We start from the raw sequence: 57,671 nt of genomic DNA on the forward strand, positions 1-57,671 counted from the left end.
TTCGTACCTTTGTTCCGAGGTTAAGTGTTTCATTTTAGCAATACAAAATTACTTAATCTTAAGGAGACTTCGGTCTCCTTTTTTGTATTGCTGTTTTACTCGTTGATGAATCTCTTGAAACGGATCGTTCTTGGGGGCGGACTCGGCCGCCCCCGCCACTCCGGGCATCCCCTGCCGAGGAGAGAGGGAGGCTTTGGTTATGTGGATTGAAAGCTAATACTGTGCGTTTCTATTTGGATTCTTCAGAGTCAGTGACATTAAATTCTTCATGTTCAGACTGGCCACATTATACTCTTGACATCTTACCACCCACCGGGAAAATCCGCTGACCCGAGATACTCAACTTCTTTGACAACCGCTCAACAAACGCATCTGCCGAAGCGATCAACTCAAAAATCAAGGCATTCAGAGCCAAACTACACGGCGTAAACGATACTAAATTTTTCATCTTCCGACTTTGCAAAATATACGCTTAAACACAGGTTTTTTACCATGCGCCCAAATTAGTCCATCCGCTGCCCGGTTTACCATACGCCGTACGGGAGTAAAGAAAAAGGTCTGTGTCGGATGACACAGACCTTTTTCTGAGGGGTGAGGTGTGGGGGTCGAACCCACGACCTTCGGAACCACAATCCGACGCTCTAACCAACTGAGCTAATCTCACCATTTCGATGGTGCAAAGGTACAACTATTTTTGTAACCCACCAAATGTTTTGAGAAAAAATCTATCAATAGGCGACATTTTTTTATCAGGGAACGATGTCGTGTCACGCAAGACATCGACATTATGATGAATAAAGATATTCTCGGCAGAAGCCTCAAAAGCCTTACACTGTGACTTCCATGTCGCATCATAGTACTTTTCAACAGGCACCAATCTGAAATTACCACCATCGGATGGTGGAACAGTAAACACCAGACGATAATCGGCCTTATCGACAACAGCACGTCCATCGGCATCGCGCTTCAGCGACACTTTAACCATGGCACCACCACGAGTATCACGTGTTTTCATATTGGAAATGAAATTTCCAAGCGAATATACCAACAACACTTTGCGGCCCTGCGCATTATAGCGCATCTCCATAGGCTGTATTACATGAGGATGAGAACCGATTATAATATCAACACCTTCATCAATAAGAAAATCGGCAAGAGCACGCTGCGAAGATGCAGGTAATAACTCATACTCGTTGCCCCAATGTATGCATACCGCAATAAGTTCAGCTCCGGCCGACCGTGCGGCTGAAATATCGCCTCTCATCAAAGTGCGGTCAATATAATCTACCTTTGCCGGTGTAGTAAGTTTTATGCCGTTTGTGCCGTAAGTATAATTAAGGAAAGCCACTCTAAAACCGTTAATCACCTTCACAAATGGCACAACCGAATCACGCTCCTGTTGATTGCGGTATGTACCGATATGATCCACTCTCCTGTCGTCAAGACAATCTATGGTGCGCAACAGTCCCTTGTCGCGCTTGTCAAGGGTGTGGTTATTGGCCGTAAGCATCATATCGAAACCGGCATCGACAAGAGCATCGAGGTAACTGTCGGGCGCACTGAAACATGGATAGCCGGTATAAGGTTTTCCGGCAATCGTAGTCTCAAGATTAACTACAGCATAATCGGCGGCATCTATGTATGCCTCGACTGCGGAGAAGCACTGCGAGTAGTCATGCATACCGTCATCTCTACGAGCGGCATCAATCTGCGCCTGATGTTGCATGGCATCGCCGGCAAATACGATATCAGCCCCGGGCCCGTCAGCAAATAACGAGCCCAAGGTGAACAATATGATATTAAAAAAAGGAGAGAGCATATTATTGTATTGTTATTTTCCGTATATGGCACCTTGTCCGGCAAGAAGCGTATTCTTCATAAGCGAACATATGGTCATAGGACCTACTCCACCGGGAACAGGGGTAATATAAGAACACAACGGAGCCACATTGTCAAAATCGACATCGCCCCGCAGACGGAATCCGCTTTTACGAGTAGCATCGGGCACACGGGTAGTACCGACATCAATTATAACCGCACCCGTCTTCACCATATCGGAAGTAACAAAACCGGGACGTCCCAAAGCCGCGATTATAATGTCGGCTTCACGGCAGATATCCTTAATATTTTCAGTGGCACTATGGCATACGGTTACAGTAGCGTCGCCCGGATTGTGCTTCTGCATCATCAGTGAAGCCACCGGCTTGCCCACGATATTGCTGCGTCCGAGCACCACACACCGCTTGCCTTTGGTGTCAATGTCGTAACGTGCGAGCAGCTCCATTATGCCGGCAGGTGTAGCCGACAGATAACAAGGTAGTCCTATAGACATACGGCCTACGTTTATCGGATGAAATCCGTCGACATCTTTACGATAGTCTATGGCTTCGATTATTTTCTGCTCCGAAATATGAGAAGGCAGAGGAAGCTGCACTATGAAGCCGTCGACATCATTGTCGCGGTTAAGTACATCAATGGCTTCAAGAAGACGCTCCTCAGTGACATCAGACTCAAACCGTATAAGCGTGGACTTGAACCCACACTGCTCGCAGGCGCGTACCTTATGAGCCACATAGGTCTCGCTACCCCCGTCGTGGCCAACCAATATGGCCGCCAAGTGAGGGCGTTTCTTACCCTCGGCAAGCATTTTTTCGACTGTCGCCGCTATCTCTTCTTTTATGGTATCGGCTACTTTTTTACCGTCAATAAGTGTCATTACAACTAATGATTTTTAAGTTTTCCTAAATATAAAAACAGCGCACCGGCAACTGCATACCGATGCGCTTTATGAGTTAACGTTCTACGCGTGTATTACTTGCGAGCGATAGTATCACTTACAGTAAGATGAGCACGACCCTTAGCGCGACGGCGAGCAAGTACCTTGCGGCCATCGGGGGTAGACATGCGTTCACGGAATCCATGCTTGTTCACTCTTTTTCTGTTAGAGGGCTGAAACGTTCTTTTCATCGTTTTATAATGTTATTGTTTTTATAATCAAGACGCATAAAGCGAGTGCAAAATTACATAAAACATTTTATTAATGCAACACTATTAGTATCTTTTTTCAGCGTTGCAATACAATAAGCCGCGGCACATCGCCGGCATTTACAAAAAGTGACCGTCCTTTCATATAACGCATGGCCCGCAATATGGCAGTTTCGACAAGCGGCGCGGTCTTGACTATGCGGTCGAGCTGACCGATATTTACATTTGTCACACGGTTATCGGCAACCACGGCTACAAGCCCCGAGACGAATACGGTAGAGTGCTCCTCCCTATCAAAACGGCTCACTTCGACTTTGCCATCGACAATCGCCACAAGTGACTGCCGGTAAACCTGTCCGGCATGCAGCACGGCATGACTAAGATACCTCATGACTGCACCACCCTATTCTTTCTTGCCGTTAAGATAGCGCTTCACTCCGGAGCGGTCGTACCTATCAGGGTTGAACCGTGTACGTATCAGCGATATGCTGTCGATATAAGTCACCTCGCCTTTCTCGGGCGACACACCGAGCATGCCATAGACATAGCGCAGGTGCTTGGCTGTGTCGACAGGGAATGTTATGGTATTCCATCCGTCCTGCCCTATCTGGTGTGCAATGTAGTCGGTGGTGCCGTCGTTGTATTCCCCCGCAATAGTCCAGCGTATAGGCGACCGGCGATTGCGCACATACACACTCCATGTGTATACGTCGCCGTCCTCCCAGTTGTCATCACGCTTAAGGCCGAACTTCATGTTGTCGGACGGCATGCCATAGGCAAAACGGCGGTATTTGGCGTCACTCCAAGCATCGACAGAGTCACCGACAACCGCAAGTTGCACCCTCTCGCCGCTATTTGACACATCGGCATCTTTAAGATCGGCCTCAAGACGCTCTATGACCATGTCATACACCTCAATGTACTTCTCCACGTTATGCCCGTACCACACAAGCGAAGTATCGACCTGCTCGGCGGTGACTCCATGCTTCATGTATACCGACTGCTTAAGCACCTTGCGCAATGAGTCGTTGCGATAAGAAGCGCTGTTAAGGTCTATGACACCTTCGCCTTTATGTATGTCGACCAACAGGTCAGCCATGTCATCGGGCTTTATCACATAATCGGGCGTCCGGTCGCATGCGGCCGAACCGAGCGCTATGACGCCACATATCAAATATTGCCGGAATTTATTCATTTTTCCTTTTCAACACTCTTTTCCGCAATAGGAGCGGAAAGGTATTTGGAATAAAACAATATCAATATAAATATGCCTACCGTAATAGCGGAGTCAGCGATATTAAATATAGGCTGGAAGAACAGGAAATACTCGCCGCCGACAAAAGGCACCCATGAAGGCCAATAAAAACTGAACAGCGGAAAATAAAGCATGTCCACGACCTTGCCGTGAAACAACGGCGCATAACCGCCATCCGGCGGGAACATGACAGCCACTTCCGGCGGATATGGATTATTGAATATCATGCCGTAAAACACGGAGTCAACGATATTGCCAGCCGCGCCCGCAGTAATCAACGCGCAACAGGCTATATATCCGGCCTTGATATCAGGACGTTTTCTCATATGACATATATACCATATGCCAAATCCCACAGCCACGATACGAAACAACGTCAGAAACAACTTGCTTCCGAGTTCCATACCGAAAGCCATGCCGTTATTCTCGATAAAATATATTCTAAACCAGTCGGTTATTACAAACTCCTGTCCGATATACATATGGGTTTTCACCCATATTTTCACCAATTGATCGACCAGAAGCACTCCGGCTATGATTATAACGGCAAGCCAGCCTTTAGACAGCTTCATCTATATAATTATCTTATAGGGTGTTTCTTTCCGCTTTCTTTGGCCTCGACGCTCAATGTGGCATGAGGCACGGCAAGAAGACGTTCCTTAGGTATAAGCTTGCCTGTCTGACGACATATACCGTAAGTTTTATTTTCTATTCTCACGAGAGCGGCCTGCAGATGCTGAATAAACTTCATCTGACGCTGAGCCAACTGACCGGCCTCCTCCTTACCGAGAGTGCTGGCACCCTCTTCAAGCACTTTAAATGTAGGCGACGTGTCGGCCGTGTCATTTCCGTCACTGTTCATGACATTGGCTTTCAACAGGTCATAATCGCGCTGTGCCTTTTCAAGTTTTTTCAGGATAAGTTCTTTGAACTCCTGCAACTCCTCATCTGTATAACGTGTTTTTTCACTCATAATAAAAATGTATAATTTAGGTTAGGATATCAAATTAATAACTGCGTTAAGCTCTATGCCGTCAAGGTCGAGAGTCTCAACCTTGTCATCAGCAGCTATCGGAGCCACAGACACCGATGAAGCAAGCACCTGCTTCGCTATATAGTCGCCATAGGCCTCAATAGCCGCATCGGTATTTTCATTAGGAGCGAAAACGACGACAATCTTGTCCACTATGTCGTAATTACGTCCTTTACGTATGTTCTGAATACGATTAACAATATCGCGGGCAATACCTTCACGACGCAGGGCGTCAGTAACCGTCACGTCAAGGGCCACCGTAAGATTGCCCTCATTGGCCACCTGCCATCCGGGGATATCCTCCGATATTATCTCCACATCAGCCAGCTCGACGTCAGCAACCGCACCGTCAATGTCAAAAGTAAATCGTCCGTCACGCTCAAGAGCGAGTATATCGGCCTGTGACATAGACGATACTTTTGCGGCAAGCGCTTTCATAATCTTGCCATATTTCGGGCCGAGTTTTTTGAAGTCGGGTTTTACGCGCTTAACGAGCACACCCTCATCGTTTCCTACAAATTTTATCGACTTGACATTTACTTCACTCAATATCAGATCGGACATAGTCGCTATCATGTCTTTCTGACGATTGTCAAGTACGGGTATCATAAGAGTCGACAGCGGCTGACGTACTTTTATGTTTACCTTACGACGCAGGGCGAGCACCATCGAAGTCACATCCTGCGCGAGCTTCATACGCTCTTCAAGATCGGAATCGCTCTCGCCCGCAACAGGGAACAAGGCAAGATGTACCGACGAAACACTATCCTTAGTCACTGAAGTAAGGTCAGTATACAAGCGGTCGGCGAAGAACGGAGACACAGGCGCAATAAGCAACGCCACAGTCTCAAGACAGGTGTATAGAGTCTGATAAGCGGCAAGTTTATCCTTGTCCATCTCTCCTCCCCAGAAACGTTTGCGATTAAGACGCACATACCAGTTGCTGAGGTTGTCATTGACAAATTCATTTATGGCACGCGCAGCCTTGGTGGGTTCATAGTCATCCAATGCCGACTCAACCTCACGTACAAGCGTGTTCAGCAGCGAAAGTATCCATCGGTCTATTTCAGGTCTTTCAGCGACCGGCACCTGCGGCTGTGAATTGTCAAAGCCGTCAACATTGGCATATAGAGCGAAGAAAGAGTAAGTATTGTAAAGTGTAGCAAATAACTTGCGGGCCGTCTCCTTCACACCTTCGGGATCATATTTAAGATTATCCCATGGTGAAGAATTTGCAATCATGTACCATCGCAACGGATCGGAACCGAACTCGTTTATAGCCTCAAACGGATTCACGGCATTGCCGAGACGCTTCGACATCTTGTTTCCGAAACGGTCAAGCACAAGCCCGTTGGAAATTACAGCCTTATAGGCCACCGAGTCAAAGACCATACCTGCAATGGCATGAAGAGTAAAGAACCATCCGCGCGTCTGATCGACACCCTCTGCTATAAAATCGGCCGGATAAAGGTCACCGGAGTCAAGGCCCTCTTTGTTCTCAAACGGATAATGTATCTGCGCATAAGGCATAGCGCCTGAGTCAAACCACACATCGATCAGGTCAAGCTCACGATGCATAGGCTTGCCGGTTGATGACACAAGCACTATGTCATCGACATAAGGTCGGTGAAGGTCAATCTTCTCATAATTTGCCTTGGAATAGTCACCGGGCACAAAACCCTTATCCTTATAGGGGTTTGCTTCCATCACTCCGGCCTTGACCGATTTTTCGATCTCATCATACAACGTCTGCACGCTGTCGATACATATCTCCTCAACACCGTCGTCAGTACGCCATATCGGAAGCGGCGTACCCCAATAGCGGCTACGCGACAGGTTCCAGTCCTGAAGGTTCTCCAACCATTTGCCAAAACGGCCCGAACCGGTGGACTGGGGTTTCCATTTTATAGTCTCATTATTGGCCATGAGCTTTTCGCGGGCGGCTGTAGTGCGTATAAACCAGCTGTCGAGCGGATAATAAAGCACGGGCTTGTCGGTACGCCAACAATGAGGATAGTTGTGCACATGCTTCTCTATCCTGAACGCTTCACCGGCCTGCTTCATCTCTATGGCTATGACCACATTAAGATCCTCGGACTTCTCGGCGGCCTTGTCATCATACTTGCCGTCGACGTTAAAACGCGGGTCGTAAGCATTTTTGACATAATCGCCTTCATGACGCCCGTACAGCTCCACATTGACGCAGTGCTCAACAAACGGCTTGGCGCAGTCATCGAGGAGATAATACTTTCCGGTAAGATCCACCATAGGACGGGTCTCTCCCTTCGCATTGATCATAAATAACGAAGGTATGCCGGCGGCTTTAGCCACACGTGCGTCATCGGCGCCGAAAGTAGGCGCGATGTGTACTATGCCGGTACCGTCTTCCGTAGTAACATAATCGCCGGGGATCACACGGAACGCCTCGGAAGAAAGTTCGACAAAATCATCCTTGCCGACAGCGAAAACCTTTTCAGGGCATCGGGCGGCATATTCTTTTACAAATTCGGGCGAATTGTCATTAAGCTTTTCGGTGGGCTTCACCCAAGGCATCAACTGGTCATACTTCATGCCTATAAGGTCGGAGGCCTCATACTCGGCCACAATACGGTAAGGTACCGTCTTATCACCGGGCTTATAGGTATCCATCGGCAGTTCGGCGCCTTCGGGTTTGAAATAAGCGTTCACCCGTGCCTTTGCCAAGACAACGCTTATCTTATCTCCGTTATAAGGATTATATGTATTGACAAGCACATACTCGATTTTCGGCCCCACACAGAGAGCGGTATTGGATGGCAGAGTCCAAGGAGTGGTAGTCCATGCGAGAATACAGGGAGTACCCCACCCGAGCATTTCGGGTTTAGGCTCCGAAATACGGAACATGGCCGTCACCGTGGTATCCTTGACATCGCGATAGCATCCGGGCTGGTTAAGCTCGTGTGTGCTCAATCCGGTTCCTGCTGCGGGTGAATAAGGCTGAATGGTATAGCCTTTATATAGATAGCCGTTCTTATACAGCCGGCTCAACAACCACCATACAGTCTCGATATACCGGTTGTCATATGTTATATACGGGTCATTCATGTCGACCCAATATCCCATCGAGTTGGTAAGATTTTCCCACTCTTTGGTATATTTCATCACTTCGCGGCGACAGGCGGCATTATAGTCGTCAACCGAGATTTTTTTACCGATATCCTCCTTGGTTATACCGAGAGACTTCTCGACTCCAAGTTCTACCGGAAGTCCATGAGTATCCCATCCGGCCTTACGCTTCACATGGAAGCCTTTCATAGTCTTGTAACGGCAAAATATATCCTTTATGGTACGAGCCATCACGTGATGAATACCCGGCATACCGTTGGCCGACGGAGGTCCTTCGTAAAACACAAACGACGGCGCACCCTCACGCACTTTCATGCTCTGCTCAAAGAGGTTCTCTGAATTCCAGCGTTCAAGGACGCTTCGATTTATCTCGGAAAGATTGAAATTGTTATATTCGTTAAATTTCTTTTTCATCTCAGTGACTAATTTGCCTAATGTAAATTTTTTGCAAATTTACAACAAATCAGCCAAATTAAAAACTTTTATACGTTCTTACTTATAAAAGACCGGGATGATTAATGTATGTCACGAAGAAGGCTAAAAAATTCAGCTCTCATCTCTGGAGTTGAAAAAAGCCCGTTGTATTCAATTGTGGTCGTGCTTGAATCCTGCTTCTCCACACCACGCATCTTCATGCACAGATGCTGGGCATTGCAAGCGACAATAACCCCTTTGGTATGCAACGAGCGCGAAATACTGGCGCATATTTCGGCCGTAAGACGCTCCTGAACCTGAAGGCGGCGGGCATATACGTTTACCGCACGGGCGAGTTTTGAAAGGCCTATCATCTCTCCGTCGGGAATATAACCGACCGATACACGTCCGAAAAACGGCAGGATATGATGCTCGCAGAACGAGTAGAACTCTATATCCTTTACTATGACCATCTGAGAGCCGGCATACTCAAATATCGCCGATTTCATTATATCATCGGCATTTTCGCGGTAACCCTGAGTTGCATAATACAAAGCCTTGGCCGCCCTCACAGGCGTCTTTTCAAGGCCATGTCGCGACGGGTCGTCGCCGAGAAGCCTTATTATGCCTTCATAATGCTCCGCTATCCGCGCTATTACCTGATCCTTATCCATCACTTGAAAAAAATCAGTCGTCCGCCACTATTATACGATCGCGCACGACCCTTATCTCTCTGCTATAACGGGGAAAAGCCTCCTTAAGCTCATGAGCGGCAGCATTTGCGTCGTCCTGAGTACGGAAATTTCCCACACGCAGTCTCCAATATGGAGAACTATACACTACGTAAGTCGGATATTGAGGAAACCGTGCGGCCACATTGCGTGCCCGGGTACGGGCTTCAGCCTTTGCAGTACGGGCATTGTTGTCGGAAAACACCTGAATACGATAACCGCCCGTCTTGCCTGACGCGGGGCGCGCTTCCACAGTCGCGTGCGGGGCCTCGTATATCAGCCTATGCTCCAATGCCTCTGGCATGATGACTGTTATGGCACTATCGGCCTCGATATGCTCCACAATCGACGCCCTCCGCGATAGAGAATCGACAGTCTCGGCGCTTGCTGACATGTGCCACATACCGAGAAGCAACATTATCAAAATCCTTGTTATCTTCACTTATGTATCGGATTGAATTTCGTGCAAAGTTAGTTAAAATATAATATACTTGCAATATAAAAAAGACGGATGCCTGCCGGAATATACCGGAGCATCCGTCGTTCAATGATTTATTTCTATATCGGAAATCCGAATCAGAATGCATTTACAATGCCCATGAACGATGCTGCATCAAGAGCGGCACCGCCGATAAGTCCGCCGTCAACGTCGGGCTTTGCAAACAGCTGGGGAGCATTAGAGGGCTTACAGCTTCCGCCATAAAGGATGGAGGTATCCTCAGCCACTTCCTTGCCGTAACGCTCGGCTATGACACCGCGGATAAACGCATGCATGTCCTCAGCCTGATCATCGGTAGCGGTCTTGCCTGTGCCGATGGCCCATACCGGTTCGTAAGCGAGTATAATCTTTCCGAAATCCTCAGCCGACAAATGGAAAAGAGCATCCTCGATCTGCTTCTTAACTACCTCGTTGTAGGTGCCGTTCTCGCGTTCTGCAAGCACTTCTCCGATACAGAAGATAGGAGTCAGATTGTTTTCAAGGGCGAGAGCCACTTTTTCCTTAAGAGTCTCAGAAGTCTCACCATAGTACTGACGACGCTCCGAGTGTCCGAGTATCACATAAGTGGCACCGGTAGAAGCTACCATTGAAGCCGATACCTCGCCGGTATAAGCGCCTGACTTGTGGTCAGCGCAGTTTTCAGCACCAAGACCAAGCTTGCTCTTGTCAATCACTTCATTTACAGTTGCGAGATGAGTAAAGGGAACGGCAATAACCACATCACACTTGGGAGTTGCATCCTTCAAAGCCTTGTTCACTTCACATGCAAGAGCCACACCTTCCTGAAGATTGGTGTTCATCTTCCAGTTTCCTGCTACAATTTTCTTTCTCATTCTTAATATATATATTAATTGATATATTTGGTATTGCTTTATTATCTGCAAAATTAATTATTTTTTCCGATTTCTACGCGAGAAATGCAATTTTACTGCCCTTCCGCTTCTATCGATACCCCACAGCACCGCTTCAACACCCAAGAACAGAACGGTAAGCAGCCAGAACAAGAAAGTTCCGGAATATGTCAACAGATCAAGGGCATTATCGTCAGCCGATGCAAACCAGTCGCTGTCAATCGATGACAAAGAGCGCTTCCATACTATATGGCCGTCTTTAAGATACACCACCGACACATTACCTCGGGCCAGCTCTTTAAGCGAAGTATCTTCAGCCGTATAGATGTCATATGACGCCAATGAGAAATCTCGCCAGAACTCCACTCCTTTGCTGTCGGCTCCAAGAATGGCTATCATCTCTCCCCCGAGCGACCTCACATAGCGGTTCATGTCATTTATAAGATATGTCGATGAAGCATCCAGATTTTTCATCTCCGGAATCAGCACCAGAACCTGTATGCCTTCTCTGGCAATAACCTCTTCGGTTACATCCTCATCACCGTCAAACACAGCCAACGTCCGCTCCTCCTGAACGTTCACCCGCTCCGGCTCAACCCGGTCGACAAAAGTCCATGTACTGTCGGGCAATTCATTCTCGCCGAACTCCCTGCTCTCACCGTTTTTTTCATATATAAACCGCCATGCGCCTTCATAATCATCGTCACGGTCATATAACAATGCAGTACCCTCCTTGTAAGGACGGAAATCGACAAGAGGCTGCACATTATATCCGAAAAGACCGATTATAACGATGTACACGACCGCCACAAAACCGACGAGCCACTGCGAATATGCAGAGAATAATCCACGCACCTCTCGATTATGAAACAGAAGATAGGCCAACATCACCGATATGACTACATTCTTAATAAATGTGGCCGTATTGGATATAAGCAGAAAATCGCCGAAGCATCCGCAATCGCTTACAGGATTGGCAATGGCTATATAGAGCGTAAGCGGCAACATGCCCAGCATAGTCAAAGACATCAGCCATACACATGTTCGCTTATAACATCCGGTTATCAGAAACCATCCGGTAAGAAATTCAAGAGCCGAAAGCCCCATAGCCACCACAAGGACCAGAGAACGGGGCTGCGGCCATGACCATACATTGAGGTATTGCTCTATCTTGTAGACAAAACCCCATACGTCAATCATTTTTGTCGTTCCCGACACAATGAACACCGCACCGACCAGTATGCGGAAAGCCCATACGATAGCCTTGTTGTGACGGCTTAAAAACTCACTCATTTCCTTCAGTCAGCTTTATTATGGCGAAAACGGAGTAATTTATCATGTCCTGATAATTGGCGTCTATGCCTTCAGACACGAGTGTCACTCCGGCATTGTCCTCAATCTGCTTGGTCCGCATAAGTTTCTGAAGTATGATGTCGGTATACGAATGTATCCTCATGCCGCGCCAAGCCTCATCATAGTCATGATTTTTCTTAATCATAAGCTCGCGTGTAAAGGCTACGTAGCGGTCATAAAGCTGTATGGCTTTATCCATATCAAGGTCCTCCTTGTCGCAGAATCCGAGTTCAAGCTGAATAAGTCCTATGACACCATAATTGACAATAGCCATAAACTCCGGAAGTATGCCCTCGCCTACCTTTGACACTTTTTTAGTCTCCAGCGACCTTATGCGTGTGGCTTTTATAAATATCTGGTCAGTGACCGACTCCGGACGCATTATTCGCCACGAAGCACCGTAATCCTTCAACTTCTTAACAAACACGTCACGACACTTTTCAAGCGCGCGATCAAACTGAGCTATTGTATCGGCCATAAAAATATTGCTTTTATCATTGCAAAGATAGCATTATTACACGATATCCCGAAAACAAGAGTATGTTTAAAATATATCTCGGACTCAACAATAATACGAAATACGCATTTATTTTATATAATTACGAGAAAATATTACTATCTTTACGTAACCAAACAAGACTTAGATGAATATCACTTCTGCAAAATTCGAGATAAGCAATTCAAATGTGGCAAAATGCCCTGACACCGCACGCCACGAGTATGCCTTCATAGGACGCTCCAATGTCGGCAAGTCATCGCTTATAAACATGCTTACCGGCCGTAAGGGGCTGGCCATGACCTCATCCACGCCCGGAAAGACCACGCTTATCAACCACTTTCTGATAAACGACGAGTGGTATATCGTGGACCTACCCGGCTATGGATATGCCCAGCGCGGCAAGAAAATGCAGACCGAAATAAAACGTATCATCGAAGACTATATACTCGAACGACGTCAGATGACCAATCTGTTTGTGCTCGTCGACTCCCGCCATAATCCACAGAAAATAGACTTGGAATTCATGGAATGGCTCGGAGAAAACGGAGTGCCGTTCGCGATAGTATTTACCAAACTTGACAAACTGTCGTCGGCCGCAGGCAAAATACAGACCGGCAAATACCTCGACCGCCTGCGTGAACAATGGGAAGAGCTGCCGCCGGTATTCTACACTTCAAGCAGCAACGGCCGTGGGAGAAAAGAACTTCTTGATTATATAGAAGAGCTGAACCGGCTACCTTTGGCATCGCCCGACGAATAACCGTAAACTCCGATAACACGTTCCATTTTAAAAGACTTTTTAATTATGGAAGAAAAATATCTTACTCCTGAAGAAAAAAAATACATGCTTGCTGCATTTCGCAAGTTGCTCGTACACACACATGATGTAACCGAGCACGGCGACATTGCAAAAGTAAGACACATAATAAACGAAGGCATACACCAGAACCATTATCGCCGCGACCGTTACGGCATAAATCCGACGGTACACAACCTGTCGACCGCGCTTGCACTATGTGAGATGATAAGCCCCGACAGAAACATGATAATAGCCATTCTGCTTTTCAATCTGTGCAAAACGGAGTTTATACCGGAAGAAGAACTCGTAAAAGAATGGGGTGACGACATAGCCAAACTCATACGCGGACTTTTAAAAGTGTCGACCCTTTACAGCCGGCAAGCAGCGGTTGAAAGTGACAACTTCCGCAAACTTCTGCTGACATTTGCCGATGACATACGCGTCATCATAATCATGATCATAGACCGCCTTGTGCTCATGAGGGCCATCAACCATCACCCCAACGAAAAGATGGTGCACGATGTAGCTTATGAGGCAAACTATCTGTATGCCCCACTCGCCCATCGTCTCGGCCTGTATGCCATAAAGTCGGAGCTTGAGGATATGTCGCTCAAATACACCAACAGAGATACGTACACCGAAATAGCCCGTAAACTCAACGAGACAAAGACAAGCCGCGACGCCTACATAGCCGAGTTCATACGCCCGATAAAAGAAAAATTGGGCATGACCAACCTGAAGTATGAGGTGAAAGGCCGCACAAAATCCATATACTCGATATGGAACAAGCTGCGCAAGCAGAAAAACGACATTGAGCATATATATGACCTTTTTGCCATAAGGATTATAATCGACAGCGAACCTACAAACGAGAAAAGCGACTGCTGGCTCGCATACTCCATAATAACCGACCTGTACCGCCCAAATCCTTCGCGTCTGAAAGACTGGCTCAGCATACCTAAAAGCAACGGGTATGAATCGCTGCATATAACCGTATACGGGCCTGACCAACGCTGGGTGGAGGTACAGATACGCACCAAACGCATGGACCTTATAGCTGAAAAAGGCCTTGCCGCACACTGGCGTTACAAAGGCATAAAGAGCGAAGGCAATCTCGACGTGTGGATGAACAACGTGCGCGACATACTCGAAACCGCCGAAACCGGGCCGATGGAGCTGATGAAAAACATGAAGATGGACATTTACGACAAGGAGGTGTTTGTCTTTACACCGAAAGGCGACCTGTACAAATTGCCTTACGGCGCATCGGTTCTTGACTTCGCGTTTAACATACACTCCAATCTGGGAATAAAGTGCACCGGAGCAAAGGTAAATGAAAAGAACGAAAGGCTTAACTACAAGCTTAAAAGCGGCGACACAGTCGAGATACTGACATCCAGCACTCAGGTACCCAAACTCGACTGGCTTAACTTTGTAGTTACATCAAAAGCCAGAAATAAAATACGCCAGACCGTTCACGAGATGAACAACCGCTCGGCCACTCTCGGCAAAGAGCTGGTAGAGCGCCGCTTCAAAAACCGCAAGATTGAGCTTCAGGAGCCCACAATAATGAAGGTCATCAAAAAGATGGGCTACAAGACTGTCACCGACTTCTATTATGCCGTCGGCGACGAACGCCTTGACATAAACGACATAATAGCCGAATATGAGGCCGTGGAGCGAAAAGCAGCTGAAAGCGCCGAGATAAGATCGGCTGAAGAATTCCAGCTTGTAAAGGAAGAGGATGACAATACCGATGACGTACTCGTAATCGGCGATAACATAAAGGGCATCAACTATCGCCTTGCCAAGTGCTGCAATCCAATATTCGGCGACGATGTATTCGGGTTCATCTCTGCGGAAGGAGTCATAAAAGTACACCGCAGCGACTGCCCCAATGCCGCAAACATAAAGGAGAAGTATCCTTATCGTGTCATTACCACCCGATGGTCGGGCAAACTTGGACAACAGTTCGGAGCCACACTGCGTATCATCGGCCATGATGACATAGGTATCGTGACCAACATCACGTCAATAATAAACAAAGAAAAAGATGTGACACTCCGCAGCATATCGATAAACTCTGACGACAATATATTTCAGGGCTTCCTGATTGTGGGTGTAAATGACACCACGACCCTTAACAACCTTATAAAGAAATTAAAAACAGTAAAAGGAGTAAAAGATGTACAACGCAGTAAGTAAACTACATCCGCTACTGATAGCAACGGCTCTGCTGCTTGCATCATGCGGAAGCAAAAATGACGAGTCAGCACAGGCCGGCAAGCTGGTGGCCGAAGCGGATTCTGCCCTTAAAGCCGGCGACTATGCCACAGCTCTTGAACGGCTCGACACTCTTAAGGTCAAATATCCGGCGCAAATCGAAGCCCAGCGTGAAGGCATGCACCTCAGACCACAGGTCATCGAGGGACAGACGATAAAAGAACTTGAGTCCACCGACAGCCTTCAGTCATGGTACAGCCATCTTCAGGACTCGCTTATGCAATACTTCACACTTGTAGACAACCCGCAGCTCGTAGAGGGATATTATGTTATAAAGGAGTATGCCAAGTCCACACTGTTCAATCGCACCGGAGTCGAATCACGAGTATCGCCCGACGGGCAGTTTTACATGATAAGTTCGCTTGCATCAAACCCCGTAAAGCATACATCCATATCGCTCACCGACGGAAACGGCAAAGTCACAACAGCGACAGTGGACTATGACGGAGAGCGAAATTACCGTTCAGGAGGTACGGAGATGATAACCTTCACCGGAGCCGAATGCGATACGCTCGGACATTTCCTGACCGATAATAAGGCAAAAAACATCAAACTTATATTTAACGGCAAAAAATCGCATACGACAACACTGTCAGCTAACGACCGCCTTGCAATGCAACGCGCCTACGGTCTGTCACAAGCCATGACAGGTAAACGCCGCATGGCCGCCAAACGCGATTTTCTCGACAAGCAATTGCTTCTTGCCCGTGACCAAGCAGCACGTACTTCCCATACAGAAGACGACAAATAATCTGCTTACAGACCTTGACGGGAGAGCCATCCGAACATATATTCATACAGCGCCTCCCTTACCTCTTGTCTTGACAGCACAAGGTCATGAAGGCCTCCGTTGACTGTAATTTCAGTAACCATTATTCCAAGCCGATGCCCGTAACGTGATATATCTTCGACATCAAGTACGGCGTCGGCTTCGCCATACGTCGCCGAAGGATCACCCTCTTTCACACTTCGGTCAGAATGCATAAGCAGCACCGGCACTCCGATATGCGGATCATTCTGCAATATGCCTTGCGCAAGGTCGATAGCCCTTATCCAGCCGGTATCCACATCCGGTGACACTTCGAGTTTCCAATCGGTATTGTATTCCCACTCTCCACCATAACGCTTAAGCAGGCTCTCGCTATATCCGCGGCTGTCACCCTGCGATATAGCCATATCGGGGAATATGCCGCCAAATGTATCCACAACCGGTATCAGGAGTTTTTCCTGAAAGGAGCTCTGGTTCCAATCAAGGAAAGGACTGTTCAGGATAAGCGCCTTTATAGACGGGTCAGGGCTTTCATTCATATACAACGCAGTGGTAAGCCCTCCGGTAGAATGCCCCATAAGTATTACCTCTTCAATACCGTCACGCTTCATACAAGACAAAGCCGAGTCTATATCGGCAAAGTATTCATGCATGTCTCTTACCTGAAACTTCTTTTGTCCACGCATGATGGAGCGTCCGTATTTGCGCAAGTCAACTGCGTAAAAATTATAACATGAATCGACAAACATGTCACCCATCTCCTTCTGAAAAAAATAGTCATTGAATCCATGTACATACAACACTCCCCTATTGCCGCCACACGGCGACAGTTTGCGTACAACGGTGCTTCTTACCGATCCGCTATAGTCACTCCCTTGGTCCACATAACTCATCTCATAGCCGTCGCCGAGCACATCAGGCTCCCACACCCGTGCCTGTAGCCCTACAAATGTACAGGCCACACATAACGCCGCAATAAATATCTTTTTCATATAGATGTTAACAATCCACGCCAAAAACGGGTTCATTATATATAATAATGTGTATTTGAAAACACACAAGGACGCCATGATGACGCCCTTGCATATGAATCATTGTTTATTTTCTAATCCTACAGGCCTAAAGCCGAACGCATCTTCTCGTAAGCACCGGCTATGCCGTCTTTGTTCTTGCCTCCGGCCTGCGCGAAGCCCGGCTGACCTCCGCCACCGCCTTGTATGAGCTTGGCGGCCTCCCTTACGGTCGACGAAGCATTCATGCCCTCCTTTACAAGATCCTCGGTAACCATGAGTGTAAGCAACGGTTTGCCCAACGGGTCGAAAGTGGCGCCGATAAATACCGTATGTTCAGGAGACTGTGCCCTAACGCCGAATGCCACATTCTTTACCACTTCGGGAAGACGAAGACCCTGAAGCTCCACTACCTTTATACCGTGGACTTCGTATGCCTTGTCAAGCAACTCACGTGTAAGATTATTGACCCTCTCGTTGAAATACTCTTCCGCCTGATGTTTAAGCTCCGCATTCTCTTCAATAGATTTTTTAAGAGCCTGAACAAGATTGGGTGTATTATTAAACATTGAGCCTATCTCGCGCAGTGTATCCTGCATGTCATTGACCATCTTCTCGACACGTTCTCCAGTAATAGCCTCAATACGCCTTATGCCCGCGGCTATACTGCTCTCCGACACGATTTTTATCATGCCTATATTACCAGTATTGGCCACATGTGTACCACCACACAGTTCTACCGAAGATCCATAACGGATTACACGCACCTCATCGCCGTACTTTTCACCGAACAGAGCCATGGCTCCCATATCGCGGGCCTCCTCGATAGGCACATTACGGTGCTCATCGCAGGCTATGGCCATGCGCACCCTTTCATTGGCTATGCTCTCTACCTTGCGTATCTCCTCGGTAGTCAGCTTTTGAAAATGCGAGAAGTCAAAACGGAGCACATCGGGTGACACAAATGATCCGCGTTGCTCGACATGAGTGCCGAGAACCTCTCTCAAAGCCTCATGAAGCAAGTGAGTGGCCGTATGGTTGCACGATGTAGCCTGACGCGCTTTCTCATCTATGACCGCTTCAAAAGTAACGTTTACATCGGCCGGCATGCGCTTGGCAAGATGCACACCTACACCGTTCTCACGCTTGGTGTCATATATCTCAATCACCTCGTCGCCATTTACAAGACGGCCCCGATCGCCGACCTGTCCGCCCATCTCCGCATAGAAAGGAGTAGCAGACAATATTATCTGGTAGAATTCGTTGTTTTTCTGTTTTACTTTACGGTAGCGGAGTATGTTGACAGGTACTGATGTATTGTCATATCCGACAAACTCCTGTTCTCCGTCACGAAGTATGACCCAGTCACCGGTCTCCACGGCAGCGGCGTTGCGCGCACGCGCTTTCTGCGCCGCCATCTCTTCATCAAATTCCTTATGATCAAGAGTCATGGCGTTTTCTTTCAGGATAAGCTCCGTAAGGTCAAGAGGAAAACCGTAAGTATCATATAGCACAAATGCTTCCTTACCGGAAATCTCGTTTTTACCGTTGCTCTTCGCTGCGGCGATAGCATTGTCGAGAAGTCTTATGCCGTTATCAAGTGTGCGCAGGAAAGCGTCTTCCTCCTCCTTTATGACACGCATGATCAGTTCACGCTGCTTGGGAAGCTCCGGATAAGCCTCGCCCATGCTCTCTATAAGTGTGTCGAGCAGACGGTACATGAACGCCTGCTTCTGCTCCAAGAAAGTATAAGCGTAGCGCACGGCTCGACGCAATATGCGACGTATCACATAACCGGCCTTGGCATTGCCCGGCAACTGCGAGTCGGCAATGGAAAAAGCGATAGTACGCACGTGATCGGCAATCACCCTCATGGCGATATCCACCTTTGGATCATCGCCGTAACGCTTTCCGGAGAGTTGGGCTATTTTTCCTATAAGCGGAGTAAACACGTCAGTATCATAGTTGGAAGTCTTTCCCTGAAGGGCCATGCACAAGCGTTCAAAACCCATGCCAGTATCAATCACCTTGGCGGGAAGCGGCTCAAGCGAACCGTCGGCCTTACGGTTATACTGCATGAAAACCAAGTTCCAGATCTCTATTACCTGCGGATGGTCATGATTCACAAGCTCTCTACCGGGTATCTGTGCTTTTTCCGCGTCAGAACGCAGGTCGATATGTATCTCCGAACAAGGTCCGCAAGGGCCCGTATCGCCCATCTCCCAGAAGTTATCGTGCTTGTTACCGTTTATTATATGATCGGCAGGCAGATGCTTCTCCCATATCGCGGCCGCTTCGTCGTCACGACCGAGACCCTCGGCCGGAGATCCTTCAAACACAGTAGCATAAAGGTTTTCCGGATTAAGCTTAAGTACATCTACAAGATACTCCCAAGCCCAATCTATAGCCTCTTTTTTAAAATAATCGCCAAACGACCAATTGCCAAGCATCTCAAACATGGTATGATGATATGTATCCATACCCACCTCCTCAAGGTCGTTATGCTTTCCGCTCACGCGCAAACACTTCTGCGAGTCAGCCACACGCTTGTACTTCGCCGCCGCATTACCGAGTATTATATCTTTAAACTGGTTCATACCGGCGTTGGTAAACATAAGCGTAGGATCATCTTTTATAACCATCGGTGCAGAGGGTACGATCTGGTGTCCTTTGTCTCGGAAAAAGTCTTTGAAAGACTCACGTATCTCTTTTGCTGTGAGCATTTTATTTAAATTATTACTTGATTCACAATAGGCATGCGATTCTACAATCAATCACATTTGCCGTAAATAATTGTGCAAAATTAGCTTAATAATATTATTTTTGCAAATAGAAGAAGATGCCAATCTCCACAAAATGAGTAAAAAGGTCTTTTATCGATATAATCCGGCAACGGAAGAATATGAACGCGTATATCCCTCAGGACGGCAACGGCTGTGGATAATGCTGCGCAAGCTGTTTGCCGGTATTCTGGTCACGGCCATACTTTTTGTAATAATATATCTGCTCGTGGGTACGCCGCGAGAGACTGCTCTGCGCGATGAAAACACGCAGTTGCGCACACAGCTCGACATTCTTAACCGGCGCCTCGACGCCTCACTTGAAGTAATGGCCGATATAGCGGCACGCGACGACAACTTCTATCGCGTCATCATGGGCACTCCGAGAGTATCGACTTCGGAGCGCTTCTACACCGCCAACAACGAACAACGCTACAGTTATCTTAACTCATTGCGCGACGCCGAACTCATAAAAGACCTTACTATAAAGACCGACCTGCTTGACCGGCAACTTTATGTACAGATCAAGTCATTTGACGAACTGCAACAACTTGCCCGCAACAATCGCGACCGTATAGACCATATACCGTCTATCCAGCCTATTTCAAGTGAAAACATGAAGAAAATGGCATCGGGTTACGGCTATCGGCGCGACCCTATATACGGTACCGGACGTTTCCACGAAGGTCTGGATTTTGCCGCCGACACCGGTACGCCCGTCTATGCCACCGCCGACGGCAAAGTGGTTCATGCTGACTGGCAGAGCGGCTATGGCAACTTGTTGGAGATTGACCACGGCTACGGCTACGTGACGCGTTACGCCCATTTGAGCAAGTTTAAAGTAAAAGAAGGTGACGAAGTAAAACGCGGTGACCTGATAGCGGAAACCGGCAATACCGGAAAATCCACCGGCCCTCATCTGCACTATGAAGTACGTTACCGCAACTCGCCGCAGAATCCGATAAACTACTACTTCATGGACATAACTCCCGAAGAGTACGACAACATGATAAGGCAAGCTGAAAATGCCGGACATGTCATGGACTGACAATACACAACAATGAGTTCGACCGATAAAAAATATTACAAGATAAGGGAAGTGGCGGAAATAATAGGACTGCCTCCGTCAACACTGCGTTTTTGGGAAAACCGTTTCACCATAATCAAACCAAAGCGCAATGAACACGGCTCACGCTTCTATACAGCCGATGACATTGAAAAAATAAAGATGGTATACTTCCTTGTAAAAGAAAAAGGACTTAAACTTGAAGCTGCAGAAGAGCAGATAAAGCACAATCATTCCGGAGTGTCACGGCACGCCGCCGCAGTAGAACGTCTTAAAGAGATAAGGGCTGAACTTTGCGGCATGCTCGAAGCCATGAACAGTCTTCGATAACTTACAAAGGCAATGAAAATAGTCGTTTGTCCCGACTCGTTCAAAGGATCGCTCACTGCCGCCCAAGCATCCGAAGCCATAAAGGAAGGCATAAGTTCGGTATGCCCCGATTATCATGTGGTAACGTTGCCTTTAGCTGACGGAGGCGAGGGCACATCATCGGTCATAGCTTCCATAACCGGAGGCACAGCCATCGTGACCGATACAATCAATGCAATCGGAGAAAACATCACCGCCACCTACTACATAATCAACCGAGGCAAAAAGAAGACCGCATTGATAGATGTGGCTGCCGCAAGCGGACTCACCCTCGTGAGCCCTCAACGGCGCGACGTCATGACCGCATCGTCATACGGAACGGGGGTGCTTATTAAAAACGCATATGAACGCGGGTGCCGCGACTTCATAATAGGGCTTGGAGGCAGCGCCACATGCGACGCCGGCACCGGAATAATGGAAGCTCTCGGACCCGACATGCCTGCAATAGCATCGGACATAAGCGTGACGCTGCTGTGCGATGTCGACAATCCGCTATACGGACCGAAAGGAGCCGCCAATGTTTTCGCGCCCCAAAAAGGAGCCACGCCACGGCAGGTGGCCCTGCTTGACGAAAGGCTGCGGCAATGGAACATCAAAACCATTCTCGACACCGGACGCAATGTGGCAGGACAACATGGAGCCGGTGCGGCCGGCGGCATAGGAGCCATGTTCATGGCCTACTTCAATACAACAACAAAAGCCGGCATCGATGCGGTGCTCGATATGTACGGGTTTGACTCCGTCATTGCCGATGCCGATCTTGTCATTACAGGAGAAGGGTGTATAGACTCACAGACTCTTCACGGCAAAGTCGGCATGGGTGTACTAAGACGATGCAATGTTCACAGGGTGCCGGTGATTGCTATGGGTGGTTCGGTAGAGTACGGCGACCTCCCAGACAATGCGGGCTTCACCGCCGTGTTTTCTATCGTGCCCGGCATCATGACTCTTGAACAAGCCGTGGATGCGACGGAAGCACGGCGCAACCTTGCCGAGACATCACGTCAGATTATAAGAATCATCAGAAGTCGATTGTAAGACGCACATTAAACTGCCGCCGGGTAAGATAATCGGGCACGGCATAGGCCACTCCTCCTGTATCGGATACCCAATAATAGTTGCTGATATTGGATATGTCGAGAAGGTTAAAGCATTCGACACCGAGCCACATCGACTTTATGCACCGCCACGCTCCGGAACGTGGCCGCCCATCACTTTGCGGTGATATCAGAGCATAGGAAAGCCCCGCATCCACTCGCTTATAGGCGGGAGAGCGGAAACAACCCTCGTCACGCGACCTGCCGGGAGCAGTAACCGGCAATCCGTCGGAAAAGACTCCGCGCAGACTGAACTTTAGCTTCGGCACCCGGGGAAAATAATCGTTGAAATACATGGCGAAGCTATAACGGCGGTCATTAGGACTCGGCACTTTCACACCATTGATGTTCTCTTGTGTCTTCATCAGAGAAGCGCTTATCCAAGAGTCGCTTCCCGGGACAAATTCGCCAAACAATTTCAGGTCGATACCCGCAGCATATCCGTCAGCACAGTTGCAGCCGGCATAAACTACTTTCATATTGTCCATCACATAAGGATTGATACGGGACAATAGTTTGTAATAGACCTCTCCCGAAAGACGGAACGGACGGTTAAAGGCGCTGAACGTATAGTCGGTACCGGCTATCATCTGTAGGCTTCGCTGCGCCTTTATACCGCGGTTCAACTCTGTAACTCCGTCAACAGGATATTTTATCTCCTTATAAAACGGAGCCTGATAATAGAGTCCGGCCGACAATCGAAACGCAAAATGTCGGTCTGCATCAGGGACAAGCCCCAGACTTATCCGAGGACTTACGGTCCACTCTTTGTTAAAGTCCCAGTAACCGGCTCTGACACCGGCATTCAGCCACCAGTGGCCCAGTGATGATGAGAACCGTAAAGCGTCCTGCAAAAACAGACTAAGCCTGCTGCTCCCCACGTCATGGTCAGACATCAATACCCGCGACATTTCAAGCCGTGCATCCGATACCGGAGATACATACCCGGCCGAGTCAAGCAGCTCCCACTCTCGGGAACGGTCGCGCACATGTTCTCGGTTATATGTCACCCCGTATGACAGATTGTTATAACCGATGGCGGTATTGCCGCGTAACCCAAGGGAAAACACCTTTGTTTTAAGACGATTGCGGGCATGTTCAAGGTAGCGTCCCACCCCTATGGCCTCATTTTCATCAGGCATTCCGGCCTCATTCAACCAGTATTCACCCGCTATGTCGTAACTTACAAGCTCGTCGGTAAGATATCCTGACGCAAGGACGGTGAAGTCGCTGTTTTCCGACGGACGGTAACGTAGCGTAAGCGCTCCAAGCCATGTGTCGAAACGGTCCTTTTCCTGCCCGTCAAAATACACGGTAAAACGCTTGGCATCATCGACAGTACCGAAATCGGTACTTCTGCTCTCTGGCTCAAACCGATACTTGTTTATGGATATGTCGCCTAAAAAAGCCATCTGCCACCGGGAACCAAACCGAAAATTAAGATTGGTCTGATAGTCAAAAAAGGAAGGGTCATAGCGACCTTTGGCATCCATACCGTCAAGCAATGAATTATTGCGTTTATATCTAACTCCGTGCAACTGAGAAAAACTGTCGGAACTTTGCCCGAAAGACAGGCTTCCACCCATAAGACCGATATCGACCGACGCCTCCAGCCGTTCTGGTCGACGATACGTAATATCAAGAACCGATGACATGCGGTCGCCGTACTCTGCCGGAAATCCTCCTGCTGAAAACTCCACCGCACCTACCATGTCAGGATTTATTATACTCATGCCCTCCTGCTGTCCGGCATTCACCAACATCGGCCTTCTGACTTCTATGCCGTTGACGTATACTGCATTTTCATCATAAGAGCCACCACGCACCGAATAAGCCGACGAGAGTTCGTTAGCCCCGTTAACTCCCGCCATAGTCATAACAAGAGACTCGACACTTCCTCCTGACACATCGGGGGCCAGCCTGTAGGAGGCGGCATTTATACGCTGCATATTGCCCGTCTGCTTTCTGTACTCCGTTATGTTCACCTCCTTAAGTCTGCGCTTGTCAAGCCTCATACGCACATTCATTGTAATATCGCCGGAAGCACCTGCCAACACGCGCGTAACCTCGCGATAACCGACACACGAATATATCAACCGTATGGTATCACGAGGCGCCAACGACAGACTATACCTACCGTCGCGGTCAGTCATGGTGCCTTTGGCCGTACCCGCCACACGCACAGTCACCAACTCCACCGGTTTCTTGTCAGAATCAGTGACCCTGCCATGTATATTTACATCAGCGGCAACATATAATGAAGAAATAGCGGCAATAACTAAAATAAAACAATGCTTTAACATGAGTGTTAAAAATCCATATACATTATATATTTTTTAACGACAATTTCATCCACAAATTATACTTACACGGCATTTTATCCACATACGTTATAATTTTTGCTAAATTTGCGACATAAAACGCATACTGATGAAAATTGCTATTGTAGGAACGGGTTATGTGGGTCTTGTATCAGGAGCATGTTTTGCCGAAGTAGGTATTGACGTAACGTGTGTTGACATAGACTTCCGCAAAATCGACAATTTGAAAAACGGAATAATTCCGATATACGAACCGGGACTTGATGATCTTGTGTCGAGAAACGTCAAAGAAGGAAGACTGCATTTCACTACCGACCTCACTTCGTGTCTTGACGATGTGGAAGTCGTATTCAGTGCCGTAGGCACCCCACCCGACGAGGACGGCTCCGCCGACTTGCGCTATGTAAAGGAAGTTGCACGCACATTTGGCCGCAACATCAACAAATATACGATATTGGTCACAAAAAGCACCGTGCCGGTAGGTACCGCGGCAAAAATAAAAAATATCATCAATGAAGAACTGAACGCCCGTGGAGTAGATGTACCCTATGAAGTGGCATCCAATCCCGAATTCCTGAAAGAGGGAGCCGCCATCAAGGACTTCATGTCGCCCGACCGTGTGGTCATAGGCATAGAGAGCGACCGCGCACGCAAAGTCATGGAAAGGCTATACCGTCCGTTTCTGCTAAATAACTTCAGGGTCATATTTATGGACATAGCATCGGCAGAGATGACCAAGTATGCCGCCAACTCGATGCTTGCCACACGCATATCGTTTATGAACGACATCGCGAATCTGTGCGAGCTGGTTGGCGCAGATGTCAACATGGTGCGCAAAGGCATAGGTACGGATGCAAGAATCGGCAACAAATTTTTATATGCCGGCTGTGGATACGGCGGTTCCTGTTTTCCCAAAGATGTAAAAGCCCTTATAAGCACAGGCCGTGAAAACGGCTATCGCATGCGCATAATCGAAGCTGTCGAGGAAGTAAACGACGCCCAGAAAAGCATCGTGCTCCGCAAACTGAAAAATACGCTCGGCACATTAAAGGACAAACAGATAGCCATATGGGGCCTTGCATTCAAGCCAGAGACCGACGACATGAGGGAGGCTCCGTCGCTTGTTGTGATAGAAGGACTTCTAAAAGAGGGAGCCGAAGTGACGGTATATGATCCGGTGAGTATGGATGAATGTCGCCGACGGCTCGGCGACTCTGTAAAATATGCCCGTGACATGTATGAGGCTGTCATCGACACCGACGCCATAGCACTTATGACCGAATGGAAACAGTTCAGAGTACCGTCATGGAGTATAATAAAACGAGTGATGCGCGGCAATACGGTGATAGACGGACGTAATATATACGACCCGGCGGAACTTGCGGAAGAGGGCTTCGAATACCACTGCATAGGCAAATAGCTCATGATTTAGCACACCGACGCCTTGCATTGCGAATGCCATGCAAGGTGTTAGACGATATGCAACATATTTTTATGTTGAAGTGGTTTTATATGTGATACGGTTGCGTAATTCATTGTCATTACGTATATTTGCGATAATAAAGTACCTTAATCCTATGAAGTCTGAAAAAATAACGTTACTAATTCTATCGGCCGTCATGACCGGTTTGATAAGCCGTGCCGACGATATAGATGACTATGCTATAGGCCGCAAGGGGGAAGCACTGAAAACAACCATACAAAAGCACTATACCCCGACGCGTCTTATTGAGAGCAGTAGCATATATGAGACAGTAGTGAAAATAAACGGTAACATTGACCGCTTTACGGGCACGGCAACGGATACGGATACGGAAACGAGCCACACAACGGCAGGAGCCGCACTGCATCCCGATTGGCTAAGGATGTGGCCCGAGAAGAAAGATGCTGTATCGCGAGACATGCACAATCTCGGACTAATCGACAAAAGTGTCGCAGCAGACAGGGCCACACGTCCGCTCGGGAATGTGACTGACGTCAGAATACAAGGCAGCGGATGGGCCATAGGCTATGCACCTTACGGAGAACACGACCAAATGGAATGTTTTGAACCCGCTGCAGAATACAAAGGTGATTTTGCCCGTACCATGTTTTATATGGCAACGATATATACGGCCACATTATGGTATGACTGGGGCAATATAGTATTCGAGCCAAACATATATCCCTCTTTAAGAAAAGAAGCGGCCGCGACATATATGAAATGGCACAGAGAGGATCCGGTGGATGAACAAGAACGCTTACTCAATGACAAAATAGAGGATATTCAAGGCAACCGCAACCCGTTTATTGATCATCCAGAACTTGCCGAATACCTTTGGGGCGATAAAAAAGATATACCGTACCGTTCTGAAAATCCGTCCGATCCTGACAATACAGACCGTCCCAAAATACCGCTTCACGGAGTATACAAACTAAACGACGGATATATCGACTTATACTCACCGTATGTAAGTGCAGAGGCACAGTGGAGCGTAGACGGCAAAAGCGCCTCAGGCACATTAAGCATCCATACACTCGGCACCGGAGTCCACGAACTGCGCTACACCACTGAAAATGAAAAAGGAAAACTTTTAATAACCATAGAACCATGAAATTCAGTCTGCCTATAATAGTGCTGACAGCGGCATCATTCTGTCTCACCGGATGCAATCACGAGAAGCCATATAAAATAGACGATCCTTCGCTATTATTGCCCGATGATCCGGATAATCCCGCGCCACCACCCTACTCCTTTGCTCAGGAACTTGACAATCCGGACACGCGATACGTCTCAGCATCACTCGATATGGCGTATAGTCACGGAGGGATACTTGTATCCACATTGCCCGGCAGAATAGTCATGACCGACCTTGCTACCGGTAACCGGATAGAGTTTTCAGGTGCGACAAACAAAACCGGCAACATAACCAACCCAGAACTTTTTGTAAACGGCTGCCGGCTCCCTATAGAGCAGGCTACTGTAGAACGGGCTGACAAAAAAGGGACTTGGATACACATCCAAGCCCCTGATAACGAACATATCGTAATAGTTGTAAGCGATCTATAGTTACTTGCGCCGTGCCGGAGTCTTATCATCGGCATATCTGTCAGGAAACGACAGATGCTGTCTCGGCCGTACCATGGCATATAATATAAGACACAAGCCCAAAACGATGAAAGGTATGCTCAATTGCTGTCCGATGTTAAGCGTCATGGTCGCTTCACGGGCCACCTGATCGTTCTTTATAAACTCAATCAGGAACCGGGGCAGAAAAATGCCAATGAAAAATACGCCGAGAATAAGCCCGGGGCGTTCCTCCGCATTTTTCTTCCAATACATCCACATGAGCAGGCCAAACAAAGCGAAATAGCAAAGCGCCTCGTATATCTGCGTAGGATGCACAGCCTGACCTTCATACAATTCATGCCATTCACGAGAACGCACAAACATGAAGCCCCAAGGCAATGTCGTGGCCGTACCGTAAATCTCGGAATTAAACAGATTGCCGATGCGGATAAGACCTCCGACAAGAGCAATGGCCACTACCAGTCGGTCAAATGTCCATAAAGGGCTCTTTTTAGTGACAAATATAGAGAATAGTATGACCGCGATTATGATAGCTATCGTACCGCCATGACTGGCCAGTCCGCCCTCCCATATATATAATATACGTATAGGATCGGTCTTGTATACGTCCCATTCATAAAAGAACACGTGTCCGAGCCGGGCGCCTACCAGCGTAGCCACAACGACATAAATCAACAATATGCCTAGCCAACGCTCGGGCGCTCCCTCATGCTTGAACATGCGGGCCACAATCTCGTATCCTATCAGAAAGCCGACAGCAAACATGAGACCATACCACCGTATGGTCACGAATCCGCTGAACAGTTCAGGATTGACATTCCAAGTAATGAAGTCGAGCATACAGCGATTATACTAAATGACGTATAAGTTCCTCGCGGTCGCCGTAAAGCATGTCAATGACCGGTATCTCGATCATGGTATAGGCACCGGGGCGCTCTATCATAGTGGCACGGGCCACGCCGACAAGTATCTGGGCCGTGAGCGCCGGATTGTTTATCGACATATTGAATTCGAAACGCTGGTTCTGGGTAGTGCCGGAAACACCTTTGCGCACCATATTCACACCATGTCCCATATCCTTTATGTCATCAACCGAAGGCACGGCAAATACATGAGTCTCGTCGCTGGCAAAATACGGATCTTCCTTTACAGCACGCGCTATATCATCTATATTATAGCCATCCTCAACCTCAACATACACCATACGGCGGTGTATACCGGTTCCAAGCGGAATTGTCATGGACAAGGCGTTTTTCACACCGGGCTTTGACTTTACGGCTACAGTGTGGCCCATACTCATACCCGGGCCGAAGTTGGTGTAGGTAACACCTTTAGGCGCAGCCGCCTGCATAAGAGCACGGACAATAGAGTCACTGCCCGGATCCCAACCGGCTGATATTATGGCCACAGAATTATTGGCTTCCGCAATAGGTGCCAATTTAGACCGCAGGTCAGCGATACCGCCGTGAATATCATAACTGTCGACTGTATTTATACCCTTTGCCAGCAGTTCACAAGCATATTTTTCCACTTCACGGGTAGGAGTACACAACACCGCCACATCCACATCGTCAAGTGCCATTACGTCAGCGGTCACTTTATAACCTGACAATTCGGCGGGACAATCTGCGGGATTACGTCTGACCACACCCGCTATCTCAAAGTCGGGTGCCTGCTGAAGTGCTTCAAGCACATACTTTCCAATATTGCCATATCCAACAATGGCAGCTCTGATTTTTTTCATCATAGTATAGTATTAATAATGACTATATTATTCGGGCTGTCGTCCATTGACGATAGCTTCCGTATCACGTGCAATCATCAACTCCTCGTCAGTGGGTATGACAACGACTTTCACCTTGGAGTCAGCTGATGATATAACTTTTTCTTCTCCTCTGGAAACAGCATTGACCTCTTGGTCAATCTTCACCCCGAGATAACCAAGATGATCGCATACACTCTTGCGTAGCGGTTGCTGGTTCTCCCCAACACCACCGGTAAACACGATTATGTCAACTCCGTCAAGCACAGCGGCAAATGCACCGATATACTTAATTATACGGTAAACATACATATCAAGGGCCAGCTTGGCTTTCTCATCGCCACGGGCTATAGCGGCCTCAATGTCGCGCATGTCAGATGATATACCGGAAATTCCGAGCACGCCGCTCTTTTTGTTTATAAGATCACTGAGTTCCTTGGTCGACAGATGTTCCTTATCCATAACAAAAGTAAGGGCACCGGGATCGATATCGCCTACACGGGTTCCCATCATAAGCCCCTCTACAGGAGTAAGCCCCATTGAGGTATCAACACTCTTTCCGTCTTTTACGGCAGTTATAGAACCGCCGTTGCCGATATGGCATGTGATTATGCGCTGCTTCTCATATGGCACACCAAGAAAATCACACACTCTACGGGCCACATAGCGGTGACTTGTGCCATGAAAACCGTATCGGCGTATGCCATACTTTTCATACAGGTCATAAGGAAGTGCGTACATATAGGCCTCTTTCGGCATAGTCTGATGGAAAGCGGTATCGAAAACGGCAACTTGAGGCACACCCGGCATAAGCTCCGTTATAGCCTCGATGCCTGCCATATTTACAGGATTGTGCAACGGAGCCACATCATAGCACTCCTTTATTTTGGCTATAACCTCATCGTCAATCTTCACACTCTTGTTGAACTTCTCTCCGCCATGTACCACCCGATGACCCACGGCATCAATCTCTTTAAAGCTCTTTATACAGCCATAGTGCGCATCAGTGAGTGTATTGAGTATGTCATTGATGGCTTTACGATGATCAGGTATCGGCTCCTCGACTGTCTTCTTTTCACCGTCGGGCAATTTAAACTTTATAAATGATCCGGGAAGTCCGATTTTTTCAACACCTCCCTCGGCGAGAGTGACTTTACGGTCAACGTCAATAAGTTTATATTTTACGGAACTGCTGCCGCAGTTAAGTACAAGTATGTTCATTTTGATTATGTTTTTGATGGAAGTCCTTATTTACTTTTTTCTGCTTTTGGCACCGATAGCCTGATTACAGGTTATGATTATGGTTTTATAAATATCCTCGGGGAAACATCCGCGCGACAGGTCATTTACAGGAGCGGCAAGACCTTGTAGAATAGGACCTACGGCCTGCACACCCGCCAGACGCTGTACAAGCTTGTAAGCTATGTTGCCCGTTTCAAGCGAGGGGAAAACAAGCACATCGGCTTTTCCGCTTAAAGGACTGTCGGGGGCTTTGCTTTTTGCCACCCCGGGCACTATAGCGGCATCGGCCTGAAGCTCACCGTCTACAATAAGCTCCGGATCGGCTTCATGTACAAGGCCTACGGCTTCTATAACCTTGTTGACCCTATCGTGCTTGGCACTGCCCTTGGTCGAGAAGCTAAGCATGGCTATGCGAGGTTCTATGCCGGCTATGTCACGAGCGGTATCGGCAGTAGAAAGTGCTATCTGCGCCAACTCTTTGGCAGTAGGATCGGGCAACACGGCACAGTCGGCAAATACCAAAATATTGTTTTCGCCAAAAGGACTTCCTTCGGGAAGCAGCATAAGGAACGCACCCGAGACCACCTCTATACCCGGTTTTGTCTTTATCACCTGAAATGCCGCACGAAGCACATTTCCGGTAGTATTCAATGCGCCGGCCACCTGACCGTCGGCATCGCCGTTCTTAATCATAAGACATCCGAGATAGAGAGGATTGGCTGCCATGCGACGGGCATCGTCCATTGTCACTCCTTTATTCTTGCGAAGTTCATAAAATATAGGAGCATATATATCAATAATCTCCTCATCGGAAGGGTCCACGATACGGGCCTTGCATATATTGGTCAAACTTAATTCACATGCTACGCCGGCTATTTCGTCAGGGTTACCTATCAATATCACATCGGCTATACCTTCCATAATAATGCGGTCGGCTGCGGTAAGTGTACGAGGTTCAGTCCCTTCGGGGAGCACAATTCGCTGACGGCTCTGTTTAGCCTTTGAAGTCAACTTGTCAAAAAGTCCCATAGTTAAATCTGTTTTGTGTTTTAATACGCAAAATTAAAACTTTATACGTATAATATGAACGTCTTATTAATATTTTTTCACAAAAAATATTAACAGAGTCTTAAAACGACGAAAGCACCGGAAAAATCCGATGCTTTCTGTTATATACGTTTATGATGCCTGTTACATGGCCTCAATGCGCTTGAGGTTGACTGCATCGTCAAGAGTATAGTATATACTGCGGAGAAGAAGGCGGGCATCGTCAAAAGTTGTGCTGTCATTCAATGCCTCCTCAAGATAAGGAATCGACTCTTTCAGCAGGGGTGTTACCTTCTCGGCACGCACTTTATTGAACTCTTCGGTAGGAAGATTGGCCGAAGCCTCGTCAATAGCACCGGCCTGAGCATAAATGGCACGACCGAGGTCAAACTTGGCCTTTACAAAATCAGGCTTCATACTAATGGCCTTGGCGAAGTTCTCACGGGCCTTTTCAAGATTGTTCTGACTCTGGTAAAGTATACCGAGCACATCATAAAGTTCAGCCTGCGTGGGGTTCATTGATATAGCCTTTTCAAGAAGGGTCTGTGCTTCCTCATACTTCTTGTTGTTGATCTTATCATTGATAATAATCAAAATATAGTTTGAAAGGGTATCGCCATAAAGCTTGTTGGCAGTCTCGGCAAGTTCAATAATCTTGGGATCATCCTTCATCTGAGCGGCTACACCGATAGCATAATCAAACATCTGGGGCGAATGATAGTTGTTGGCATACGCTTTCTCAAAACGCTCAAGAGCCACATCCAGCTTTTCAGCCTGCCATGCGGCAAGTCCTTGGTAGAAGCACATCTGACCTATCACAGTGTCGGCAGGAACGGCGGGAGCGTCAGAACCGAGAGACGGATTCGCAGGCATGCTTGTATAAATATTCCATGCCTCATAAGCTCCGTCATAATCCTTGGCATCCCAAAGATACTGACCTCCGCTTACATAGTCATTCCAGTGAGCAGTAAGCTTCTTGACCATATCCTTCGAATACTTTGTCTTTGTCTTGGGGCTTCCGTCCTTATTCAATTTCGGAGCTCCGGTCTTTTTATCAACCTCGACAATAGTGTCAAGAGGGAATGCTGTCATAAAATAGTTGTAACCGTTGATGAGTGCGCGTCCCATCGCAGCCTTCTCCTCTTCTTTACCCTGACCTACGGCCTGCTTGCCATACATATTGTCAAAATCGCCAAACTCCACGGTTCCGGCGACATACCATGTCTGTGCTTCATTTTGTGTTTCAGGGTTTGTAAGCGCAGGCTTCAACTGGTTGCGTGCAGCGGCATAATCGGCATTAAATCCTTTAGCCTTTCCTTCCACTTCCTTCACCAGACTTTTCTGAGCCGATGCACCGGCAACGGCCATCAGGCAAAGACCTAAGATAAATAATTTCTTCATGTTAGCTATTATTAATGAATAATATATTACTCTTTTTACAGATTATCGTCAGCAGTCTCCTCCTCGTCATCAATGACTTCATCGACCTCATCCTGAGGTTCTTCAGCATCATCTACCGGAAGCGGAGTCTGGTCGGCCTCATCTACAAGAATATCGGCGTCGGTCTCCTCTTCAGGATCGGAGTCCACACAACATACTGAAGCGATTTCGTCATTTCGTTTCTCAAGATTTATCAGTCTCACGCCCTGAGTGGCACGACCCTGAACCCTGATATCCGACACTTTTATACGCAACGTTATGCCCGACTTGTTGATTATGACAAGGTCATTGTCATCGTTTACTGTATCTATCGCTACCAGTTTACCGGTTTTATCGGTAACATTAATCGTCTTTACACCCTTGCCGCCGCGGTTTGTGACGCGATAGTCAGCGAGAGGCGAACGCTTGCCGAAACCTTTCTCCGATATAACCATAACGTTATTAAGGGTGTCAGCGTTCATACATATCATGCCTACAACCTCATCTTCATCGCCGTCCAGCGTCATACCGCGCACACCGGTAGACACACGGCCCATCTCACGTACTTTTTCTTCGGAGAAGCGTATGGCTCTACCGTTACGGTTGGCAAGAAGTATCTCCGATTTGCCGTCGGTAAGTTCCACACCTATCAACTGGTCGCCTTCGCGTATGATTATAGCGTTTACACCATTGGCGCGAGGACGAGAATAGGCCTCCAGCGAAGTTTTCTTGATAACGCCACGTTTGGTGGCAAATATAAGATTATGCGAAGAAACAAACTCCTTGTCATCGAGTTTCTTAATTCTTATGACAGCATTCACCGCATCGTCGCTGTCTATGTTGAGCAGGTTCTGGATAGCACGCCCCTTGGTGTTTTTGGCACCTTCAGGCAGGTCATATACCTTCAGCCAATAGCAACGTCCTTTCTTGGTGAAGAAGAGCAGATAGTTGTGCATCGAGGCGGGATATATGTGTTCGATGAAGTCCTCGTCGCGTGTGTCGCTGCCGCGAGAGCCTACGCCGCCACGGTTCTGTGCGCGGAACTCGCTCAACGGCGTACGTTTGATGTATCCCATATGTGATATGGTAATAATCATGTCATCGTCGGCATAGAAATCCTCGGCATTGAAATCACCTGCTGTATAATCGATATCGGTCTTGCGTACATCGCCGTACTTGTCACGTATGGCTATCAACTCGCTCTTTATCAACTCACGGCACTCATGCTCGTCATTGAGTATAAGGTTAAGCCGCGCAATAAGCTGCTGAATTTCCGCATATTGATCATGAAGCTTGTCTTGTTCGAGTCTGGCGAGGTTTCGGAGTCTCATCTCCACGATGGCAAGAGTCTGCGCATCGGAAAGCTCAAACCTTACCGACAATTGCGCACGTGCGTCATCAACAGAGTCAGCACCCCTTATTATACGTATGACCTCATCAATATTCTGCGAGGCTATTATCAGACCCTTCAATATATGAGCCCGCTCTTCGGCCTTACGGAGTTCAAACCGTGTACGACGTATCACAACGTCATGACGGTGTCCGATAAAGGCCTCAAGTATCTGCTTAAGGTTCAATGTCTTGGGACGTCCGTTGACGATAGCGACATTATTGACGCTGAACGATGACTGCATCTGAGTGAGCTTGTAGAGTTTGTTCAGCACCACATTGGCATTGGCATCGCTTTTGAGGCGAATGACTATGCGCATGCCCTTGTAGTCACTCTCGTCGTTCAGGTCGGCTATGCCGTCGATTTTCTTTTCATTTACAAGTTCGGCTATATCCTTTATAAGCTCGGCCTTGTTGACGTTATAGGGTATCTCGTGAACTATTATATTCTCGTGATTGGCATGAGGCTCAATATCAGCCTTGGCCCTTATCACTATGCGGCCGCGGCCGGTTTCGAAAGCGTCTTTAACACCGTTGTAGCCATATATGGTGCCTCCTGTCGGAAAGTCAGGCGCGGTAATATACTGCATCAACTCGGGAATAGTCAGCTCGGGATTGTCGATAAGCGCTATCGTAGCATTGATAGACTCGCTGAGGTTGTGAGGCGGCATATTGGTAGCCATACCTACCGCTATACCCGAGGTTCCGTTTACAAGAAGATTCGGTATACGCGTGGGCAATACCATCGGCTCCATTCTGGAGTTATCATAGTTGGGCTGAAAGTCCACCGTCTCCTTATCGATATCGCTAAGCATCTCTTCGCCTATGCGCTCAAGACGCACCTCGGTATAACGCATAGCCGCAGGGCCGTCACCGTCGACCGAACCGAAGTTACCGTGGCCGTCGACCAGCGTATAGCGCAATGCCCACGGCTGTGCCATACGCACGACAGTACCGTATATTGAAGAGTCGCCATGAGGGTGATACTTACCCATAACCTCTCCCACGCAGTTAGCTGATTTTTTATGGGGATGATCGGAAGTGTTGCCCATCTCGTTCATGCCGAAAAGCACTCTTCGCTGTACGGGCTTCAGACCGTCTCTCACATCAGGGAGAGCACGTGACACAATTACCGACATCGAGTAGTCGATGTAGGCCGATTTCATCTCGTTTTCGATATCAATTTTCAGAATTCTATCTTCTTCAAGCATATATATGACATTGTTTACATTCCGTGCAGAAAGCACGAAAAAATTCACACAAAGATAAAACTTTTTTATTAAAAAACGGGCAATTTTATCAGCCGTATTGTTTAAAATATGTTGAAGTACATTAAATATGCCGATTACTTTGTTTTTTGGCACAATTATTGTTACTATTGCCGTTCAAAAGTATATAATGTAGCTCTATGGACACTAATTTTTCTAACGAACTTAAGAAAGTGCTTGAACAAAGCCATACTGAAGCTGCACGTCACAACAGCAATGTGATAAGTGCCGAACATCTTCTGCTGGCTCTGTTGTCGCAGCCTGACAGCCATGCTTTCACTACACTTCGACAACTCCTTGACGACGACACTATGTACCGGTTACGCGATAATCTTGACAACAGCCTCTTTGTAAAGGACGGAAACGACCGCAATATAGCGGTAAGCGACCTTGCAAACCGCATAATAAAGCTCAGTGTACTCGAAGCAAGAATGCTGAAAAGCAACGTCGTAGACTCGGAGCACCTCCTGCTGGCCCTATTTCACAACAGCGAGGTGCAGGGGCTTGAGATAATGGAGCAATTCCGCAATTTAGGCATAACCTATGAGTCGATATACAAGCTGCTTGCCAATGTCACTGATACTCCCCAGATGGGAGCGTCGTTCAGCGATGATGAAGATGAAGAGGATGACGAGATGTTTCAGAAAGGCGACAATGAAAACCGGACAAGCAGCACGGCAAACGCTCCCAAGCGCGGCAATGACACCCCTGTGCTTGACAAGTTTGGCAACGACATGACACGGGCTGCCGAGGAGAACCGTCTTGACCCGGTGATAGGACGCGATGTCGAGATTGAGCGTCTGGCACAGATACTGAGCCGCCGCAAGAAAAACAATCCGGTACTTATCGGAGAGCCCGGCGTAGGCAAATCGGCCATTGTGGAAGGACTCGCGTTGCGTATAGTGCAACGGAAAGTATCGCGCATACTTTTCGGCAAACGCGTCATATCGCTTGACATGGCGTCGATAGTCGCCGGCACGAAGTATCGCGGACAGTTTGAGGAGCGAATAAAGGCCATACTCAACGAACTGTCAAAAAACAGAGACATAATACTCTTTATCGACGAGCTCCACACAATAGTTGGCGCAGGCAACGCCTCCGGCACAATGGACGCGGCCAATCTTCTCAAGCCGGCCCTTGCCCGCGGAGAGATACAGTGCATCGGTGCAACGACACTTGACGAGTACCGTAAAAACATCGAAAAAGACGGCGCTCTCGAACGCCGCTTCCAGAAAGTGATGGTCGAGCCTACATCGCCCGAAGAAACTCTAAGCATACTCAACAACATAAAAGACAAGTACGAAGAGCATCATAATGTAAACTATACCGACGATGCGCTTGAAGCCTGCGTCAAGCTGACCGACCGATACGTCAGCGACCGCAACTTCCCGGACAAGGCTATAGACGCCCTTGACGAGGCTGGCTCACGCGTTCACGTAACCAACATAGTGGTACCTAAGGAAATAGAGCATCTTGAAGAGCAGATAGCCGAGGCCAACGCCAACAAACTCAAAGCAGCCCAGTCGCAGAATTTCGAGAGTGCCGCATCGTTCCGCGATAAAGAACAGCAACTCAAGGCCCGGCTTGAGGACGCCAAGCGCAAATGGGAAGAATCGCTGAACCAGCATCGCGAGACTGTTGACGAAGAAAAGGTAGCCGAAGTAGTGGCCATGATGACGGGAGTGCCGGTACAACGTATAGCTCAGGCCGAAGGAATGAGACTGCGCGAGATGGGTCCGAAACTGAAAGAAGCCATAATAGGACAGGACCCGGCAATCGACAAGATTGTCAAAGCCATACAGCGTAACCGCGTAGGCCTCAAGGACCCAAACAAGCCGATCGGCACGTTCATGTTCCTCGGTCCTACCGGTGTGGGCAAGACGCATCTGGCCAAGAAACTGGCCGAATATCTCTTCGACTCGGCCGACACTCTGATACGGGTGGACATGAGCGAATATATGGAAAAATTCACGGTGTCGCGACTGGTGGGAGCTCCTCCCGGATATGTAGGCTATGAAGAGGGCGGACAACTGACCGAGAAGGTGCGCACACACCCCTACTCCGTTGTATTGCTTGATGAAATCGAAAAAGCACATCCCGATGTGTTCAACCTGCTGCTTCAGGTACTTGATGAAGGCCGGCTCACCGACAGCCTCGGACGTCGTGTAGACTTCAAAAACACAATCATCATAATGACCTCCAACATAGGAAGCCGTCAGCTCAAGGACTTCGGCTCGGGAGTGGGCTTCGCTACAAAACCCGTAGACAAGGAATATACCCACGGTGTTATCCAGAAAGCTCTCAACAAAGCTTTCTCTCCTGAATTTCTAAACCGAGTCGATGACATAGTGATGTTTGAGTCACTTGACAAAGATGCAATCTTCAAGATTATCGACATCGAACTTGCCGGCTTCTATAAACGCGTGGCCGGACTCGGATACAGGCTCACTATAACCGAGGAGGCCAAAAACTACATAGCCAACCGCGGATATGACACACAATTCGGAGCACGGCCTCTGAAACGTGCCATTCAGAAATATCTTGAGGATGAACTTGCCGAAATGATTATCAATGCGTCAGTCATGCCGGGCAACCTAATCTATGTCGACTATGACAAAGAGGCCGACAAGATTGTCACTGAAATACGCACGGAATAAACACAGTAAATGTCCTATCAGCAATAAAAGCGGCAGAGCGCCTCCACACTCTGCCGCTTTTTATTGTCTGTTTCACATATGCCATACACTATAGCATTTATTCTGAATTTCGCACATTACCGGTCAAGGCGCAAGCCTTACAACGAGTGTCTCGTGCGACTTTATGATTTTACCGTTCTTCTTCGCGGGAATCCATGGCGGCATTTTTTCTATTGCCGAAAGCACCTGCCTGTCCTGCGATGCGCTAAGACCTTTCAAAACACGCGCTCCGGTTATAGAACCGTTGACTTCCACAAAAAACTCCACCACAACATTTCCGGCGCGAACATTAGGTGCATCGCGCCATTTAAGCCTGTAAGCAAGATACTCGTCCATCTTGTTTTGTCCGCCGGGAAAACGGGCGGGAGTGTTTCCATCACCTCCTTGCAACTTTTCAGGATTCGAAAACATGACCGGAAGGATAAACGTGGAACGGACCGGGGCTCCGTCTGCAACAGCCGGCTCCCAACGCGGCATGCCACTTATAAGCCTTATAACTTCCGCATCCTGCATCGGAGTGAGATGCCGTTCAATCCATATGGAATCGATTATTCCGGTCTCTGCGACAATAAACCGGGCCACGACGCGGCCCTCCTCCCCGTCCTCAATCCATTCAAGATGCTCGGTAAGATATTCAGACAACGCTATCCTGCCGCCGGGAAACCGCGGAGGCTTGTCAGGAGCAAGAAATACGATATCTTCAGCTGCATACGACATCAGAGAGATAAACAGCCCCGCAATATATGCCACATGACGCATAATCCAGATAATGAATCAAGAGTGCAGTTCAAGGATGAAGCGGGCTCCGTGGATGTAGTCTACATCAAGCGACAGTTTACCGTTAAGCTTTATGGCCTTCAAAGAGCAGATGGGCAATCCAAGTCCGTCACCGTCAGTAAGATCACGCACTTCCGTAAAAGGCTTGAACAGGGTGCAGTGCTGCTCTTCCGGAATGCCGCAGCCGGTATCGGTGATAATAAACTGCTGTGTATGAGCACCGCGCTTTTTGTATTCAAGAGTTATCTTACCGCCGCCATCAGTGTGCATTGCCGCATTATAAAGCATGTGATACAATACGTTGCTGACCTCTTCGGTATTGAATTTGGCATTCATTTTAGGAGCATTCACACTCAAAGTCACCCCCTGCTTGACATAAGGCTTGATCTGCGACATGAGCTCCTCGCAAAAAGAAAGCACATTATTGTCCTGAAGGTCATAGTGCTCCGACAAAGTGCTTTCAAGATCAGAAAGCACCTGAATATGCTCGGAGAAAGAGCGGAGAGCCTGAACCGCCGGCAGTTTCTGGTCAAGAGTGTCAAGTGTCGGCTTCATCTGCTCCGAGATATTTCCGATAAACTGGGTCTTCAGTTCATTATGTTCGTTGGCTACAGCTATATTTTTCTTTAATTTGCGATTGCGCACCACATAACGCATCAATACAATAAAACCGAATACCAAAGCTCCGGCAAGTACGGCAAGCAGTATCGACAGAGTCACGATAATACCTGTCTTGACTTTTATGGATCCGTCTTTATCTTCAATTGTCTTAAGACTTTCATCATATTTACGCTTCATGACATTCAGTTCGTCCTGAGCTGTAAGCGCCCTTATCGAGTCAGACCAATGGTTATAGCGGTCATATGTACGTGCCACAAGACGCGCATTACCGTTGCGCGTAGCCATTTCAATCAGTTGACGGTAACAATCATTGGCCTTGCCATAGTCTTTCTCCTGCTGATAACGGTCTATAAGTTTATTTATGGCGGCATCACCCTGCGAATTAAGTCCGAATGTATAATAGTAATTGGCCTGTGAGTAGAGCAGGTCGGTATTCAATGACGGATTGGCCTTGGCAATCTCTTCCATTCGTGACAGATTTTCCTTTACCTTGGGAGCGTTTTTAAGCTTTATGTACATGTTGGCTCTCTCTTTTGCCGTCTTGTATCTCAACGCCGACATAGGCTTGCCCGAGGCACTTTCGCCTTCTGTAAGGCAGGTCTCAATACGACTGAGCAGGTCAAAAGCCTCTTTATAATAATTTTCTCTATGATACAACGCCGCCGCATTCACTCCGGCGTCTACAGCTTTTTCATAGTCATTCTTGGATGCGAAGGCATTGTAAGCCTGCAAAAACAGATAGCGGGCTTTTATATATTCCTTATTTTCAAGATTAGTCTGCGCCTGTTTAAACAGTTCATCTCCACGAGTTGACTGAGCAAACACTGACATACAGCACAATACGGTAAAAAGCAATAATACTATAGATTTTTTCATATATTAAATCATAAAATTTAATGACAAAGATAGGATTAAAAATTATATTTAAACCTATTTTAACCGCTAATTTGCACAGCACACAACATTTTCTCGGCAAAACCATGACATGCCATAAACGATAACGTAAATTTGTCACGTTGGTTAACGATTATTATGATAAAATGTCATGTTATCGAAATGGCATTTAATTTGTAAAGTGTTATTTCAGTATATATCTAAAAACAACCAAACAAAAAATATATTATGAGTACTCAAAAAGGAACTATCGGGGTAACTACCGAAAATATCTTCCCCGTTATTAAAAAATTTCTTTACAGTGATCATGAAATCTTTCTGCGCGAACTTGTAAGCAATGCCATCGACGCTACCAACAAGCTGAAGACCCTTTCGTCATTTGGCGAGTATAAGGGCGATCTCGGCGAAATGAACGTAAAAGTATCGGTAGACAAAGAGGCCGGTACACTTACCGTAAGCGACCACGGCATAGGCATGACAGCCGATGACATAGAGAAATACATAAACCAGATAGCATTTTCAGGTGCCGAAGAGTTTCTGGCTAAGTACAAGGACAAAGCCGATAATATAATCGGACACTTCGGACTCGGTTTCTATTCGGCATTCATGGTGGCCAAGAAGGTTGAGATACGTACCTTGTCATACAAAGACGGAGCACAGGCTGTAAACTGGATATGCGACGGTTCGCCAGAGTATGAGATGCAGCCTATAGAGAAAACCGAAAGAGGTACCGACATCATACTTTACATCGATGATGACAACAAGGAATTTCTTGAACAGGCGCGCATAGACACCCTTTTGAAGAAATATTGCCGCTTCTTGCCGGTGCCCGTGCTATCCGGAAAAGAGCAGGAATGGAAAGACGGCAAATATGTCGACACCGATAAAGATAAAGTGATAAACAACACGGAGCCTGCATGGACAAAGAAGCCGTCGGAACTGACCGATGACGACTACCTCGCATTTTACCGCGAGCTTTATCCCGGTCAGGATGACCCTCTGTTCTGGATACACCTCAACGTGGACTATCCATTCACCCTTACTGGCATATTGTATTTCCCGAAAATAAAAAACAATATCGACGTTACGCGCAACCGTATCCAGCTATATTGCAATCAGGTATTTGTCACCGACTCTGTCGAAGGCGTGGTGCCTGAATTCATGATGCTGATGCAAGGCGTGATAGATTCTCCCGACATACCGCTCAACGTATCGCGGTCATACCTGCAGAGCGACACGGCCGTAAAGAAAATATCGACTTATATAACCCGCAAGGTGGCCGACCGCCTCGAAGAGATATTCAAAAACAACCGCACCGAATACGAACAGAAATGGGACGACATAAAACTGTTCATCGAGTATGGCATGTTGACCGACGAGAAATTTTGCGAACGCGCTATGAAATTTGTCCTTGTCAAAGACACCGAAGGCAAATACTATACGCTTGACGAATACAAAACCCTTATCGAAGCGGAGCAGACCGACAAAGACAGCAATATAGTATACCTATACTCGACCGACACGGTAGCCCAATACAACTATATCAACGCCGCTACCGACAAAGGGTATAGTGTACTTGTCATGGACGGACAATTTGACAGTCACTTCATAGGATTGCTGGAACAGAAGCTTGAAAAATCGCACTTTGTTCGTGTAGACTCCGATGTAATCGATAACCTCATCCGCAAAGAAGACCGCAAAGCCGCCGACCTTACACCCGAGCAGCGCAATATACTTACCACGGTGTTTAAGTCGCAGGTACCCAAGGTTGAAAAGGCCGAATTCCTCGTCACGTTTGAAGCGCTCGCAGCCGATGCCGCTCCGCTTGTCATCACTCAGAACGAGTATATGCGACGCATGAAAGACATGGCAGCCATGCAACCCGGCATGTCATTCTACGGAGAGTTGCCTGACAGCTACAATCTTATCGTAAACACCGAGCATACTCTTATAAAGGAGATACGCGATGACGCCGACAAAACCATAGGTGACAAAGTAAAACCGATAAGTACAGAAATCGAGAAGAAAAATGCCGAAATCACAACTTTACGCGACTCGGCAAAAGACGGCAAAATGAGTGAAGAAGACAACGGAAAAGTTTCGGAACTTGAGAAAGAAGTAAGTACGCTGCGTGATGAGGAGACTAAACTCATAAGCGACTACGCGGCTGAACAAAGCAAGGTAAAACAGCTGCTTGACCTTGCACTTCTCGGCAACGGACTTCTCAAAGGTCAGGACCTCAGCAACTTTATAAAACGCTCAATCAGTATGCTCTGAAAAAACAGACCTTAGTATAAAAAATAACCGAGGACTTTAAAAGTCCTCGGTTATTTTTTATACTCGATAATTTAATTGGCAATTATCAGAAAGGAAGGTCGTCGCTGGCATCGCTTCCCAAGTCAGGCATAGGAGGCGGAGGTACGGCTCCGGGAAAATCCTGAGGTGCGGGAGCGCCGGCTACTACGGGAGTCGCAGCTTTCTCCACTTTCCATCCGCTGATTGATGTAAACCAACGTCCGTTAAACTCACGACTGTTTATGTCAAAACTAAGCACAATCTCATCGCCTACGCTCAACGGATATTGATCGGCCTTGGCACCGAAAAGGTCAAAGTGCACTTTACGGGGATATGACTCGTGAGTCTCCAGAACGTATTCGCGCTTTTTCCATTCGTTGCCGGCTTTGGACGTACCGGACTGTTCAGGCAATGCCAATATTATTTTTCCTGCAATTTCCATGTTTGTTAATATTTTGCGTTATATTTTGTCAAAGATAGGCAATCGTTGAGCGACAGCCAAATTTTACTCTAAAAATTTTTCAACACTTTCTATAGGCTTTTCATTATGCGGCATCGTTTTCGCTTCCGGACATGGCGGATTATCAACCAGATACTTGTACAGCTCCTTCACTCGCTTGTCATCACCAAGTATATGGGCCGCTCTGAAAAAACAGACTCCGTCCACACCTTTTACCGCCGTAGCTTTTTTCATAAGTTGTATGACATCGGATGCGGTCCATTTGCCCTCTACCATTTTATATGGCGCCAAACCCACTATCAGACTTTGGCCGTCGGCCACATCGACCCAAGTCGACAGATGGGCGGAAAAACCGAAATCCTCGCCCCAATACATCTGCGGTATTATGACATCATGGTGGCGTGAAGCTATCCACGCCCCGGGATCTTGCTGAAACGACTCGTAGGCCGTCGTATTTTTATAATCTTTCACATTCTTATATGTACCTATAGGGGCAGATCCGACAATAATGTCCCTGTCGATTTTCTTTACTGTCTTATAGAGTTCGGTCACAAAACGGTTTATATTGTCGCGTCGCCAGTCATTTTTATCAAGTTTATGAGGATTGTGGCGCCTAAAAGACCCACTGTCGGGAAAGTCATTGCCCGGATATCGGGTATAATCCAAATTTATGCCGTCGAAATCATACTTTTCAAGCAGCTCTTTATATAACTTTATCAGATATTTCCTGACTGACGGCAGCCCGGGATCAAGATAATATGCCCCTCGATATTTCACGCACATATCAGGGTGTTTGTATATGGCATGTCCCACATGGTTTTTACGGTATTTTGAAGCGGCCGCAGCAGTACCAAGCCTGTACGGCACCACCCAAGCATGACATTTCATGCCGCGCTTATGACACTCGTCAATAACAAAACCGCACACATCATAATCCAGACGCCGCGCACCGTCGCCTGTAAACTGCTCCATAGCCGGCTGTATCTTGGAGTCCCACACAACATCGCCGTTGGCCTGTACTTGAAACAGCACATAGTTGAAATGCGCTTTTTCAAGACGGTCAAGCATATTGACGAGCGCTTTCTTTCGTTCCTCAACCGTTGTGTTTTTTTCGGGCCAGTCAAGACCGGCGTTGGTAGTCAGCCATACACCCCTCACCTCCTGTGAAAGCAGATTGCAGTGAGCAAAAGCCGATAAAAGCATGAATATAAAGATGATACGATGCATATTATTGTTATCTCTGCATAAAAACCGTATGTTGGTATAAACTTTTATTAAATTTCATCATTAAATAATTGAGACTTTGTACTATTTTAAGTAATTTCGGTACGGCTAACAGAATTATTAATTATGAAACTTGGAAACGACTGGTGGACATCGCCCACCGAGAGCGAATCAGGACGTCTTGTCATGGTCACCGGACGCCGTGGTGTTGAAAAAGCGCGCGAGTCGGGTAAATACAATATTCGCGTTGAAATCACATGGAAATATTCCGGAAATTCCGCCGGTATGCCCGACGACCCGACATCCACACTGATGGAAGCGGTTCAGAATGCAATGACCGATGTATTCGACAAAGACCCGGTAGCTATACTTACCGGCATATATACAGGCGACAACGAGCGCAACTGGATATTCTACTGCACGTCGGTGCATATATTTGAAAAGAAGATCAACTTGGCCTTGGCTACGTTTGATCTTCTCCCGATAAGCATTTACACTGAAAATGATCCGCAATGGCTCGAGTATGACGAAATGCGCGAAGCATCGGAAATAACTCCAAGCGACGACTGACCATATGGGTGCACCTTGGATGTGGCTGCTTTTCTCTATAGCATTTGGAGCAATCAGCGGCCCGATATACTCTTATGCCGACAACCGCAGGCTCAGACACCGTCGTCTCTCTCCCACCGCTTTACGGCGCAAGATACTTTTAAGCTCGATAATCTACGCTACGGCAGGATTCATCGGCATATGTATCTGCGCCATAATTTTCAAGTGGTTTTAGTCGTTATACGTATCCGCGTATAATGCCTCGCTTGGCATTGCGGGCAAACAGTATTATCTCGTCACGCTCTTTAGTTGCGGGAAGTTCGGCCTCTATTCGCTCTATGGCATCAGTAACGTTAAGACCGGAAAGATACAGATAACGGTATATCTCCTGTATCTCACGTATCTGCTCGTTGCTGAAATTACGGCGACGAAGACCTATTGAGTTGATGCCGGCATAAGCGATAGGATCACGGGCGGCCTTGACATAAGGAGGTATATCCTTGTTTACAAGCGCGCCGCCTTGTATCATGACATGAGAGCCGATATGACAGAACTGGTGTACCAATGTACCGCCTCCGATAACGGCAAAGTTATCCACAACTACCTCACCGGCGAGCTGAGTGGCATTTGACATTATGACATTGTCGCCTACTATACAGTCATGAGCCACATGGCAATAAGCCATGATAAGGCAGTTGTTGCCCACTACTGTTTTATCGCGGGCAGCCGTACCGCGGTTTATTGTCACACATTCACGTATTGTAGTATTGTCACCTATTATGGCAAGAGTGTCCTCGCCACGGAACTTCAGGTCCTGAGGAATGGCGCCAATGACAGCTCCGGGAAAAATGACACAATTTTTACCGATACGGGCTCCTTCCATAATTGTCACATTACTTCCGATGCGTGTGCCTTCGCCAATCTCTACGTTCTGATCAATTGTAACAAACGGATCAATAACCACGTTGGAGGCTATTTTGGCAGCCGGATGTACATATGCTAAAGGTTGCTTCATTTATTTGGGATTTGATTTACTTGTTTTTTACTATCTGTGCCATGAACTCGCACTCGGTCACTATTTTCTCGCCAACGAAAGCATAGCCTTTCATGACGGCACATCCGCGACGCAATGGAGTGGAGAATGATACATGGAATATCAACGTATCGCCCGGCACAACCTTGTTGCGGAACTTCACGTTGTCTATCTTCATAAAATAGGTCGAATACTTTTCCGGATCGTCGACAGTACTCAATACGAGCAAGCCTCCGGTCTGCGCCATAGCCTCTACCTGAAGCACACCGGGCATAACGGGTTCCTGCGGGAAGTGCCCGAGGAAGTAAGGCTCATTGCCAGTTACGTTTTTAACACCTACTATGTAATTGTCACCCTTTTCTATAACCTTGTCGACCAAAAGGAAAGGATAACGATGAGGGAGAAGTTCACGTATACGGTTGACATCCATTACGGGATCAGCCGACGGATTGTAGACCGGAGCCTGTATCTCCTGACGTTTTATCTCCTTGCGTATTTTCTTTGAAAAAGTCGTATTAATCGAGTGTCCGGGACGGGTGGCTATGACTTTACCCTTCAAAGGACGTCCGATAAGCGCTATATCACCGAGCACATCAAGCAGTTTATGACGCGCAGGCTCATTTTCAGCAAATAGGGGGAAATTGTTTATATAACCGAGTTCCGACACATTCTTGTGGGGCACATTCATAAGGTCGGCAAGACGGTCAAGATCGCTCTGTTCCATAGGCTTGTCATAGATGACAATAGCATTGTCAAGGTCACCGCCCTTTATAAGATTGCCCTTTACAAGGGGCTCGATCTCACGTACAAATACAAATGTACGGCTCGCGCCTATCTCACGGGAGAAGTCATCAAGACGGTCAAGCGACGCGAACTGATTGGTAAGTACCGGTGAGTCAAAAGCCACCATGGTATCGATGCTGAAATCATCGTCGGGCAGCACTACGATTGACGAACCGGTAGTGTCGTCGCGCACCTCGATTTTCTGCTTCACCACATAGTAGTCTTTTTCAGCATCCTGCTCAACGACTCCTGTCGACAGGATCTTTTCACAGTATTCCTTGGCGCTTCCGTCAAGTATAGGAAGCTCGGGAGCATTGACTTTTATGAGACAGTTATCTATACCGGCGGCATACAATGCGGCGAGCGCATGCTCGATCGTACTGACCTTAAGATCGCCACGACTAATCACGGTACCGCGGTTTGTTGCGGTCACATATTCGGCAAGCGCATCTATTTCAGGCTCACCTTCGAGATCCATACGCTTGAACTTATAACCGTGATTTTCGGTAGCCGGACAAAACTCTGCATCTATCACAAGGCCAGTATGCAGCCCCTTACCATGCACCTTAAACGGTTCTTTTAGAGTACGCTGTTTCATATCTTATATCTTTATTTCTGATTATCGAGTTTCTTTTCAAGCTCAGCCACACGACGGTAAAGCTCTGTAAGATTCTTTACATTCACAACCTGACGGGCAAAATCTTTGGCTTCGACCGCCGGATATCCCATTATGCGCGAACCTGACTCCACGTCACGGGGAAGTCCAGACTGAGCACCTATCATCACATTGTCGCCAACATGTATATGTCCGGCAAATCCTACCTGACCGCCGACCATACAGTTTGCACCGACCTTTGTCGAGCCTGCCACGCCTACCTGTGAGGCCATTACGGTATTTTCGCCTATTTCACAATTGTGAGCCACCTGTATAAGATTGTCGAGCTTAACACCTTTACGGATGCGGGTACATCCCATAGTAGCCCTGTCAACGGTGGTATTGGCTCCAATCTCGACATTATCTTCCAAGATCACAATACCTATCTGCGGTATCTTGTTGTAAGAGCCATTTGCCGGAGCAAACCCAAAACCGTCGGCTCCTATCACCACGCCCGCATGCAGCGTACACCCCGCTCCTATTTTGCATCCGTGATATATTTTGACTCCCGGATACAGAATGGTATTGTCACCTATCTCAACTCCGTCGCCCACATAAACCTGCGGATATATTTTCACGTTCTTACCGAGTGTGACACCTTTGCCGATATAAGCAAATGCTCCTACATAAACATCATCCGGCACAACAACTCCATCCGATATGTAAGCAGGCTGCTCTACTCCCACAGGATTGGGAGCCGACATTTTGCTTACCATGTCAAGCAGGCTTGCGACCGTGGAATAAGGATCGGCTACCCTTATGAGGGTGGCTTTTACAGGATGTTCAGCGACAAATTCATTGCCTACAAGTACTATCGAGCTTGCGGTATCATAGATAAAATGAGTGTATTTCGGGTTGGCAAGAAACGAAATAGCCCCGGGTTGGCCCTCTTCGATTTTGGCGAAAGTACTGACTTTAACATCGCCGTCACCTTCGACTGTACCGTTTACAAGGGCTGCTATCTGTATTGCGGAAAACTCCATTGCAATCGTTTAATTGTTAAAATAGTTTTATTTAATGTGCAAAGTTGCGCAAAATTTTTCAAAACAGCGGCATATTTAGACCAAAATTTATCCCCCGATTGGCGATTCAGCCCAGAATTAAGGTAATTTTGTAGAATCAGGCTTATCTTTTGTTCCGTTTAGATAAAAAGTCACTATCTTTGTTATAATATCAAAGTACGGAATATGCAATCCATAACGAAATACTTCAATCTCAGCGAAAGGCAAAAAGAGCAATTCGAAACGCTCGGCACTCTTTATCCGGAATGGAACGAGAAGATAAATGTCATATCGCGTAAAGATATCGATAACCTTTACGTAAACCACATACTGCACTCTCTGTCCATAGCCAAATTCATAAATCCTGTCGACGGAACACGAATACTCGACATGGGTACAGGAGGAGGTTTTCCCGGAATACCGCTTGCTGTTATGTTTCCAAAATGCCACTTCCACCTTATTGACCGCATAGGCAAGAAAATTAATGTGGCCAGAAATATAGCCGACAGCATAAAGCTCGATAATGTCACATTTCAGCACGGCGATATAGCCGAGTGCCGCGACAAGTACGATTTTGTGGTCAGCAGAGCCGTAATGAGACTTGACGGACTGCTGCCGCTAATAAAAGCGAATATCGACAAAGTACAGCGAAACGGCTACCCCAACGGCCTTATATGCCTCAAAGGAGGCGACCTGAACGACGAAACGAAGAGTATCCAGAACCCCGTTATAGTAGAAGATATAAATCGTTGGTTTGATGAACCGTTTTTTGACACAAAGAAACTCGTATATGTACAAATGTGATTAAAATACTGGAAATCATGCTGAAAATAAAGACATTTACATTCAATATGTTTGGGGTAAACACCTATCTCATATGGAACCCCGACACACGCGAAGCGGCCGTAATCGACCCGGGCATGATAAACGAAGACGAAGAGCTACAACTCGACAACTTCATAGAGGCTCACCGGCTCAAACTCATGCACTTAATAAACACCCACATGCATGTAGACCATATATTCGGCGACTTATATGTAAAAAACAAATATGGTCTTGAAGTTACGGCCTGCGAAGATGATGCCTTTCTCGGAGAACGGGCGGCAACCCAATGCCGCATGTTCGGTCTTCCCGACAACATGGCTGTAATAGAAATTGACCGCCGGCTCAGCCACGGCGACACAATAGACATATGCGGCGAGAATGTGGAAGTGCTTGGAGTACCGGGCCACTCACCCGGCAGCATCGTATTGTATTTCCCCAGATCCAAGTGGGCTATCACCGGCGATGTACTATTTCGCGGAAGCATAGGACGCACCGACCTTGTAGGAGGCAATCACCAGTTGCTCATAGACGGCATACGCAACAAAGTTTTCAGACTTCCCGAGAATGTAACCGTATATCCGGGACACGGGCTGCCGACCGACATAGGCTACGAACAGCGTTACAATCCATTTATATAATAATCAATTCGGTTAATTTCACACACTATTTTTGACTTTTTGTTGCATATTTAAAAGATTTGCTCTACATTTGTAGCGTAAAACAGAACCAAACAGATATGACTCGATTTTATGCATATTATTTTTCTTACTTTTATTTCGCAAGGAATTAAAGCGGGCAGATATGTATACATGACATCGACGATATAATAAAACGTATTTTTAAAGTCCCGCTCCTAACATTTAGGTCGGGACTTTAATTTTATAACCCAACTAAACTCACGCAATGAAAAAGCGCGTAACAATCCAAGGTGTGGCCGGCTGTTACCATGATGCCGCCGCCCGTAAATATTTCGCAGACGAAGATATCGACACGATACCTTGCGAATCGTTTCACGATATGTTCGAGACATTGTCTGACGACGCCTCGCTACTCGGCATTCTGGCTATAGAAAATACCATAGCGGGCTCTTTGCTGCAAAATCATGAACTCCTGCGCAAAAGCCACATGCAGATTGTGGGCGAATACAAGATGCGCATATCACACACTCTTGCGGCTCTTCCGGGACAAACTATCGACGAGCTTACCGAAGTCAACTCTCATCCGATGGCCCTAAGGCAATGCGAACAGTTTTTACACCGTCATCCCAATTTAAAAATGATAGAAGCGTTTGACACGGCCGGCAGCGCGAAAGAGATTGCGGAAAAAAAACTTATGGGACATGCAGCAGTATGCGGCGAATATGCAGCCGAACTGTACGGACTGAATGTGTTGCAGCGCGAAATAGAAACCAACAGGCGCAACTATACGCGTTTTCTCATTATCACCGACCCTCTGATGGCCGCAGAAATGGCCCCTCCAGAAACCGATATCAACAAAGCGTCGATAGTATTTACCACTCCACACACTCAGGGAGCATTGTCGAAGGTGCTTACAATTTTCTCCTTCTACGACATAAATCTCTCAAAAATACAGTCAATGCCCATAGTAGGGCGAGAGTGGGAATATCGTTTTTATGCCGACCTTACTTTTGACAGCTACGCGCGTTACCGCCAGTCCATAGAAGCCGTACGCCCATTAATCAACGACCTCCGCATACTTGGAGAATATACCGAATGTAAAAATGAAATCTGACATCAAAATAATTCCGGCCGACAGAGTATCGGAAATTCAGGAGTATTACTTTTCCCGCAAACTGCGTGAGGTTGCAAAAATGAACGCCGAAGGCGCCGACGTAATATCGCTCGGAATAGGCGGCCCCGACCTGCCCCCCCACTCCGAGGTCATCGACACCCTTGCCGAAGAGACCCGGAAACCCGGCAATCACAGTTACCAACCATATGTAGGCATACCCGAGCTACGCAAAGCCATGGCTGACTGGTATGCAAGATGGTACGGCGTAGATCTTGATCCGACAACCGAGGTGCAGCCGCTCATAGGCTCCAAGGAGGGCATACTGCATGTATCGCTCGCATTCCTGAACCCGGGCGACGGAGTACTTGTACCGAATCCCGGATACCCGACCTACTCTTCCGTAAGCCGACTGGCTCAGGCCACAATATACAACTACGACCTAACGGAAGAAAAAGGATGGCTGCCAGACTTCGACGCACTCGAGAAACTGCCTCTCGACAAAATAAAACTCATGTGGATCAACTATCCGCACATGCCTACAGGCACTCCGGCCACCCTCGAACTTTTTGAAAAGATAGTAGCATTCGGCAAGAAGCACAATATAGTCATAGCACACGACAATCCGTATAGCTTCATCCTTAACGACAAGCCGCTCAGTCTTCTTCAGACCAAAGGAGCCAAAGACATAGCCATAGAGATGAACTCAATGAGCAAGTCACACAACATGGCCGGTTGGCGCGTAGGCATGCTTGCCTCCAATCCTACATTTATAAACTGGATACTTAAGGTCAAATCAAATATTGACTCCGGACAATTCAAGCCCCTTATGCTTGCGGCGGTAAAAGGTTTTGAAGCAGGACAGGATTGGTATGACGGTATCAACGCCACATACTCGGGGCGCCGGAAAGTAGCTGAAAAAATAATGACAGCGCTGCAGTGCACCTACGACCCGGCTCAGAAAGGACTGTTTCTGTGGGGACGTATTCCCGACAGCGAACCTTCAAGCGAATCCCTTGCCGACAAAGTGCTGTATGACGCACACGTATTTATCACTCCGGGCTTCATATTCGGCAGCAACGGCGACCGATATATACGCATATCGTTATGCGCCAACGAACAAAATATGCTGCGGGCTCTTGACCGTATTAACGAAATGAATAAAAACCATTAATCATAGACTGACATGAACGAATTAAAACCTCTCCTGAAAGATGAGACCGAAAAACTCCAACCCATCATAATAGCCGGCCCGTGCAGCGCCGAAACAGAAGAACAGGTAATGGCCACCGCCCGCGAACTCGCTAAAAACGGGGTGAAAATATTTCGCGCCGGCATATGGAAACCCCGCACCAAACCCGGAGGCTTCGAGGGTATCGGCGTAGAAGGTCTACAATGGCTCAAACATGTAAAAGAGGAGACCGGAATGCTTACCTCGACAGAAGTGGCTACAAAACAGCACGTGGAAGCCGCTCTTGAAGCAGGAGTAGACATTTTATGGATTGGAGCCCGCACATCGGCCAACCCGTTTGCCATGCAGGAAATAGCCGACGCACTCAAAGCATCGGGAGTAGACATACCGGTGCTTGTAAAAAATCCGGTGAATCCTGATCTCGAATTATGGATCGGAGCTCTACAGCGTCTATACAATGCCGGCATAAATCGTCTCGGAGCCATCCACCGAGGCTTCAGCTCCTATGGCAAGCACCTGTACCGTAACCTGCCGCAGTGGCACATACCTATAGAACTGCGCCGCCGTTTTCCCGACTTGCCATTGCTCTGCGACCCGAGCCACATCGGAGGCAAACGCGAATTAGTAGCGCCGCTATCACAACAAGCTCTTGACATGGGCTTTGACGGACTCATCATCGAAAGCCATTGCGACCCGGACTGCGCATGGAGCGACAAAGCCCAGCAAGTAACACCCGACGTACTCAACTTTATTCTAAACACCCTTGTGCTACGCGACTCTACCGTAACAACCGAAAGCCTCACCCTGCTCCGTCAACAGATTGATGAACTCGACAACGAGCTTCTTGAAGTACTCAACAAGCGTATGAGAATATCGCGCGAGATTGGCCAATACAAAAAAGAGCACAGGATGCCTGTACTGCAGATAGGCCGTCATGACGAGATAATGCAGTCACGCGCCAAACTTGCGGAAGATATGGGAATGAGCGGCGATTTTATGCGCTCGGTGCTGGCTGCAATACACGAGGAGTCGGTACGTCAGCAAATTGAGATATTTAACGACCGCACTCATTAAATATATACTGCATTATGAAAATTCTTATTATCGGAGCGGGAAAGATGGGCTCGTTTTTCTGCGACCTGCTTTCCCAGAACCATGATGTGGCTATATACGACACCGAACCACGGCGACTTTTGTTCACGTTTATGTGCCGACGCTTCAGTGACCTGTCGGAAGTTGACAGTTTCGCCCCCGACATGGTCATAAACGCAGCTACAGTAAAGTATACACTCGACGCATTCAAAGCGGTAATGCCGCATCTGTCCGAAAGATGTATTTTAAGCGACATCGCTTCGGTAAAAACCGGCTTGCCGGAGTTTTATGCCTCATGCGGCCATCCTTTTGTATCGACCCATCCTATGTTCGGTCCCACATTTGCCTCGTTGAGCAATCTGAGCAATGAAAACGCCATAATCATCGCCGAAAGCGACCATCTGGGCAAAGTATTTTTCAAGGATCTCTATTCAGGACTGGGTCTTCACATCGAGGAATACACTTTTAAAAAGCACGACGAAACAATCGCCTACTCTCTATCAGTACCGTTCGCGTCCACTCTTGTCTTTGCCGGCTGCATGAAACATCAGGATGCCCCGGGCACCACATTCAAGCGCCACAAGGCCATAGCCGACGGACTTATGAGTGAAGACGATTACCTACTCAGTGAGATACTGTTTAATCCACATACCTCAGGGCAGCTTACCAAGATACAGCAAAAGCTTGCCGAGCTGCAACAAATAGTCGAAGAGCACGACAACGAGGCCATGCAGAATTACCTTGACTTGGTAAGACAAAATCTGAAATAACGGCATTTGCAGTAACCGACGTATTATGACAAAAAACATTTATTGTGACATATCCTGACAGCTTCGAAAATAAAATAGGTTTTACAGCACTTCGTTCATCAATCAATGAGCGTTGTCTATCCTCGATAGGAAAAGAATTTTGCGAAAGCATGTCATTTTCCAATGACTACGATGTTGTTAAAAACAAGCTGGAGGCTACCGGCGAGATGCTCTCGATCATAACTTCGGGAGAAGCGTTTCCTCTTGAAGGCATACACGATATTAATACTTTATTAGGAAGCATAAAAGTACCGGGCACCTTTATCGGCGCATCGGACCTGCTCACGGTCAGACGCACACTTACCACAATAAATGACATTGTAGCCTATTTTAATTCCAAACGGCATGAAGAAGGTTCGGAGTATCCGGTGCTTGATGAAAAGGCATCCATGCTTACTCCTTTTCCCGAAGTAACAAAACTTATAGACCGCATAATCGACCGTTTCGGAAACGTAAAAGACAGCGCTTCGGCGGAGCTGGCTGACATACGTTCACGCATAAACTCTACATCAGGGGCCATAAACACCATCATGAGAAGAGTACTCGCGCGAGCGGCTCAAGCAGGCTATATAGACACCGACACAACTCCGTCGGTACGCGACGGACGTCTGGTGATACCTGTACCTCCGATGAACAAACGACGCATCAACGGCATCGTACATGACGAGTCGGCATCAGGCAAAACAGTATACATCGAACCGGCAGAAATAGTCGAGGCCAATAACAGGATACGCGAACTACAGCTTGAGGAGCGCCGCGAAACGGTCAGGATACTAACGGCATTTGCCGACGATATAAGACCACACATAGAACCGATACTGGCCGGTATGGACATAGTCGGAGAACTTGATTTCATTCACGCCAAAGCGCTTTTCGCCAATGACATAGGAGCGCATCTCCCGATTCTGGGCCAAGACGTAGAGATGGAGTGGTATCATGCCGTACACCCCGTGCTATTGCTTTCGCTAAGACGCCAAAACAAAGAAATCATACCACTTGATATAACTCTCGACCGACATGCACGCATACTTATTATCTCCGGACCGAACGCCGGAGGAAAGTCAGTATGCCTTAAAACAGTAGGTATCGTACAGTACATGACACAATGCGGCATGTTGCCGCCGCTATACGAGAACTCCCATATGGGTGTTTTCGACGATATTTTCGTCGACATAGGCGATGACCAGTCCATAGAGGATGACCTGAGTACCTACAGCTCACATCTGCGCAATATGAAATACTTTCTGGCCAACGGCCGAAATACGTCGCTCGTACTCATCGACGAATTTGGCAGCGGCACCGAACCGCAGATAGGAGGAGCCATTGCCCAAGCAATACTCAAACAGTTCAATGACCGCGGCATGTGGGGAGTAATCACAACCCACTTCCAGAACCTCAAACATTATGCAGAAGATACCGAGGGGCTCATAAACGGCTCAATGCTTTATGACCGGCACCTGATGCAGCCCACGTTCAGGCTGTCAATAGGAAATCCCGGTAGCTCGTTTGCAGTCGAGATAGCCCGTAAAATCGGTCTGCCTGAATATATAATATCGGAAGCGGAGGCTATAGTGGGAAGCGACTACATAAACATGGACAAGTACCTTCTTGATATCGCCCGTGACAAACGCTACTGGGAAAACAAGCGCATAGCCATAAGACAGAAAGAGAAAAAGCTGGAAAATCAACTTAGCCGTTATGAGGACGAAGCGGAACAGCTCCGAGAAAAACGTCGAGAAATATTAAACGACGCCAAAGAAGAGGCGCGAAAAATCCTTGAAGGCAGCAATGCTTCGATCGAACGCACAATACATGAAATAAAACTTGCGCAAGCTGACAAGACCAAAACACAGGAAGCCCGCAAAAGGCTCCAGACTGAAAAGGATGCGTTAGCACAAGGAGAGATCGGTGACCATCCGTTGCTAAAAAAAGCGCCGAAAAAGAAACGCCAATCCAAGCCGGCAAACGATATAGCTACAGCACGGCCGCTTAATGTAAACGACAATGTCAGACTTGACGGCCAAGGCACTGTAGGCAAGATACTTGAAATAAACGGTAAAAACGCTACCGTGGCATTCGGTATGATAAAGACCACCGTAAAACTTGATCGGCTTAAAGCCACTATAGCACAGGCACAATCAGGAGCCGGTCCGACTACTGTGGTGGGAGGAGCTGTATCGGACGCCCAACGTCGCAAACAGCTTGACTTCAAACAGGAGATTGACTTGCGAGGAATGAGAGTTGATGAAGCGGTGCAAGCACTCACCTATTATATAGATGATGCAATACGTTTCAATGCGGGAACAATAAGGATACTCCACGGCACAGGCACGGGAGCTCTCCGCCAATATCTGCGTCAATATCTTGACACTATCGATGGCATCAAGTCATATCGTGACGAACACGTACAGTTTGGCGGCGCAGGCATAACCGTAGTCGAATTAAAATAGATTATCAGCATACACAAAATAAAACAGAAGTCAGGCAGAAACCATGTATATTCTGCCTGACTTCTATTTTATTTTGTCAACGATTGTCAGTCCTTATTAACCGGAACCGTCTGCGGTAGCTCAAGCGAAGGCTTTATGCCGTCGCGTTCG

50 protein-coding genes, 1 tRNA gene and 1 pseudogene (1 of these 52 running past the window's edge) are annotated in these 57,671 nt (G+C 47.5%); 21 read left to right on the top strand and 31 right to left on the bottom strand.

The annotated features are described in order from the left end of the window. Positions 1-332: 332 nt before the first annotated feature. Positions 333-476: pseudogene (locus FW767_RS03125) on the top strand (transposase); the annotation flags it as partial. 113 nt (positions 477-589) lie between these two features. Here FW767_RS03125 and FW767_RS03130 read toward each other — a convergent pair. The 14 genes from FW767_RS03130 to FW767_RS03195 all read right to left on the bottom strand — a co-directional run bounded on the left by FW767_RS03130 (position 590) and on the right by FW767_RS03195 (position 12,704). After that, positions 590-665 (bottom strand) — tRNA-His (locus tag FW767_RS03130). 23 nt (positions 666-688) lie between these two features. Then, the gene (locus FW767_RS03135) at positions 689-1,819 is read right to left on the bottom strand and encodes a CapA family protein (RefSeq protein ID WP_121698335.1); all 1,131 of its coding nucleotides are present in this window, start codon (positions 1,817-1,819) and stop codon (positions 689-691) included. 12 nt (positions 1,820-1,831) lie between these two features. Further along, a complete protein-coding gene (gene folD, locus FW767_RS03140) occupies positions 1,832-2,716 on the bottom strand; it encodes a bifunctional methylenetetrahydrofolate dehydrogenase/methenyltetrahydrofolate cyclohydrolase FolD (protein ID WP_121698334.1) in 885 nt (294 codons plus the stop codon). 95 nt (positions 2,717-2,811) lie between these two features. Then, positions 2,812-2,967, bottom strand: coding sequence for a 50S ribosomal protein L34 (rpmH, locus tag FW767_RS03145; RefSeq protein WP_121698333.1), 156 nt, complete (start codon positions 2,965-2,967; stop codon positions 2,812-2,814). 97 nt (positions 2,968-3,064) lie between these two features. Further along, complete coding sequence (locus FW767_RS03150) at positions 3,065-3,376, bottom strand: hypothetical protein (protein ID WP_121698332.1); 312 nt, start codon at positions 3,374-3,376, stop codon at positions 3,065-3,067. Between the two features lie 12 nt (positions 3,377-3,388). Further along, positions 3,389-4,180, bottom strand: a complete 792-nt coding sequence (locus FW767_RS03155; RefSeq protein WP_121698331.1) for a DUF4296 domain-containing protein — start codon at positions 4,178-4,180, stop codon at positions 3,389-3,391. Beyond that, positions 4,177-4,812, bottom strand: a complete 636-nt coding sequence (locus FW767_RS03160; RefSeq protein WP_121698330.1) for a lipoprotein signal peptidase — start codon at positions 4,810-4,812, stop codon at positions 4,177-4,179. Before FW767_RS03160 ends, FW767_RS03155 begins: the two co-directional genes overlap by 4 nt. Before the next feature lie 8 nt (positions 4,813-4,820). After that, positions 4,821-5,213, bottom strand: a complete 393-nt coding sequence (locus FW767_RS03165) for a TraR/DksA family transcriptional regulator (RefSeq protein WP_121698329.1) — start codon at positions 5,211-5,213, stop codon at positions 4,821-4,823. 21 nt (positions 5,214-5,234) lie between these two features. Beyond that, positions 5,235-8,792: an isoleucine--tRNA ligase gene (gene ileS / locus FW767_RS03170; protein WP_121698328.1), complete on the bottom strand. Its 3,558-nt coding sequence runs from the start codon at positions 8,790-8,792 to the stop codon at positions 5,235-5,237. A 101-nt stretch (positions 8,793-8,893) separates the two neighbouring features. Next, positions 8,894-9,466 carry a GTP cyclohydrolase I FolE gene (gene folE / locus FW767_RS03175; RefSeq protein WP_121698327.1) on the bottom strand — a complete coding sequence of 191 codons (573 nt, stop codon included), beginning with the start codon at positions 9,464-9,466 and terminating at the stop codon, positions 8,894-8,896. A 13-nt stretch (positions 9,467-9,479) separates the two neighbouring features. Continuing rightward, positions 9,480-9,965: an SPOR domain-containing protein gene (locus FW767_RS03180; RefSeq protein ID WP_121698326.1), complete on the bottom strand. Its 486-nt coding sequence runs from the start codon at positions 9,963-9,965 to the stop codon at positions 9,480-9,482. Between the two features lie 134 nt (positions 9,966-10,099). Next, a complete protein-coding gene (tpiA, locus tag FW767_RS03185; RefSeq protein WP_121698339.1) occupies positions 10,100-10,855 on the bottom strand; it encodes a triose-phosphate isomerase in 756 nt (251 codons plus the stop codon). Between the two features lie 57 nt (positions 10,856-10,912). Then, the gene (locus FW767_RS03190; protein WP_121698325.1) at positions 10,913-12,166 is read right to left on the bottom strand and encodes a BT_3928 family protein; all 1,254 of its coding nucleotides are present in this window, start codon (positions 12,164-12,166) and stop codon (positions 10,913-10,915) included. Further along, the gene (locus FW767_RS03195) at positions 12,159-12,704 is read right to left on the bottom strand and encodes a DUF1599 domain-containing protein (RefSeq protein WP_121698324.1); all 546 of its coding nucleotides are present in this window, start codon (positions 12,702-12,704) and stop codon (positions 12,159-12,161) included. Before FW767_RS03195 ends, FW767_RS03190 begins: the two co-directional genes overlap by 8 nt. A 166-nt stretch (positions 12,705-12,870) precedes the next feature. On the opposite strand from FW767_RS03195, the gene yihA reads away from it, so the two are divergent. The 3 genes from yihA to FW767_RS03210 are packed head-to-tail and all read left to right on the top strand — an operon-like array spanning position 12,871 to position 16,558. Next, complete coding sequence (gene yihA / locus FW767_RS03200; protein ID WP_121698323.1) at positions 12,871-13,485, top strand: ribosome biogenesis GTP-binding protein YihA/YsxC; 615 nt, start codon at positions 12,871-12,873, stop codon at positions 13,483-13,485. Between the two features lie 45 nt (positions 13,486-13,530). Further along, the gene (locus FW767_RS03205; RefSeq protein WP_121698322.1) at positions 13,531-15,729 is read left to right on the top strand and encodes a RelA/SpoT family protein; all 2,199 of its coding nucleotides are present in this window, start codon (positions 13,531-13,533) and stop codon (positions 15,727-15,729) included. Continuing rightward, positions 15,710-16,558: a hypothetical protein gene (locus FW767_RS03210; RefSeq protein WP_121698321.1), complete on the top strand. Its 849-nt coding sequence runs from the start codon at positions 15,710-15,712 to the stop codon at positions 16,556-16,558. The genes FW767_RS03205 and FW767_RS03210 overlap by 20 nt, the downstream gene beginning before the upstream one ends. Positions 16,559-16,563: 5 nt before the next feature. On the opposite strand, the gene FW767_RS03215 is transcribed toward FW767_RS03210, so the two are convergent. Both FW767_RS03215 and alaS read right to left on the bottom strand, forming a co-directional pair. Further along, positions 16,564-17,568 (bottom strand): alpha/beta hydrolase, encoded by a 1,005-nt coding sequence (locus tag FW767_RS03215; protein WP_205523792.1) that lies wholly within the window; start codon positions 17,566-17,568, stop codon positions 16,564-16,566. Between the two features lie 119 nt (positions 17,569-17,687). After that, a complete protein-coding gene (gene alaS / locus FW767_RS03220) occupies positions 17,688-20,309 on the bottom strand; it encodes an alanine--tRNA ligase (RefSeq protein ID WP_148464649.1) in 2,622 nt (873 codons plus the stop codon). A gap of 133 nt (positions 20,310-20,442) precedes the next feature. Here alaS and FW767_RS03225 point away from each other — a divergent pair, with 133 nt between their 5' ends. From FW767_RS03225 to FW767_RS03235, 3 genes are read left to right on the top strand one after another with little or no spacing between them, the layout of a single operon-like run. Further along, complete coding sequence (locus FW767_RS03225; RefSeq protein ID WP_121698318.1) at positions 20,443-21,414, top strand: M23 family metallopeptidase; 972 nt, start codon at positions 20,443-20,445, stop codon at positions 21,412-21,414. A 12-nt stretch (positions 21,415-21,426) separates the two neighbouring features. Next, positions 21,427-21,762: a MerR family transcriptional regulator gene (locus tag FW767_RS03230; RefSeq protein WP_121698317.1), complete on the top strand. Its 336-nt coding sequence runs from the start codon at positions 21,427-21,429 to the stop codon at positions 21,760-21,762. 12 nt (positions 21,763-21,774) lie between these two features. Further along, positions 21,775-22,839 (top strand): glycerate kinase family protein, encoded by a 1,065-nt coding sequence (locus FW767_RS03235; protein WP_121698316.1) that lies wholly within the window; start codon positions 21,775-21,777, stop codon positions 22,837-22,839. Here FW767_RS03235 and FW767_RS03240 read toward each other — a convergent pair. Beyond that, complete coding sequence (locus FW767_RS03240) at positions 22,823-25,201, bottom strand: TonB-dependent receptor (protein ID WP_121698315.1); 2,379 nt, start codon at positions 25,199-25,201, stop codon at positions 22,823-22,825. The genes FW767_RS03235 and FW767_RS03240 overlap by 17 nt on opposite strands. A 127-nt stretch (positions 25,202-25,328) precedes the next feature. Between FW767_RS03240 and FW767_RS03245 the strand changes: the two genes are divergently transcribed. The 3 genes from FW767_RS03245 (at position 25,329) to FW767_RS03255 (ending at position 28,268) form a co-directional block, all read left to right on the top strand. Continuing rightward, entirely contained in the window at positions 25,329-26,639 is a 1,311-nt protein-coding gene (locus tag FW767_RS03245; RefSeq protein WP_121698314.1) for a UDP-glucose dehydrogenase family protein, read from the top strand. 157 nt (positions 26,640-26,796) lie between these two features. Further along, positions 26,797-27,813 carry an endonuclease gene (locus FW767_RS03250; RefSeq protein WP_205523793.1) on the top strand — a complete coding sequence of 339 codons (1,017 nt, stop codon included), beginning with the start codon at positions 26,797-26,799 and terminating at the stop codon, positions 27,811-27,813. Beyond that, positions 27,810-28,268 (top strand): hypothetical protein, encoded by a 459-nt coding sequence (locus FW767_RS03255; protein WP_121698312.1) that lies wholly within the window; start codon positions 27,810-27,812, stop codon positions 28,266-28,268. Before FW767_RS03250 ends, FW767_RS03255 begins: the two co-directional genes overlap by 4 nt. On the opposite strand, the gene lgt is transcribed toward FW767_RS03255, so the two are convergent. From lgt to gyrA, 6 genes are all read right to left on the bottom strand, one after another. Further along, on the bottom strand, positions 28,269-29,129 hold the full coding sequence (lgt, locus tag FW767_RS03260) for a prolipoprotein diacylglyceryl transferase (RefSeq protein WP_121698311.1): 861 nt from the start codon (positions 29,127-29,129) through the stop codon (positions 28,269-28,271). It abuts the gene before it with no gap. A gap of 7 nt (positions 29,130-29,136) precedes the next feature. Then, on the bottom strand, positions 29,137-30,033 hold the full coding sequence (locus tag FW767_RS03265; RefSeq protein ID WP_121698338.1) for a diaminopimelate dehydrogenase: 897 nt from the start codon (positions 30,031-30,033) through the stop codon (positions 29,137-29,139). 27 nt (positions 30,034-30,060) lie between these two features. Then, entirely contained in the window at positions 30,061-31,272 is a 1,212-nt protein-coding gene (locus tag FW767_RS03270; protein ID WP_121698310.1) for an acetate kinase, read from the bottom strand. A 30-nt stretch (positions 31,273-31,302) separates the two neighbouring features. After that, positions 31,303-32,322, bottom strand: a complete 1,020-nt coding sequence (gene pta / locus FW767_RS03275) for a phosphate acetyltransferase (protein WP_121698309.1) — start codon at positions 32,320-32,322, stop codon at positions 31,303-31,305. A 162-nt stretch (positions 32,323-32,484) separates the two neighbouring features. Continuing rightward, the gene (locus FW767_RS03280; protein ID WP_150980340.1) at positions 32,485-33,741 is read right to left on the bottom strand and encodes a tetratricopeptide repeat protein; all 1,257 of its coding nucleotides are present in this window, start codon (positions 33,739-33,741) and stop codon (positions 32,485-32,487) included. Between the two features lie 35 nt (positions 33,742-33,776). Beyond that, positions 33,777-36,359 carry a DNA gyrase subunit A gene (gene gyrA, locus FW767_RS03285; protein WP_121698337.1) on the bottom strand — a complete coding sequence of 861 codons (2,583 nt, stop codon included), beginning with the start codon at positions 36,357-36,359 and terminating at the stop codon, positions 33,777-33,779. Positions 36,360-36,556: 197 nt separating this feature from the next. On the opposite strand from gyrA, the gene FW767_RS03290 reads away from it, so the two are divergent. Then, a complete protein-coding gene (locus FW767_RS03290; protein WP_121698307.1) occupies positions 36,557-39,073 on the top strand; it encodes an ATP-dependent Clp protease ATP-binding subunit in 2,517 nt (838 codons plus the stop codon). 123 nt (positions 39,074-39,196) lie between these two features. On the opposite strand, the gene FW767_RS03295 is transcribed toward FW767_RS03290, so the two are convergent. Then, entirely contained in the window at positions 39,197-39,829 is a 633-nt protein-coding gene (locus FW767_RS03295; RefSeq protein WP_205523794.1) for an energy transducer TonB, read from the bottom strand. A 57-nt stretch (positions 39,830-39,886) separates the two neighbouring features. Then, positions 39,887-41,386, bottom strand: coding sequence for a sensor histidine kinase (locus FW767_RS03300; protein ID WP_121698305.1), 1,500 nt, complete (start codon positions 41,384-41,386; stop codon positions 39,887-39,889). 246 nt (positions 41,387-41,632) lie between these two features. Here FW767_RS03300 and htpG point away from each other — a divergent pair, with 246 nt between their 5' ends. Continuing rightward, positions 41,633-43,681, top strand: a complete 2,049-nt coding sequence (gene htpG / locus FW767_RS03305) for a molecular chaperone HtpG (RefSeq protein WP_121698304.1) — start codon at positions 41,633-41,635, stop codon at positions 43,679-43,681. An 85-nt stretch (positions 43,682-43,766) separates the two neighbouring features. Here htpG and FW767_RS03310 read toward each other — a convergent pair whose 3' ends face one another. Together FW767_RS03310 and FW767_RS03315 are read right to left on the bottom strand one after the other, a co-directional pair. Further along, positions 43,767-44,141 (bottom strand): DUF3127 domain-containing protein, encoded by a 375-nt coding sequence (locus FW767_RS03310; RefSeq protein ID WP_121698303.1) that lies wholly within the window; start codon positions 44,139-44,141, stop codon positions 43,767-43,769. 63 nt (positions 44,142-44,204) lie between these two features. Next, positions 44,205-45,386, bottom strand: coding sequence for a glycoside hydrolase family 10 protein (locus FW767_RS03315; protein WP_121698302.1), 1,182 nt, complete (start codon positions 45,384-45,386; stop codon positions 44,205-44,207). A 123-nt stretch (positions 45,387-45,509) separates the two neighbouring features. On the opposite strand from FW767_RS03315, the gene FW767_RS03320 reads away from it, so the two are divergent. Beyond that, positions 45,510-45,953 carry a DUF695 domain-containing protein gene (locus tag FW767_RS03320; protein ID WP_121698301.1) on the top strand — a complete coding sequence of 148 codons (444 nt, stop codon included), beginning with the start codon at positions 45,510-45,512 and terminating at the stop codon, positions 45,951-45,953. Positions 45,954-45,957: 4 nt separating this feature from the next. After that, positions 45,958-46,167 (top strand): hypothetical protein, encoded by a 210-nt coding sequence (locus FW767_RS03325; RefSeq protein WP_147438700.1) that lies wholly within the window; start codon positions 45,958-45,960, stop codon positions 46,165-46,167. A 3-nt stretch (positions 46,168-46,170) separates the two neighbouring features. Here the strand turns inward: FW767_RS03325 and lpxA are convergent, their stop codons facing one another. From lpxA to lpxD, 3 genes are read right to left on the bottom strand one after another with little or no spacing between them, the layout of a single operon-like run. Continuing rightward, positions 46,171-46,947, bottom strand: coding sequence for an acyl-ACP--UDP-N-acetylglucosamine O-acyltransferase (gene lpxA, locus FW767_RS03330; RefSeq protein WP_121698300.1), 777 nt, complete (start codon positions 46,945-46,947; stop codon positions 46,171-46,173). Between the two features lie 16 nt (positions 46,948-46,963). Beyond that, complete coding sequence (locus FW767_RS03335; protein WP_121698299.1) at positions 46,964-48,346, bottom strand: bifunctional UDP-3-O-[3-hydroxymyristoyl] N-acetylglucosamine deacetylase/3-hydroxyacyl-ACP dehydratase; 1,383 nt, start codon at positions 48,344-48,346, stop codon at positions 46,964-46,966. An 11-nt stretch (positions 48,347-48,357) separates the two neighbouring features. Next, positions 48,358-49,386: a UDP-3-O-(3-hydroxymyristoyl)glucosamine N-acyltransferase gene (lpxD, locus tag FW767_RS03340; RefSeq protein WP_205523795.1), complete on the bottom strand. Its 1,029-nt coding sequence runs from the start codon at positions 49,384-49,386 to the stop codon at positions 48,358-48,360. Positions 49,387-49,590: 204 nt separating this feature from the next. Here lpxD and rsmG point away from each other — a divergent pair, with 204 nt between their 5' ends. The 7 genes from rsmG (at position 49,591) to FW767_RS03375 (ending at position 57,521) form a co-directional block, all read left to right on the top strand. Beyond that, positions 49,591-50,208, top strand: a complete 618-nt coding sequence (gene rsmG / locus FW767_RS03345) for a 16S rRNA (guanine(527)-N(7))-methyltransferase RsmG (RefSeq protein ID WP_121698297.1) — start codon at positions 49,591-49,593, stop codon at positions 50,206-50,208. A 17-nt stretch (positions 50,209-50,225) separates the two neighbouring features. Next, a complete protein-coding gene (locus FW767_RS03350; RefSeq protein WP_147438699.1) occupies positions 50,226-50,867 on the top strand; it encodes an MBL fold metallo-hydrolase in 642 nt (213 codons plus the stop codon). Between the two features lie 265 nt (positions 50,868-51,132). After that, complete coding sequence (locus tag FW767_RS03355; protein ID WP_148464291.1) at positions 51,133-51,981, top strand: prephenate dehydratase; 849 nt, start codon at positions 51,133-51,135, stop codon at positions 51,979-51,981. Beyond that, positions 51,971-53,152, top strand: a complete 1,182-nt coding sequence (locus FW767_RS03360) for a pyridoxal phosphate-dependent aminotransferase (RefSeq protein ID WP_121698294.1) — start codon at positions 51,971-51,973, stop codon at positions 53,150-53,152. Before FW767_RS03355 ends, FW767_RS03360 begins: the two co-directional genes overlap by 11 nt. Before the next feature lie 12 nt (positions 53,153-53,164). After that, positions 53,165-54,244, top strand: coding sequence for a bifunctional 3-deoxy-7-phosphoheptulonate synthase/chorismate mutase type II (locus FW767_RS03365; RefSeq protein ID WP_121698293.1), 1,080 nt, complete (start codon positions 53,165-53,167; stop codon positions 54,242-54,244). A 14-nt stretch (positions 54,245-54,258) separates the two neighbouring features. After that, positions 54,259-55,032, top strand: coding sequence for a prephenate dehydrogenase/arogenate dehydrogenase family protein (locus FW767_RS03370; protein WP_121698292.1), 774 nt, complete (start codon positions 54,259-54,261; stop codon positions 55,030-55,032). A 44-nt stretch (positions 55,033-55,076) separates the two neighbouring features. Continuing rightward, positions 55,077-57,521 (top strand): endonuclease MutS2, encoded by a 2,445-nt coding sequence (locus FW767_RS03375; protein WP_121698291.1) that lies wholly within the window; start codon positions 55,077-55,079, stop codon positions 57,519-57,521. An 86-nt stretch (positions 57,522-57,607) separates the two neighbouring features. Here FW767_RS03375 and FW767_RS03380 read toward each other — a convergent pair whose 3' ends face one another. Beyond that, positions 57,608-57,671, bottom strand: partial view of a M3 family metallopeptidase gene (locus FW767_RS03380; protein WP_235898016.1) — the 3' end only. 2,039 nt of this gene lie beyond the right edge of the window; only the last 64 of its 2,103 coding nucleotides appear in the window; its start codon lies beyond the right edge, outside the window; its stop codon occupies positions 57,608-57,610.

The sequence above is a fragment of the Heminiphilus faecis genome (genome assembly GCF_008728965.1).
Classification (GTDB): domain Bacteria; phylum Bacteroidota; class Bacteroidia; order Bacteroidales; family Muribaculaceae; genus Muribaculum; species Muribaculum faecis.

Coding starts and splice junctions, on each gene's coding strand:
- lpxA (WP_121698300.1), bottom strand. CDS start 46,947: ATGAAGCAACCTTTAGCATATGTACATCCGGCTGCCAAAATAGCCTCC.
- FW767_RS03300 (WP_121698305.1), bottom strand. CDS start 41,386: ATGAAAAAATCTATAGTATTATTGCTTTTTACCGTATTGTGCTGTATG.
- FW767_RS03205 (WP_121698322.1), top strand. CDS start 13,531: ATGGAAGAAAAATATCTTACTCCTGAAGAAAAAAAATACATGCTTGCT.
- FW767_RS03215 (WP_205523792.1), bottom strand. CDS start 17,568: ATGAAAAAGATATTTATTGCGGCGTTATGTGTGGCCTGTACATTTGTA.
- FW767_RS03195 (WP_121698324.1), bottom strand. CDS start 12,704: ATGGCCGATACAATAGCTCAGTTTGATCGCGCGCTTGAAAAGTGTCGT.
- FW767_RS03225 (WP_121698318.1), top strand. CDS start 20,443: ATGAGTAAAAAGGTCTTTTATCGATATAATCCGGCAACGGAAGAATAT.
- ileS (WP_121698328.1), bottom strand. CDS start 8,792: ATGAAAAAGAAATTTAACGAATATAACAATTTCAATCTTTCCGAGATA.
- FW767_RS03350 (WP_147438699.1), top strand. CDS start 50,226: ATGCTGAAAATAAAGACATTTACATTCAATATGTTTGGGGTAAACACC.
- FW767_RS03190 (WP_121698325.1), bottom strand. CDS start 12,166: ATGAGTGAGTTTTTAAGCCGTCACAACAAGGCTATCGTATGGGCTTTC.
- FW767_RS03290 (WP_121698307.1), top strand. CDS start 36,557: ATGGACACTAATTTTTCTAACGAACTTAAGAAAGTGCTTGAACAAAGC.
- FW767_RS03210 (WP_121698321.1), top strand. CDS start 15,710: ATGTACAACGCAGTAAGTAAACTACATCCGCTACTGATAGCAACGGCT.
- FW767_RS03240 (WP_121698315.1), bottom strand. CDS start 25,201: ATGTTAAAGCATTGTTTTATTTTAGTTATTGCCGCTATTTCTTCATTA.
- FW767_RS03295 (WP_205523794.1), bottom strand. CDS start 39,829: ATGTCGTATGCAGCTGAAGATATCGTATTTCTTGCTCCTGACAAGCCT.
- FW767_RS03315 (WP_121698302.1), bottom strand. CDS start 45,386: ATGCATCGTATCATCTTTATATTCATGCTTTTATCGGCTTTTGCTCAC.
- FW767_RS03325 (WP_147438700.1), top strand. CDS start 45,958: ATGGGTGCACCTTGGATGTGGCTGCTTTTCTCTATAGCATTTGGAGCA.
- FW767_RS03280 (WP_150980340.1), bottom strand. CDS start 33,741: ATGAAGAAATTATTTATCTTAGGTCTTTGCCTGATGGCCGTTGCCGGT.
- FW767_RS03245 (WP_121698314.1), top strand. CDS start 25,329: ATGAAAATTGCTATTGTAGGAACGGGTTATGTGGGTCTTGTATCAGGA.
- FW767_RS03365 (WP_121698293.1), top strand. CDS start 53,165: ATGAACGAATTAAAACCTCTCCTGAAAGATGAGACCGAAAAACTCCAA.
- folE (WP_121698327.1), bottom strand. CDS start 9,466: ATGGATAAGGATCAGGTAATAGCGCGGATAGCGGAGCATTATGAAGGC.
- FW767_RS03320 (WP_121698301.1), top strand. CDS start 45,510: ATGAAACTTGGAAACGACTGGTGGACATCGCCCACCGAGAGCGAATCA.
- FW767_RS03360 (WP_121698294.1), top strand. CDS start 51,971: ATGAAATCTGACATCAAAATAATTCCGGCCGACAGAGTATCGGAAATT.
- alaS (WP_148464649.1), bottom strand. CDS start 20,309: ATGCTCACAGCAAAAGAGATACGTGAGTCTTTCAAAGACTTTTTCCGA.
- FW767_RS03155 (WP_121698331.1), bottom strand. CDS start 4,180: ATGAATAAATTCCGGCAATATTTGATATGTGGCGTCATAGCGCTCGGT.
- FW767_RS03370 (WP_121698292.1), top strand. CDS start 54,259: ATGAAAATTCTTATTATCGGAGCGGGAAAGATGGGCTCGTTTTTCTGC.
- FW767_RS03230 (WP_121698317.1), top strand. CDS start 21,427: ATGAGTTCGACCGATAAAAAATATTACAAGATAAGGGAAGTGGCGGAA.
- yihA (WP_121698323.1), top strand. CDS start 12,871: ATGAATATCACTTCTGCAAAATTCGAGATAAGCAATTCAAATGTGGCA.
- FW767_RS03250 (WP_205523793.1), top strand. CDS start 26,797: ATGAAGTCTGAAAAAATAACGTTACTAATTCTATCGGCCGTCATGACC.
- lgt (WP_121698311.1), bottom strand. CDS start 29,129: ATGCTCGACTTCATTACTTGGAATGTCAATCCTGAACTGTTCAGCGGA.
- lpxD (WP_205523795.1), bottom strand. CDS start 49,386: ATGGAGTTTTCCGCAATACAGATAGCAGCCCTTGTAAACGGTACAGTC.
- FW767_RS03135 (WP_121698335.1), bottom strand. CDS start 1,819: ATGCTCTCTCCTTTTTTTAATATCATATTGTTCACCTTGGGCTCGTTA.
- FW767_RS03270 (WP_121698310.1), bottom strand. CDS start 31,272: ATGAACATACTTGTACTTAACTGCGGCAGCAGTTCCGTAAAATATAAA.
- FW767_RS03310 (WP_121698303.1), bottom strand. CDS start 44,141: ATGGAAATTGCAGGAAAAATAATATTGGCATTGCCTGAACAGTCCGGT.
- FW767_RS03235 (WP_121698316.1), top strand. CDS start 21,775: ATGAAAATAGTCGTTTGTCCCGACTCGTTCAAAGGATCGCTCACTGCC.
- pta (WP_121698309.1), bottom strand. CDS start 32,322: ATGGGACTTTTTGACAAGTTGACTTCAAAGGCTAAACAGAGCCGTCAG.
- FW767_RS03150 (WP_121698332.1), bottom strand. CDS start 3,376: ATGAGGTATCTTAGTCATGCCGTGCTGCATGCCGGACAGGTTTACCGG.
- rsmG (WP_121698297.1), top strand. CDS start 49,591: ATGCAATCCATAACGAAATACTTCAATCTCAGCGAAAGGCAAAAAGAG.
- rpmH (WP_121698333.1), bottom strand. CDS start 2,967: ATGAAAAGAACGTTTCAGCCCTCTAACAGAAAAAGAGTGAACAAGCAT.
- gyrA (WP_121698337.1), bottom strand. CDS start 36,359: ATGCTTGAAGAAGATAGAATTCTGAAAATTGATATCGAAAACGAGATG.
- FW767_RS03335 (WP_121698299.1), bottom strand. CDS start 48,346: ATGAAACAGCGTACTCTAAAAGAACCGTTTAAGGTGCATGGTAAGGGG.
- tpiA (WP_121698339.1), bottom strand. CDS start 10,855: ATGAGAAAGAAAATTGTAGCAGGAAACTGGAAGATGAACACCAATCTT.
- FW767_RS03160 (WP_121698330.1), bottom strand. CDS start 4,812: ATGAAGCTGTCTAAAGGCTGGCTTGCCGTTATAATCATAGCCGGAGTG.
- FW767_RS03255 (WP_121698312.1), top strand. CDS start 27,810: ATGAAATTCAGTCTGCCTATAATAGTGCTGACAGCGGCATCATTCTGT.
- FW767_RS03165 (WP_121698329.1), bottom strand. CDS start 5,213: ATGAGTGAAAAAACACGTTATACAGATGAGGAGTTGCAGGAGTTCAAA.
- htpG (WP_121698304.1), top strand. CDS start 41,633: ATGAGTACTCAAAAAGGAACTATCGGGGTAACTACCGAAAATATCTTC.
- folD (WP_121698334.1), bottom strand. CDS start 2,716: ATGACACTTATTGACGGTAAAAAAGTAGCCGATACCATAAAAGAAGAG.
- FW767_RS03265 (WP_121698338.1), bottom strand. CDS start 30,033: ATGAAAAAAATCAGAGCTGCCATTGTTGGATATGGCAATATTGGAAAG.
- FW767_RS03355 (WP_148464291.1), top strand. CDS start 51,133: ATGAAAAAGCGCGTAACAATCCAAGGTGTGGCCGGCTGTTACCATGAT.